The sequence below is a fragment of the Burkholderia sp. HI2500 genome, assembly GCF_002223055.1.
In the GTDB taxonomy this organism is placed as follows: Bacteria; Pseudomonadota; Gammaproteobacteria; order Burkholderiales; family Burkholderiaceae; genus Burkholderia.
Genome location: NZ_NKFL01000006.1, coordinates 1,085,905 through 1,143,575 on the forward strand (window position 1 = coordinate 1,085,905; position 57,671 = coordinate 1,143,575).

Consider the following 57,671-nt stretch of genomic DNA (forward strand, 5'->3'; position numbering starts at 1 on the left):
CGCGTCGACCATCCGGCCGCCGGATTCGATCGTCCGGCAACGCTCGACGACCAGCGCGGTCGCCGCTTCGGTGCAGCGCAGCCGGATGCCGTGGTGCGCGTCGATCCGCTGCTCGATCCGCCGCAACTGCAATGCGACGATCCGCGCGAGCGTCGCGTCGGTGAGCGGGTAGTACGGCACGACGGTCAACCGCCCGAGCAGCGCGGCAGGAAACACGTCGAGCAGCGGCGCGCGCAGCGCATCGGCGAGCGTCTGCACGTCGGGCAGGCGCTCGGGGTCGCGACACAGCTGCATCACACGATCGGCACCGACGTTCGACGTCAGCAGGATCACCGTGTGGCGGAAATCGATGTCGCGCCCCTCGCCATCCTCCATCCAGCCCTTGTCGAATACCTGGAAGAAAATCTCGTGCACGTCGCGGTGCGCCTTCTCGATCTCGTCGAGCAGCACGACGCTGTACGGGCGGCGGCGCACGGCTTCGGTGAGCACGCCGCCCTGCCCGTAGCCCACGTAGCCGGGCGGCGCGCCCTTCAGTGTCGACACCGTATGCGCCTCCTGGAATTCGCTCATGTTGATCGTGATCGCGTTGTGTTCGCCGCCGTACAGCGTGTCGGCCAGCGCGAGCGCGGTCTCGGTCTTGCCGACGCCGGACGGCCCGCACAGCAGGAACACGCCATGCGGTTTCTTCGGATCGTCCAGCTTGGCGCGCGCGGTCTGGATGCGCTCGGCAATCAGCTCGACCGCGTGCTGCTGGCCGACGACGCGCTCGCCGAGCGTATCGGCGAGCTTCAGCACGGCCTGCGTTTCGTCGCGGACCATGCGGCCGAGCGGAATGCCGGTCCAGTCGGCCACGACGGCGGCCACCGCGTGTGGGTCGACGGCGGGCAGCACGAGCGGCGCATCGCCCTGCAGGTCGGCCAGCGCCTGCTGGGCAGCCGAGAGACGGTTTTGCGCCGCGGCTCGTGCATCCGCATCGAGTGCGTGGGACGGATCGTCGTCGAGCAGCAGCGCACGGGCATCGACGATCGCGGTCAATGCGTCGCGTTCGGTTTGCCAGCGTGTGTCGAGCCGGTCGAGTTCGGTTCGGGCGGTAGCAATGTCGTGCTCGATCGCGTCGCGCCGCGCCGTATCACCGGTGCCGAGCGCGCATTCGCGCCCGATCCGCTCCTGTTCGACGCGCAGGCTGTCGATGCGGCGGCGTGCATCTTCGATCGGCGCGGGTACCGCGTGCTGGCTGACGGCGATGCGCGCGCAGGCCGTATCGAGCAGGCTGATCGCCTTGTCCGGCAACTGGCGGGCGGGAATGTAACGGTGCGACAGCGTGACGGCGGCCTCCAGCGCATCGTCGAGCACGAGCACGCGGTGGTGGGCCTCGAGCTTCCCGGCCAACCCGCGCAGCATCGTCAGCGCGGCCGCTTCCTCCGGTTCATGGACGTGCACGAGCTGGAAGCGTCGCGTCAGCGCCGGGTCCTTCTCGATGTACTGCTTGTACTCGGACCACGTGGTCGCGCCGATCGTGCGCAGCAGGCCGCGGGCGAGCGCGGGCTTCAGCAGGTTCGCGGCGTCGCCGGTGCCGGCGGCCCCGCCCGCGCCGACGAGCGTGTGGACTTCGTCGATGAACAGGATCGCCGGCCGCTCGGACGACATCGCTTCGTCGATCACGCCGCGCAGCCGGCTCTCGAATTCACCCTTCACGCTCGCGCCGGCCTGCAGCAGCCCGATGTCGAGCAGGTACAGCGCGACGTCCCGCAGCGACGGCGGCACGTCGCCGGCGGCAATCCGCAGCGCGAAGCCTTCCGCGACCGCCGTCTTGCCGACGCCGGCCTCGCCGACCAGCAGCGGGTTGTTCTGCCGGCGTCGCAGCAGGATGTCGACGATCTGGCGAATTTCCGGATCGCGTCCGATCACCGGATCGATCTCGCCGGCCCGCGCGCGGGCGGTCAGGTCGACGGCGAAGCGCGTGAGCGCCGAGCCGGCGGCGGCGGCGGTCGCGCCGCGCATCGTCATGTCGCCGCCCTGCGCCGCCTGCCCGGCCGCTGGCGCTTCGGGCGAGCCTTCGACGATCGACGCGAGTTCGTCGGCGAGCACGTCCGGCACGATGCGCTCGAATTCGCGCGTGATCGCCAGCAGCACGTTGCGCAACTGCGGTGTCTTCAGGATCGCGAGCAGCAGCACCGCGCCGCGAATGCGCGTCGCGTCGTACTTCAACGTCGCGTAGACCCACGCGCGCTCGACCGCATCGTCGATGTGCACGGACAGATCCGACACCGAGCCCGCGCCGCGCGGCAGCTTGTCGAGCGCGGTAACGAGCCCGCGGTCGATCGCGGCGCCGTCCACGCCGAAGTGGCGCAGCACGCGCTGCAGGTCGCCGTCGGGCCGCTGCAGCATCTGCTTGAACCAGTGCGCAAGCTCGACGTACGGATTGCCGCGCAGCCGGCAGAAGCCGGTCGCCTGCTCGAGCGTCTCGTAGAGGAACGGATTCAGCTTTCCGAACAGGTTGGCGCGGCCGATATCGGACATGACGGTTCCCGTTTAAGCGGTTTCGCGATGAAGGGGGGCGCCGCCGCGCCGCACGTCGTAGCGGACGACGAGGTCGCGCGCGGGGCCCGGATCGAGCCGTTGCCCGAGCCACGCGGTGCGGCCGATGCCCTGCGGCGCGCCGAGCGCGATCGCCGGCACCGCGTCGGCCGCCAGTTCGAGCTGCACGTCCCAGTCGAACTCGATGCCGACGTATTCGCGCACCCATTGCGCGAGCTGCCGCGCATGCGGGCCGCCCGGCAGGAAACGGCGGTACGCGTCGAGCGACAGCGGGCCGAGCACGATCCGGAAGCGCGACTGCGCATCGCGCACGGCCACACCGAGCGCGACGGCGCCGACCCGCAACGTCGGCCGCGTCGCGCGGATCGTGCAGCGCTGCGAACGTTCGATCGCGACCCACTGCGGCACGTGCTCGACGATGCGCGCCTCGACACCGAAATGCCGGCGCAGGATCTGCACGAGCCCTTCCGGGTTGCGCGTGTGCCGCACGAGATGGCCCGCGTGGAAATAGCGCGCATGCGGCGCGAGCGTGTCGGCGTCAGCGTGGATGTCGGCTTTCGCGGCCGGCTTGTCGCCATGCGCCGCCCGGCCGATCAGGCTCGCGATATAACCGTCGAACCGTGCGCGCTCCGGGCGATCGAGGCTCACCGTCGGCTGCGCGTCGGCCCAGGCGCGGTAGAACAGCAGGATCAGCCGGTGATGGAACAGGTCGGCGAACGCGGCGAACGTCGGATCGTCGTGCTGCGCGGCGCGTTCGTGCGCGTATTCGGTCAGGTGCGTCGGCAGCGGCCCGTTCGGGCCGAACAGCCCGAACCCGTGGATCGCGATGCGCGGCGGCATGCCGCTGCCGTCGTCGCTCACGCCGGCCAGCATCGACGCCGCGAACGCGAGCGACGGTTGCTGCCCGAGCCGCACCGGCTCGTCGCGCGGCCGCGTCGCATGGCCGAGCGGCGCGCGGCCGGGCGACAGCGCATCGAGCCAGCGCAGCGCCTGGAACAGGTCGTAGCCGTGCGGCGCGGCGCGCAGGCGTGCCCACCACGCGTCGCGGCGTGCGGCTTCGGCAGCCGGCCCGGTAGCCGGAGACATGTCGCGCTTCATATCGCGGGCCGCCTGCCGATGCGCGCCGGCCAGTGCGCGAGCGTGCCGCGCTGCGCACTGGTCAGCACGCATTCGGCGAACGCGTTGATCGACACGTGCCGCGCGAAGAACTGTTCGAGCACCGCGCCGAGCAGGAACGGGCTGTCGCCGGAGAACGCATGATCGTCGACGGTCACGTCGACCTGCACGCCGCGCCCGAACATCAGCGGGCCGGACGCCGGCAGCCGGCGGAACACCGGCGAGAACGCCACGCGCAGCACGCCGTCGATCTGCCGGCGCATCGCGGCATCGGCCGGGTCGGCATGCAGGCCGAGCAGTTCGCGCAGCGCGTGCGCGCCCTCTTCGTCGTCGAGATCGGTCAGCGTGTGGCGTGCGAGCCCGAGATGACGGATCAGCCGCCACGCGGTTTGCGCATCGGCGATCGGCGGGCGCGGCCGCGACGGGCCGCGGATCGCGACGATGTTCTCGACCGGGGCCGACACGCGCAGCGTGAACGTGTTCGCGTCGCCCGGTGGCTGCAGCAGCACGAGATCGCGGTTCGTGCACAGCGTGTCGGCCGCCAGGTAGCGCATCGTCTCGTCGTACGGCGCGCACTGGCTGTCGACGAGCGACACGTAGGTCTCGCTGCCGACGTAGCCGGTGCGCGTGCCGTTCGCACGTGCCTGAGAAGAGACCAGCCTCGGTTCGCGCCGCACCGTGTAGTAAGCGCCGTGATTGCCGTCGTCGCTCGCGAACGACGCGTGAAACGGCCGGAATTCGCGCGACTGGCCATCGTCGCGCTGCTCGCTCGCGAGCCGCTGCACCGCATAGACCTCGTAGTCGAGCGGCCGGCTGCGATCGACGACGACATGGTGCTCGCGCGCGCCCGGCTGCAGCGGAATGCGGTCGGCGCGGCGCGCGAACAGGTTCACGGCCGGCGTGCAGTTCAGCGCGAGGTGTTTCGCGCTGACGGCCGCCTCGAGCGCCGCATCGTGGCGATCGAACAGCACGGTCAGTTCGAACGCGTCGCCGGTCGCACGCGCAAGCGCGGCGCGCAGCCCGCCGATGCTGAAGAACAGGAAACGCGCCGGAAACGCGAAATACTCGCGCAGCAGCCGGTAGCCGTGGAAGCTGCGGCCGTCGTCGGGCAGGATCGCCTGCGCGGGATCGAAGCCCTCGTGGACGATCGCGTCGGCATCGAGCGTATGCAGCCAGCGCGGCGGCTGCGCCGGATCGTGGCACACGACACCGAGCGCATGCGCGGCGATCAGTTCGAGCAAGTGAAGCGCGTCGCGCTCGGGGCCGGCCAGATGAAACGTCAGCCGGTCGAGCGGCAACTGGGACAGTTTGGCACCGCCGCGCGCCTCCAACCGGATGCGCAGCGCGCCGCGCACGTCCTGCCGCGCGGCGAACGCGCCGCGCGGCAGCCACGACGGCGCGCCGGTGACGGTCGCATCGGTCAGTTCGAGCGGCCACAGCGTCAGGTCATGCGCGGTGCGGAATTCGCAGGCGGTCTGCTCGGACGCGGCCGGACGCGCGCGCAGCGCGGTGCCGGCCGGCAGCCGCCAGCCTTGCGCCAGGCTGCCTTCGTTCAGCAGCGGCGCGAACCGCACGATCGCCATCGACGGCAGCGGCGCGATATAGCCGGGATAAACGGCATCGAGCAGCGCCTGCGTGAAGCGCGGAAACTCGGCGTCCATCTTGAGCTGCACGCGCGCGGTGAGGAAGCTGAAGCCTTCGAGCAGCCGCTCGACGTACGGATCGGGCGGCCCCGATTCGTTGAGCCGCAGCCGCGCGGCCACTTTCGGGAACTGCTGCGCGAATTCGCCGCCGAGCTCGCGCAGGTACGCGAGTTCGCGGTTGTAGTAGTCGAGCAGGCGCGTATCCATCGCGTCAGGCCCCCGCCACCGATTGCAGCGACATCGCGCCCGTCTCGAGATCGAGGTCGGAGCGCAGCACGAATTCGAGCGGATGCGGGATCGACCACAGCGTGCCGCGAATCTCGAACAGCAACACGTTGTGGCGCCGTTCGCCGGCGCGGCCGCCGGCCGCGTCGATCACGCTGCGGACTTCGACGCTGTCGGGCGCGATGCGCGGCTCGAAGCGGAGGATCGCGTCGCGGATCGACGCCTCGACCGACATCCGCTCGACGCCCGACATCGGCTTGCCCACGAGCGGCCGCATCCCGTAGTTGAGCACCGACGCCTGCGCGTGCGTGAACGCCGACCAGTCGACGAAGCCGTCCTCGGCGTTGCGCGTGTTGAGCAGCCACGCGAGATCGCGCAGCACGGCCGCACGCAGGCGTTCCGTGCCGATCCACTGCGCGCCGGGCGCTTCGGCGGCGCGCTGCGGCGTGTCGTCGGTGAGCCGGTCGAGCAGCGCGGGCTGGAGCCGGTCGCGCAGGCTGCCTTCCCGGCTGTCGCGGCCGTCGCGGGTTCGCGGGTCGTCCATCGTCATCTCCGCGCCGTCACATCTCGGTGTTTTCCTTGATGTTCCAGCCGACGGTCACCTCCGCGCCCTTGCCGCCGTTGTCGTTCTGCTGCCAGTACTGCTTCTTCACCTTCGCGGCCTGGAAGCCGTAATGCATCATCAGCCGGTCGGCGACGTCGCCCGGATCGATGCCCGCGACCTGCGCGGACGTGACGAGCACCTCCTGCAGCGTCACGCGCATGAACTCGACCTGCGTGCCGCCCGTCTTGCATGCGGAGATCTCGACCGACGACAGATGCTTGCCGTTCGCGCAGTTCTTGATGATCGCGGGCGCGCCCTTGTCCATGTACGCGGCGACGACGAGATCGTTGAAGCTCGCCTTGCCCGCGTTGCCGCCGCTGCCGCTCGCCATCGCGCCCGGCTGGCTCGCGCCCCACGTGAACGACTGGATGTCGGTCCAGCCCTTGTGCTGCGCGTCCGCCGATTCGCCGGTCACGCCGTCCACCTTCATAAACATTGCCACGCCCATTGCCGTCTCCGTTTCAGTGCGATGTCAGGATGAATGCCGCGTTGAATGCCGATCGTTGCTTGCTGCGCTGCTCACTCGTTGGCCGCCTTCGCGGTCGGCAGCCGCGAGATGAGCCGCAGCGACACCGTGAGCCCTTCGAGCTGGTAGTGCGGCCGCAGGAAGAATTTCGACGTGTAGTAGCCGGGGTTGTCCTCGACCTCGTCGACCACCACCTGCGCGGCCGCGAGCGGCTTGCGCGCCTTGGTTTCCTGCGACGAGTTGATGGGGTCGCCGTCGACGTAGTTCATGATCCAGTCGTTCAGCCAGCGCTCCATGTCGTCGCGTTCGCGGAACGAGCCGATCTTGTCGCGCACGATGCACTTCAGGTAATGCGCGAAGCGGCAGCACGCGAACAGGTACGGCAGGCGGCCGGACAGCCGCGCGTTCGCGGTCGCGTCGGGATCGTGGTACTCGGCCGGCTGGTACAGCGACTGCGCGCCGATGAACGCCGCGAAATCCGAGTTCTTCCGGTGTACGAACGGCATGAAGCCGTTCTTCGCGAGCTCGGCCTCGCGGCGGTCGCTGATCGCGATCTCGGTCGGGCATTTCTGGTCGACGCCGCCGTCGTCGGTCGGGAACGTGTGGCTCGGCAGCCCTTCGACCGCCCCGCCCGATTCGACGCCGCGGATCGACGAACACCAGCCGAACTGCTTGAACGAGCGGTTGATGTTCGCGGCCATCGCATACGCCGAGTTCGCCCACGTGTAGCGGTCGTGGTTCGCGGCGTCGGTGTCTTCCTCGAAGTCGAATTCGTCGACCGGGTTGGTGCGCGCGCCGTACGGCAGCCGCGCGAGAAAGCGCGGCATCGCGAGGCCGATGTAGCGCGAATCCTCCGACTGCCGCAGGCTGCGCCACGCCGCGTATTCGGTGTTCTGGAAGATCTTCGTCAGGTCGCGCGGGTTCGACAGCTCCTGCCACGAATCCATCTGCATCAGCTCCGGCGATGCACCGGCGATGAACGGCGCGTGCGCGGCCGCCGCGATCTTCGACAGCTCGCCGAGCATCTCGACGTCCGGCGGGCTGTGGTTGAAATGGAAATCGCCGACCAGGCAGCCGAACGGCTCGCCGCCGAATTGCCCGTATTCCTCTTCGTAGATCTTGCGGAACAGCGGGCTCTGATCCCACGCGACGCCCTTGTAGCGCTTCAGCATCCGCGCGACCTCGTTGCGCGACGCCGGCAGCGCCTTGATCTTCAGCAGCTCGTCGGTCTCGGTGTGCGTGACGAGGTAATGCAGCCCGCGCCACGCGCCTTCGAGCGTCTGGAACTCGTTGTGATGCAGGATCTGGTTGATCTGCTCGGACAGCTTGCGGTCGATCTCCGCGATGATCTGCTTCACGCTGCCGTACGCATCGGTCGTCATGCCGACCGTGTGTTCGAGCGCCTGCTGCGCGAGCGTGCGCACCGCGCGCTCGACCGACTCGCGCGCCTCGGCCGTCTTCGGCTTGAACTCCTTCTGCAGCAGCGCGGCGAATTCGTCGTGCGCGACGGCCGGTTGCGCGGCGTCGCGCGTGTCCGCACGGGATTGGACGGGATCATTCATCGCGGGCCTCCGGTTGGGTCGCGTCGCCGCCCTGCGCGGGCTCGTGCGGGTTGCGCACGAGCGTCTTCAGCAGGTCGGGATCGTTGATCGCGCGCTCGATCAGCTGCTCGGCGCCATGCTTGCCGTCCATGTACGACAGCAGGTTCGACAGCTCGGTGCGCGCCTCCAGCAGCCGGCGCAGCGCGTCGACGTTGCGCGCGATCGCGGCCGGCGAGAAATCGTCGATCTGCTCGAACGTCATGTCGACGTTGAGCATCCCTTCGCCCGTCAGCGTGTTCGGCACCTGGAACGCGACACGCGGCGCGATCGATTTCATCCGCTCGTCGAAGTTGTCGACGTCGATCTCGAGGAACTTGCGCTCCGGCAAGTCCGGCAACGGCTCGGCACGCTTGCCCGCCAGGTCGGAAATCACGCCCATCACGAACGGCAACTGCACCTTGCGTTCGGCGCCGTAGGTCTCGACGTCGTACTCGATCTGCACGCGCGGCGCCCGATTGCGCGCGATGAACTTCTGTCCGCTGCCTGCCGCCTTGGTTCTGTCCGTCATCGTCCACTCCTTCACATCGATCAGGTTGCGCAGTTGGTCGTCAGCGCCCACATCGCGGCGGCGCTCGCTCGTTTCATTCGCTCCGCTCGCCGCTCAGCAGATCCAGCTTCGGCAGGCTCTCCGGCGCGAGATCGCGGATGATTTCGTAGAAGTCGAGCGCGAGCAGCCGTTGCGCGCGCCGCAGCAGCAGCGGCGCCGGATGGCTCGGCTCGTGTTGCTCGAAATAGCGGCACATCTTGTCGAGACCGATGCGCACGTCGTCGCGGCTCGTGACCTCGGCATCGCGCCAGGCGTGCGCGTTCGGTCGTGCCGCCGGCGCGGTTGCGGCAACGCCTGGCGGCGCCGTGTCGCCGGGCGCGGCCTGCTGCATGTCGGGCGACACCGGTTGCGGCTCGGGCAGCGGCACGTCGCGCACGATCCGTTGCAGCGCCTTCTCGGCGTCGCCTTCGTCGGGCGCCCATTCGCGGCCCAGCCTGTCCGTCACGCCCACGCGGATCGCCTCCAGTGCGTGCAGTGCCGCGCGCGCCGCGTCGAGCGGCGTCGTGCCGTCGCTGCGCGCGGCCGACAGCGCAGCCAGCAGGCTTTCGCGGCTGCCCGCCACGGGGCTGCCGGTGTCGTCGCGGCCGTCGAGCAGCCGTTCCGCGTCGCGCACGCTCGGGCCGCCGTCGAACAGCGGCTGGCGCCGCGCCGCGCGCGCGCAGCCGTGCGCGCCGGCTATCTCGGCGAGCGCGTTCATCCGCAATGTCGGGTCCGGTTCGCCGTCAGCGTCGAGCCGCGGATGCAGGTCGTCCCAGCGGCGTTCGAGCAGGTTCGCGACGAGCGCAAGCGCGTCCGCGTAGCCCGGAATACCGTGTTGCTCGGTCCAGCTTCGCGCGAGACAGGCGATGACGCGCAGATCCTTCGTGCGCGCCGACAGCGCCAGCGCGAGCCGCTCGACCGCCCGCCAGTCGGGCGCCTCGGCCGGGATCACGGAGTCGCCGTATTGCTGCTCGGCACGCGGCGTCGCGCGCTCCTGCAGTTGCAGGAACTCGGCGTCGTATTCGAGGTTCGCGCCGCACGGCGCATCGGGCGCGACGTCCGCGAGCAGTTGGCCGATCAGGTCGGCGCGCGGGGTCGCCGGCAGGCCGGGCGGCACCGTGGCATGTGCGGCGGCGGCCAGCGCCGCCTGGCTGACGTCATTCGAATGCATAGTCGATGTTGACCGGTTTGCTGCCGAAGTCGATCGCCACGGTGCGGTGCAACGGCGGCAGCGAGCCGTTGCGGATCTCGATCACGTAGACGCCCGGCGTCAGCGATACGGAGCGCAGCGGCGGGCTCGCACCGCGCCGCGCGCCGTTCACGTAGATGTCGCCCCAGGGCCGCACGTTGAAACGCACCTGCACGGTTTCCTGCGCCTTCGGCGGACGCGGCTGCGACTCGGCCGTTGGCGCGGTGACGGCGGCGACAGCAGTCTCGGCCTCCGACGGCGCCTTCGGTGCGGGTGTCGGCGCGGTCGCCGGTGTGGCGGCCGCTTCCGACGGCGGCACGTTGACGACGCGTTCCGACGAATCGAGGCTGCCGGCGGGCGCGATGCCCGAGCTGGAGCCCGACGGCGACGGGGCCGGGTTCGTGACGGTGGTCGCAACCTGCGGCGCGGGCGTGGCGGCTTCGACGGCAGGCGCGCTGGCCGGTGCGGCGACGACGGGGGGCGGTGGAACCTGCGCGGACGATCCGGCCGGGAGGCTCGACGGCGGCACGACGGTCGGTGTCGGCCCTTGCTGGGCCAGCGTGGCGCCCGGCGTGCTCGCGGGCGGTGACGTGCCGGCCTGCGGCTGGCTGGCGGCCGGCGCGGCCTCGTCGGCGACGCGGGCGGGACGCGACAGATAAGTCGCCGCGAGGCCGACGGCGATCAACGCAACGAGTGCGCTGCCGACGTAGACCGGCACCCGGCGGTTGCGCGATCCCGGCGGAGCGTGGCCGCGTTGGGCGCCGGTCGGCCCGGATGCGCCATTCGATGACGAGGCCGACGCCGATGCGGCGGGATGCGGTGCGCTCGAACCAGCGGTGCCGGCAGTCGCGGATGCGTTCGCATTCCCGGAACCCGCCGCACCACGTGGACCGACGCCGGTGTCGGTCGTTGGGGATCGCGTACCGGCTGCGTCGTGTGTGTCAGTTCGCGCAGCAGACGCTTCTTGCGCGCGTTCGACGTTTCCGTTCGCCGTTTCGGATTCGACCGGCTTTTCAACCGGTTTCGCAGGCGATTGAGACGCATGCGATGCAGCAGACGCTGCCAGCGAGCCCGCAGCCGCAACGGCGGCGCCTTGCGCGACGGTTTGGGACGTCGAACGCATATCGGCCGCCGGCTTGGCGCCGGACACGCCAGGCGCTGCGGATGCCGTGTGCGTGGGTGTAGACACATGATCTGCACCGCCGGCTGTCGACGCCCGCCCATCCGCCGCAGCGTTGCCCGAAGCGGTCCCGCCCGCGCCGATCGAAGCCGCGCCAACAGCCGACGCCGTACCGGACGCAGCCGAAGCCTCCCCCTTCCCTTCCCCGCTCCTGCCTGCATCACCCACCGGCGGCACGACCGCCGCGCCATATCCGCCACCCGTCCCGACGTCCCGCAACCCGAGCTCCGCCGCGAACGCCGCGACCGATTCCGGCCGATCCGGAATCCGCAACTGCAGCGCATGATCGACCGCCGCGAGAAAGGCCGGGCTGTACACCTCGCCGGCGGGCAGTTCGCGCGACGCGAGCGGCCGGTACGTGTCCTTGATGCTGCGCACGACGGCCGCGGGCGGCAGCTCGCCGGTGATCATCGCGTGCATCACCGCGCCGAGCGCATAGAGGTCGGTCCACGGCCCCTGGCTGAACGCGGGATCGTCGGTGTACTGCTCGATCGGCGCGTAGCCGGGCTTGATCATCATCGCGCCGTCGTCGACCAGGTCGCCGATCCGTTTGCGCGCCGCGCCGAAGTCGAGCAGGATCGCGCTGCCGTTCGGGCGGATCAGCACGTTGTCGAGCGCGACGTCGCGATGGAAGCACTGCGCGCGATGCAGCGTGTCGAGCGCGCCGAGCAGCGCGCCGACGATATTGCGCAACTGCGTCTCGCTGATCCGCATCCCGCCGTCGAGCAGCTGCTTGAGCGTGCGCCCTTCGTAGAACGGCATCACCATGTACGCGGTGCCGTGGCTTTCCCAGAAATGCAGGACCTTGACGAGCCCCGGATGGTCGAATTGCGCGAGCAGGCGCGCTTCGTTGAGGAACGCGCCGCGGCCGGCGTCGAAGGCCTGCGCGAACCGCTCGGAGCGTAGCGACACCGTGTAGTCGCCGCCGCGCGTGGCCAGCATCGACGGCATGTATTCCTTGATCGCGACCGCGCGCCGCAACGTGCGGTCGAATGCGCGATAGACGATCCCGAAGCCGCCGATGCCCAGCACCTCGTCGAGCTGCAGTTCGCCCAGACGATGGCCGAGCGGCAGCGGCCGCACCGTGAATTCGGATGCGTCGCCGCGTGTCGCCGTGTCGTGCTCGTTGTCTCTCGATCCAGCGTCCTTCATCTCCACCACCTCTCGAAACCGCGTCCTTTCCACTCGCCGCACCCGCCGCGCCCGGCGGCCCGCCGTCGGTCAGCCGGGGGCCGCTAGCTGCCGCCGAACAGCGTCAGGAACAGCGCGTTGTCGGGCGTGCCCGTATGCGCATGCGTGCGCAGCGGCGATCCGTCCGCGCGGTTGGTCCACCAGAAACTCGTGCCGCCGTGCGGATCGAAGTAACCGGACAGCCCGGGCCACGCGGCCGGGGCCGGCCGTTCCGGCGGCGGCGCCGGCATGCCGTCGACGATGTCGGCGTACGTGTCGTCGCGCTGCGTGAGCCGCACACGCGCCAGCATCAGCTCGAGATCGCCGGGCGCGCGGGCATGGCGGATCGTGTCGAGCAGCGCCTGGCCGACCTGCCAGTAGAACGTGTCGGCGGCATCCGGCAGCCCGTTCCAGTAATCGGCGGCGAGCATCGGCAGCGTGACGATCACCGGGTAGTAGCGCCCCACCCGGTCGCAGCTCGGCGCGAGGCAGCCCGGCTGCACGCACGACGCGCCCGCGCCCGCCGGAATCAGGAAATTCCAGACCGGCGCGACCGTGTAGTGGCGCTCGATCTCGTCCGCGCCGCGCTGGCGCATCGCGGCCATGCCCTGCTGGAGCCAGCGCTCCCACCACAGCGCGAGCGCATGCGGCAGCCGGCTGTTCACGAAGTCGCCGGCGCCGGGGATCTTCCCGTACCAGGCCGGCGCATCGCCGTCGGTACGCGTGAACGGCGGTGTCGGGCTCATGGCTTCGGCGGGCATGTAAAGGACTCCATCTGGGGCAGCCTGAACGGGTTGCGGACACTGCCCGCATTCACTTGCAGCACGATCGGTTTGCCGTCGACCGTGAACCGCGCAATCATCTGGTCCGAGCCACGCCCGGCGGACACTCCCGCGCGGTCGAACAGCCGGTGCAGCGCCCACGGCCCGTCGGTCGAGAAGCCGTCGGTCGCGCCGGCCTGCCCGGACACCTGCAGCCGCACCTGGTTGCTGCCGCGCGGGCCCGGCCAGTTCACCGCGCTCTGCACGAGCGGGCCGTGCGCGTAGCGGACGATCTGCCCGTCGACGTCGAGCACCATCTCCGTGATCGACGGGTCCATTTCGAGCGGCTGGATCTGCACCTTCAGCTGTGCGGTGCGCGCGCCGCCGCCGAAGTAGACGTCGCGGATCACCGCCGCCTTCTCGAACGACGCCAGCATCGCGGCGGCCGGCGGATCGGCGTCCGCATTGCGGTTCGCGAAGCGCCACGGGTGCGACGTCGTATCGACGATCGACTGCAGGTTCTTCTGGAAGAAGTCGTCCATCAGGCCGCCGGGCGCGAACATCTGCGCGAAATCCGCCGGCGCGACGTCGCGCGCCGCGCCGCGCGCGAACGGATAGCGGCCCGCGATCGCCTGCCGGCAGAAGTCGCCGACGTTCGCGCCGGCCCGCGTCGCGACGCTGCGCTGCTCGACGGTCGCCACGCTGCCGTTCGCGACGTTCGACAGGTCGTCGAGCACTTCGCGGAACGGTGTCGGCAGGCGGCCGGCTTGCGCGCGCAGCTTCGCGGGCGCATCGGACGGCGGCGGCTGCGCGCCGCTCCTCAGCGCGTCGTCGGTGGCCGTCAGGTACGTGTACAGCGCGTCGATCGACTTCAGCACGTCGTTGAATGCCGACGCCTGGTCGCCGCTGCCCGGCGCGAACGCACGCAGCCCGGCGAAGTGGCTGTCGACGATCTGCTCGGCGCTCGCGGGCGCCGCCGCGGACGCACTCGAATTGCCGCCCTGGCCCGCGAAGATCTGCGACAGCGAGCTGCGCGCCTCGTCGACCTTGTCCTGCGCGCGCGCCGCGAGATTGCGCGCCCCGCCCGGTGCGTCGCCGAGCGCGGTGTCCCGTGCGAGCGCCACCATCAGTCGCGTGAGCGGCGAATCGGCGGACGACAGCGCGCGCGCCACCTGGATGCTCTGTGCGAGCGTCGCGGTGCGCTGCAGCTTGATGTCGGCGAGATAGTCGTCCCAGATCTTCAGGTAGTCGTTCAGGTAGAGCTGGCGGATATCGCGCGCCCACGCCGCCGCGTCGTTCGGGCCGGGAATCTCGGACAGCCCGAGGTTCAGCACCCACACCTCCTCGCGCCCGTACGCTTCGACCTCGCCGGCCAGGCGAGGCGCGAACACGTTGCGATAGCCGTTGCGCGTGTAGAGCCCCGGCACGCCTTCCGACAGCGGCTTGCCGCTCTGCCGGCGGAACACCAGCGATGCGTCGGGGCCGACCGCCCGCGCGACGCTGAAGTCGAACGCGGCCGTGGCCGGCCGCAGCGTCATCGTCATCTGCCGGTACAGCCGCTGCGAGAACGGCACCTGGCGCAGCCGGTCGCGCACGTCGGCCACGAGCCGCTCGTTCATCGGATACGGCGACACCGCGACCCGGTTGCCGAACAGCGCGGCAAGATGCGCACGCAGCGCGGAGCGTTCGGCCGGCGAGAAATCGGGCGGCAGCGCGCGTTCCATCTCGAGGTCGACGACGGCCTGCACGAACGCGGGATCGTAGTGCGCGCTGTCGTACAGCATCAGGTACGCCTTCAGCGCCGCATACGCGTATTCGGTCTCGTCGGGCCGTGCATCCCGCAGCGCGGCCTCCATCCGGCTCGCGGCGATCGGCAGCAGCACGTCTTCGAGCGCGCGCCGGTACACGGCGTCGACGGCTTCGTCGATCTTCTCGCCCTGGAACAGCCCCCACCGATACGCGAGCGGCGGATGCTGCAGGTCGACGCCGCCCGCATTCGCGAGGTTGCCGAGCGCGTCGAGCACGGGCAGCAGGCGCGCGACGTCGGCCGCATCGGAGAATTTCGCGCCGGCGATCTGCGCATCGACGGCCGGCACACGCGCGCCGATCTGGTCGAGATACGCGCGGTTGTTCGAATAGCTGCGCAGCCACGCAAACAGCACGGCCACGCACGCCAGCGCGAGCAGTACGTAGCCGGCGATCTGCAGCACGCGCCGCTTCTGGTGCCAGCGCAGGTCGCTGCCGGCGAGCGCGGCTTCGCGGAAGATGTGCTCCTGCAGCAGCGACTTCAGGAAGAAGCTGCGCCCGGTCGAACCGACCTGCGCGACCGGCGGCACGCCCTCGATCTTCAGGAAGCGCTTGATGCCGCTCATCACGCGATCGAACGCGGTGCCCTCCTGCGTGCCGCTCGTCAGGTAGACGCCGCGCAGCATCGGCATCGGCTCGTAGCTCGACACGGAAAACACCTCGGCGACGAACTGGCCGAGCATGTCCTGCAGGTCGGCGATCTGCTGCGGGAGCAGGTACGTCATCTCGCGCTGGCGCGCGTCGGTCTGCGCGGCGAGCAGCTCGGGCAGCCCGTCGTTCAGCCGCTGGTGCAGCAGCCGGTATTCGCGGTCGAATGCCGCGCGCAGGTCGAAGCCCGGCGCCTCGCTCTGCGCGAGCGGGAACGTGAAGCCCCACACCTGCGCGCATTCCGCGCGGCCATAGCTGCTGAAATACTCGGCGAAGCCCGCGAGCAGGTCGGCCTTCGTCACGAGCAGGTACACGGGAAAGCGGATGCCGAGCTGCGCGCGCAGTTCGAGCAGCCGCTTGCGCAGCACCATCGCGTGCTGCGTGCGTTCGGCCTCCGACGCGCCGAGCAGGTCGGCCACGCTGATCGTCAGCATCGCGCCGTTCAGCGGCTGGCGTGTGCGGTATTTCTTCAGCAGGTCGACGAAGCCTTTCCATTCGGCCTCGTCGAGCGCGCGGTTGCCCTCGTGCGTCGTATAGCGGCCGGCCGTGTCGATCAGCACCGCGTCGTTCGTGAACCACCAGTCGCAATGCCGCGTGCCGCCCACGCCGCGGATCGCCGCGCGGCCGAACTGCTCGGCAAGCGGAAAGCTGAGCCCGGAATTCACGAGCGCGGTGGTCTTGCCCGAGCCCGGCGCGCCGATGAACACGTACCACGGCAGCTGATACAGATACTGGCGCGACATCCGGTCGAACCAGCGCGGCAAGCCCTTGCGCACGGTGTCGGCCTGCCCGAAGCGCACCTTCTTCAGCAGCGTCGCGGCTTCGTCGAAGCGGCTGCGCAACTCGTCGAGCTGCGCTTTCGCCGGATCGTCGGCGACAGCCGGCCCGGGCGCGGCCTCGCGCAGCTGGTTCAGCAACTGCGCGTTGAGGCGGCCGGCGCGCCAGCTGCGCCACGCGACGCGTGCGCCCCACGCGATGAACAGCACCGCGATCGTGAGCCCGCGCGCCCAGCCGCTTTCGAGCGGCCGGACCTCGGCGAACGCGAACAGCGGCCCCGCGAGCCATACGAAGCACGCGAGCACGACGAGACCGGCGAAGGTCCAGATCTCCCGCGACGGCAACGGCCGGACGAAACGCGCGACAGCCTGGTTCATGGTCAGTTGGCTCCCTGCGTGGCGCTCGCGCCGACGGCGGCACTGCCGGGCGCCGGCAGCAGCGTGATCTCGACGCGCCGGTTCAGTGCGCGGTTCGCAGGCGAATCGTTCGGCGCGACCGGATCGAGCGTGCCGCGCCCTTCCGCGGCGAGCCGTTCCGGATGGTCGAGCCGCGCGGCGATCATCCCGCGCACGGCTTCCGCGCGTTCGCGCGACAGGTCCCAGTTCGATGCGAAGCGCGCCGTATGCACGGGCGTGTCGTCGGTATAGCCGGTCACGCGCACGTTGCCGGGCACCTTGTTCAGCGCATCGGCCACGCGCGCGAGCACCGGCACGTAACGGTCGATTACCGACGTCGAGCCGGACTTGAACACCCCGTCGCCGCGCAGCACGATCACGCTGCGGTCGGCCTGGTCGCGCACCGCCACGAGGCCGGCCGCGATCTCCGGTTCCAGGAACTTCGCGATGCGCGGTGCCTGCGCCGGGCGCGGCGGCGCCTGCGCGGGTTGCAGCTTCGGCACGTGCAGCGCGTCGATCGACGCGAACAGCCGATCCGAATGCCCGGCGAGCGCGATCCGCAGCCCGACGAACACGCCGAAGCCGATCAGCAGCGCGAGCGCCACGCACACCCACAGCGGCACGCCGAAGCGGCGCGCGACGTCGCGCGTGACGACGTCGCGCCAGTGCGGCGACAACGCCGGTTCGAATTCGCCGCGCACCGAGCGGATCGTCAGCGCGAGCTGGTGGCGCAGCGCGTCGAGCTGCGCATGGCCGTTGTCGAGCACGCGATAGCGGCCCTCGAAACCGAGCGCGAGACAGAAATACAGCAGCTCGAGCAGGTCGAGATGCTGGCGCGGCTGCTGCGACAGGCGTTCGAGCAGGTGGAAGAATTTCTCGCCGCCCCACGTCTCGTTGTGGAACGACACGAGCAGGCTGTGCGACGACCACACGCTGCCGCCCCACGGCGTCAGCGCGGCGGCCTCGTCGAGCGCCGTGCACAGGCAGTAGCGCGCGCCGATGATCGCTTCCGACGGCACGCCGGCCTCCTGCGCCCGCGCCTCGAACTGCCGGATCTCGACGACCAGGTGCTCGCGCAGCCACGCGGGATTCGGGTGATGGACGGTCGAGCGGATCTGCGGCACCAGGTTGAGCAACGGATTCGCCGCGGCGACGAGCGGGTTCGTGCCGCTCGCGGCCCAGCGCCCCGGGCGCGGCTGCGTCGCGGTCGGGCCGGCCGTGCCCGCCGCGGCCGGATGCATGCCGCCCGGATTCGGCGGCACGAATCCGCCGGCGCCGGGGGAGATCGATTCGGAGGAGGAATTCATCGCGTCGCCCCGCCCTTACCCGCGTATCGCCCAGAACTCCATCGAGAGCCCAGGGAATTCGCCGGCGAAATGGAAAGCGAGACCGCCGGAGCGCGCCAGCTGCTTCCACAGGTCGCTGCCCTTGTCGATCTCGAAGTACGTATGGCCCGCGTGATACGGGATCTGCCGCGGCGCGACCGGCAACTGGCGCATCGTGATGCCCGGCAGCTGCAGCTGCACGAGATCGCGGATCCGCTCGACCGGCCCGAGCTTCGCCTGCGCGGGAAACCGTGCACGCAGGCTGTCGGCCGGCACGTCCGCGCGCACCGCGAGCACGAAGCCGGCCGTGTCGCGCAGCGCCGGGTCGGCCAGCGTCGCGACGCGGATGCCGTTGCCCGCATCGCGCAGCTCGATCTGGATCGCGTTCTGCTCGAGTACCGTCGACAGCGACCGGCGCAGCTCGGTCATCAGCTCCGCGAAGCTCGTGCGCAGGTCGTCGTGGACGTAGACCGCAAGCGACTGCGGGCGCCGGCCGGCCGCCGTGAACGTGCTCAGGTCGCAGGCGAGCTTCAGCCAGTCGCAGAACAGCGCCTCCGGGTGCGTCGACACGTGCTGCTGCGCGTGCCAGGTCAGCGCGAGATAGCGGTTCACGAGCTGCAGCAGCAGGAAATCCGCGACTTCCGACACGCCGCCGCGCCCGGGCTCCGACAGCCGTGCCGCGAGCGCTTCGCTGCGTTGCGTGAGCAGCCCGTGCAGCTCGCGCGCATACGCCAGCAGCACGGTGTCGTGCTGCGCGACGAGGCGCGGCGGAATGTAGCCGTCGTCGACGAGCAGCCGCGCGTCGGTGCGCCGCTCGACGATCCGTGCGACGCCGAGCGCGTGCCAGTCGCCGGTCAGCTCGGCTTCGAGCATCAGCCGCACGTTCAGGCGGCCCGTCTGCAGCAGCGCGGGGCCGAGTGCGACCGCGTTCGCGTCGGCCACTTCGTATTCGCGGACGACGTAGCGCGCGACGTCGGCGCTGCCGTTCGCGCTATTCATGCCGTTCGCGGCATGGCTGCCGCCCGCACCCGCACCGAACGACACCTCCTCGCCGCCGCCGCGCCACAGCGGCAGCGCGAGCACGACGAGCTGATCCTTCGCATTGGCCGGCACGTCGAGCGGCTCGGGGAGATCGTCCGGATGGGACAGGTCGAACGGCGTGCCGTCGCGCATCACGCCCGACGCGGTGCGCAGCGCGACCTTGCCGAGCGCCAGTTGCTCGCGATCGAGTTCCAGCGTGTCGAAGCCCCAGTAGAAGCCTTGCAGCGGCAGGCAGCGCAGCGCGACGTAGCGCTCCCAGTGCCGTTCGAGCTGCTGGAAATGCTGCGGCCGCAGGAACATCCCCTCGGTCCACACCACCCGCTGGCGGAGCGCCGCGACCGGCGTCGCGGACATCGTCGGTTCGGTCATGGGCGCCCCTTCGCATCGTTCAGCGCGACGCCGCCATTGCGGACGGCGATCGACAGCTTCAGCTCGCCCGGCGACGTCTGCCAGAACTTGTAGAGATTGAGCTGCTTCGCGCGCGGCAGCGGCACCGTCAGCCGCCAGCGGTTCTTGTCGAGCATCCGGTATTCGGCGACCACGCCGATCGCGCCGGCCTCGACGTTGCCGCGATAGCGCAGCGTGCGCGACTCGCCCGGCCGCAGGATCACGCGGTCGGTGCCGAGCAGGTCCGCGCCGAGCACGTTTTCCGGCTTGTCCTGCAGCGAGAAGAAATCCGCGCTGTCGAACGACGATGCCGCGCGGAGCTGGAACACCTTCAGCACGATCGGCGAAGGCTTGCGGTTCATGTCAGGGTTGACGTCCGGCGCAACGTCAACCGTGATCGCATACGGCACCGCCGCGGCGTGCTCCGTCGCACCGCACCCCGGCAACAGCATCACGCATCCCCATACGATGAAACTGCTCGACCGCCATTGCATATGCCACCCTCGCCACCCAATAGCCGCGCGCCGGTTTTCGACTTCGAAACCGGATGATCTGATTGAAAAAGGGACAATTAATTGATCGGTAATTGTGTAACCTGCATATCCATCCATTGCAATCCGTGTCGGCAAATTGTTCTTGTAAAAAGCCGGGTCATATCAATCGGGGTTTTTGAAAGTCGCTTTGGCGAGATGATGGGCAATTGAAATTGAGATTGGTAAATTAATGGCAAAAGTTAATCCGACCGGTGCGCCCTGGGCGGCCCGGTTCTATGGCGTGGACACCTGTCGGATGGGCGCAGGACGTACGCCGGCCGGCCGCCGGGCAAGGGACGCTCGCGACGCTGGTGGTGTGCCAGGCTATTCGTTTCGCACGAACGGATGCCCTGTTTTTAGTGCATTGACGTGCGCTGACCAAACAACTGATGAATCCGAAAAACACAGCGAACTATAGGCCGTTTTTCCGGTTTCACAAGCACTGAAATTCGTAGTCGATTCTGCATTCAGGGGGGAACGGATTGGCGAAATGAAACAAAACGTAACAGCTGGTTGGGTGCCGATGATTGGCACTAGAATCCAACAGCGCTTGTGTGCCACCTTCCAATTACGCCAATCTTTAATTTCAATAATGAAAGGTCGTTCATCGCTCGTTCTTTTCCTCGGCGCATGGTTGCTGGGGGCCGGCGGGTGCAGTACGTCCCCGACACAGTCGGCTGCACGCGCGACGGTCGACAGCGCGCGCGCCGCATACGACAGCGGCGACTACGGGCGCACGATCGCATTGCTGAGCCATGCGAAGGAGATCGACGGCGCCGACACCGACACGCAGGTGGCCGCGCACAAGCTCCTTGCGTTCAGCTATTGCGTGACGAACCGCATCACGCCGTGCCGCGCCGAGTTCTCGAAACTTCTCGACCTCAACCCGCGCTTCGACTTGTCCCCTGCCGAGAAGGGGCATCCGATCTGGGGGCCCGCGTTCGAATTCGCGCGCCGCAGGCATGCGTCGTCATCCTGAACGAACCGGTTTCCACGCGAGCGCTTCACCGAGCGACGTATGACATGCAACTGATCGTGATCGAACATGCCGGCGAGCCGGTCGAAAACGACTCCTACGACGCCGTCGTGTTTCATCCGCCCGGCGGCACCATCGGCCGGGCCAGCGACAACCATCTCGTGTTGCGCGACGACACGCGGCAGATATCTCGCCTGCAGGCGCTGCTGCAGGTCGGCGACGACGCGTGCCTGCTGAAGAACCTGAGCAGCGTCTCGACGATCGAGGTGAATCGCGAGCCGGTCGGCTATGCGCAGGAGCGCCCGCTCAATACCGGCGACATCATTCGCATCGGGCCGTACGTGCTGCGCGCCGAACGTGACGACGGCGGCCACGGCGACGACGCCCCGGTCATCGACATGGCGACCGATACCGGCGTGCACGTCGATCCGCCGTCGCAGGCGCGAACGTCGGCGGCGCCCTCGCCTGCATCGTCTTCGCGGATCGATACGAAAGGCGCCGGCAACCGGCTGTGGGGGCTTCTGCAGGATCGTCTCGCGCCACGCGGCAAGGCGGCGGACACCGGTACACGACCAGGTGGCCCTGCACGGCCGGATGCCGCGCAGCCCGCGAACCGCGCGGCGCAAACCGTACCGCCCGCCCCTTCACAGCGCGACCTGCACCAGCTGTCGATCGATCCGCTCGACCTGTTCGCGCAGCCGTCGGGCGATATCGGCACGTCAGGCACATCAGGCACATCAGGCACGACGGGCACGGCATCGCATGCCGATCGCGGCCACACGGAACGCGAAGCGTCGTCCGCGACCCAGGCCGACCATGCGCCCGAGTGGACGCAACACGTGCGGGTGCAGCCCGCTGCCGCGCGCGCGGCCGATACGCATGCGCAGCCGGCCGACGAACCGGCGCCACATGCCACGCGCCCGCCGACGCCCGATGAACTGCTGAGCGCGTTCTTCGAAGGCGCGGGGCTCGATACGGCCGCCGAGTCGCATCAGTGGTCGGCCGAGCAGCTGTACATCGCGGGGCAGTTGCTGGCGCTGTTCGCGAACGGCACGGTCGAGCTGCTGTCGTCGCGCAGCATCCTGAAGCGCGAGGTGAAGGCGCACATGACGATGCTGCTCGATCGCGAGAACAACCCGCTGAAGCTGCTGCCGGACGGCGGCGCCGTGCTGCGGCAGATGTTCGGGCTGCCGCTGCCGGGTTTCATGTCGCCGCAGAGCGCGGTCAGCGACGCATTCCAGGATCTGCATGCGCACCAGATCGGCATGGTGGCTGGCATGCGCGCCGCGTTGATGGATCTGCTGACGCGCTTTTCGCCGCAACGGCTGCGCGAGCGCGACGACGCGATGCGCTGGTACGAGAAGCGCGTGCCGGTGCTGTACAAGGCGAGGATGTGGGATCGCTACGCGGCGACCCATCGCGACACGGTGTTCGCGATCGAGGACGATTTCGCGTCGGTGTTCGGCAAGGCGTTTCTGGCGGCGTACGACGCGGAAGTGGAAAGCTATCGCGGCAGCGGCCGGCATTGAACGTCGAACGGCACGCCCGCCGTCGGTGGCGGGCGGTGCGTGTCGGCGGCGGTGTCAGGTGCCCGTTTCACGCGAGGCCACCTTGTTTCGCCCCGTTTCCTTCGCGTGGTACAGCGCCTCGTCGGCCGCCTTGATCACCGACTCGACTTCCCCTTCCTGCCCGGGGGCCCAGCTTGCCACGCCGATGCTCGCGGTGACGCGCCCGAATTCGCTTTCCGCATGTTCGATCGCGAGCCCGTCGATGGCCGCGCGAATCCGTTCGGCGATCTCGGTCGCGCCCGTGGCCGGCGTATCGGGCAGGATCACGACGAATTCCTCGCCGCCATAGCGGGCGGCGGTGTCCGCGGGACGCCGGATGTTCTCGCCGATGCATCGCGCAACCGCCGCCAGCGCGTCGTCGCCGGCCTGGTGACCATACTTGTCGTTGAAGGCCTTGAAGCGGTCGACGTCGACGAACAGCAGCGAAAACACCGAACGGGCACGGCGTGCGCGGCGCCATTCGAGATCCAGCACTTCCCCGAACGAGCGGCGATTGTTGAGCCCGGTGAGGCCGTCGGTGCGCGCGAGCATCACCAGCTCGGATTCGGCCCGCATCCTGCGCCGCAGCTGGGTGCCCAGCAAAAAGGACAGCACGATGAACGCCGCGCCGAAGGTCGCCACCAGCGCGCCGATCGTGATCGCGCGCCGTCGCCACGCCGCGTAGATGTCCTGCTCCGCCTCGGCGACCATGATGATCAGCGGCAGGTGCGGCAGCGTCTTGAAGTAGTACAGGCGGCGCACGTGGTCGATCGTCGAGGTCTCGATGAACGAGCCTTCCGGCGCCGTCATGAAGTGGCGAAACGTCGCCGCCTTGCTGATGTCGCGGCCGATGGTGCGCACGTCGTACGGCTGGCGCATGAACATGATGCCGTCCCGGCCGACCAGCGAGATCGCGCCGTGCGAGCCGAGCGCGAGGCCGGCGAACAGCGTATGGAAATACTCGAGATTGACCGCGATCAGCGCAATGCCGCCGAACGAGCCGTCCGGATTCGACACGCGGCGCGTCAGTGCCACGCTGAGCGAGCCGCCGCGCAGGCGGGACGCAAACGGATCGCTGATGTAAAGCCCGGCGTTCGGATTGTCCCGGTGAACCGTAAAGTATTTGCGGTCGCCGAAATTGCCTTGTCGCGGCACGTCGTTCGCCGAATCGAGGATGATGTTGCCGGCCGAATCCAGCACGAGCATCGAACCGAGAAATTGCGCGGTCATTGCATGATCGAACAGGACGGCGCGCCGCAGGGCCGGCGTGGCCGCCATGACGTCCTGCCGCTGAAGGCCCTGAATCACCGCCTCCAGTGACAGGCCGTACAGCTCGATATTGCGCTCGATGTCGCGCTCGGCGACGAGCGCCAGATTTCGCGACGTCTCGCGTGCGCGGTCGAGCGCGTCGTGACGGCTCTGAAACAACTGCAACACGCAGAGGCCCATCAGCGCGCACGCTATCAAGGTCCCCGCCAGCACAACGTAGTACGGCGCTGCCGACCGCGGATGCATCCGTGTCCTCTCAGGTTGGGCCGACGCTGACGCACCGGTTGTTATGGTTTCTTCTGAATAAGCTATACCAAAAAGTGTGACATCCGGGTACGAGGGGCAGTCCGTACTTGCCAGTTGGCTGACGGCGTGAGCTTAGGGGCGCGGCGTATGTCGTTGCCGATGACGGAATTGAAACAATGGGATGGGAATGGTGCGGATATTGAAATTGTCGTCCGGTTGACGTTCGAATGTACGGTCGGCGGGAAAGCTAGATGAACATCGCCGCCAGACAGCACGTGGGCGTTGACAACGGCCCTTGATCGATTTATCTCAATGACGTTGTCTTGCAAAAATCAAGACAAGGCCTGACTGTTTTGCGTGCAAACCAGTCGTTCCATTTCATGCAATAGAAAAATAACGTCATGTCGACAAACAATCACGCGGACGCGGCCAGCGAAGCCGAGCGCGCCGACCTTCTTGCAAAACGCGTCGAATCAATCAGCAATTTAGCATCGTTTTCCTACAAGATTGCAGCGGCCGCGGGGGCGCTAATTACTCTCGGATACTTGTTCAACATCAAATTCTTCCCTTCTGGATTGACGCCTGGGGAAGTCGTTTTCTTTGTTTTCGTGGCAATTGCTTTTGGTTTCGTCTATGTCGTGCTGTTGATGTACGGTGCCATTTCTTCGATATGGTTTGTTCATTTGATAAGTTTTTTGGAACGCGTATATAACCGTCCGCCTAGAACTATTTCTGCAGCCAACTGGCCGTCACTCAGAAAGCTAGTATCCCAAAGAAAAATCAAGAAATTTGCGAGATTCCGATGGGCAGTATTGACGAAATTCCGGAAGAGTCGAAAGCAGGTGCAGGAGAGGCGTAAGGCATCCGGTGCTGCGGAATATTCGATGCCGCGTGAAGTCCAAGGCGGCGCGTACCTGTTCATGTCGGTGATGATGTTTGCGGTGATGGTCCTGCTTGCGTGGGTCTATCACGATGTGTCGTTGGCGAGGCTGTTGATTGCATTCTTCCTTGCTGGTTTTATCGCGTTGGTCATCACAGGCCTTCCAGCCGAGCGACTGGGCTTCTCAACACTCAACGATAAACATTCGCGGCCGCCAGCGTGGGTCCGCTGGCTATTTGTCGCGATAATTCCACTCGGTATCGTGCTCCTCTTCGGCGGCCCACAGCCTCTGATGAATCTAGTTTTCGAAAGGCTGGGAATTCGTATTCCCGACGTCAGCATTGAAGTAAACGAATCCGAACGGGGCACGATCGAACGTATTTCGGACGTCGTTGGCCATCCAATACTGGATTGCCGCCGCATCGAGGGGGGGCGGCTGCTCATTCACGGCGCGGATGTTTTGTGGACAGGCGTTGGAAATACTTCCTTCGTGTCGTTCAGTGTGCTTGAGCCGAAGGAAAATGTATCGTTCGGTAACGACCGTCGCGCTATCCGCTACGCGACATTGCGCCTCGATACGGGAGCAATGCGAGTGGTTAGCGCGAAGCCACCGATTAATCCGTGCTTCGATCTAGCAAACGACATGCTATTCAAGACTGGGAGCTTCGAGTTGACCTCGCTTGCCCAGACACAATTGAAAAGCGTGATGTCCGCGATCGAGGCATCGGGCACACCAAGGCGCATCGTCGTACGCGGGCATAGCGATGCCCGACACATCACTGGACCACTCGCAGAAACGCTTGGAGACAACCAGCGATTGTCGGAATTGCGTGCCAGTGCAGTTGCGACGGTGTTGCGTCGGTTAATTGCCAATCAAGATGTCGAGATCGTCTCGACTGGTGCAGGTAGCCGCGAGCCGAAGGTCAAATGCCCGTCAGAGACGACCGGAACGCGTTACGAGGTCGAACAATGTAACGCGCCGAATCGTCGTGTGGAAATTCGCGTGACCTACGCTCGCGGAGGGGGCAAGAGCGGCACGGACTAGCCGAGCCGCCCTTCTTTACACGGCCATCACGGTCACCGACTTCGTGACGAGGTACGGCTCGAGCGCTTCCGGCCCGCCTTCCGACCCGTAGCCCGAGTCCTTCACGCCGCCGAACGGCATTTCCGGCCACGGCGTCGCCGGCTGGTTGATCCACAGCATCCCGACTTCGAGGCGCTGCGTGAGCAGGTGCACGTTCGCGAACGAACGCGTGAACGCGTAGCCGGCGAGACCGAACGGCAGACGGTTCGCTTCCGCGATCGCGTCCTCGAGCTTGTCGAAACCGCGAATCGCCGCGACCGGGCCGAACGGCTCGTTGTTGAACACGTCCGCTTCGAGCGGCACGTTCGCGATCACGGTCGGCGCGAAGAAGTTGCCTTCCGAGCCGATCCGCTCGCCGCCGGTTTCGATGCTCGCGCCGACCTTGCGCGCGTTGTCGATGACCGACGCCATCGCGGTCAGCCGGCGCGGGTTCGCGAGCGCGCCGAGCGTCGTGCCTTCCTCGAGGCCGTTGCCGACCTTCAACCCTTCCGCATGCTTGACCAGCGCGCGCGTGAATTCGTCGCGGATGCTGTTGTGCACGAGGAAGCGCGTCGGCGAGATGCAGACCTGCCCCGCGTTGCGGAACTTCGCGCCGCCGGCCGCCTTCACCGCGAGCGCGACGTCGGCGTCCTCGGCGACGATCACCGGCGCGTGCCCGCCCAGCTCCATCGTCGCGCGCTTCATGTGCAGGCCCGCCATCGCGGCGAGCTGCTTGCCGACCGGCGTCGAACCCGTGAACGTGACCTTGCGGATCACCGGGTGCGGAATCAGGTACGACGAGATCTCAGCCGGATCGCCGTACACGAGGCCGATCACGCCGGCCGGCACGCCCGCGTCGACGAAGGCGCGCAGCAGCGCGGCCGGCGAGGCGGGGGTTTCTTCCGGCGCTTTCACGAGGAACGAGCAGCCGGTGGCCAGTGCGGCGCTCAGCTTGCGCACGACCTGGTTGACCGGGAAATTCCACGGCGTGAAGGCGGCGACCGGGCCGACCGGCTCCTTCACGACCGTCTGCTGTGCGCCGAGGTTGCGCGGCGGCACGATCCGGCCGTACACGCGGCGGCCTTCGTCCGCGAACCATTCGATGATGTCCGCCGCCGACAGCACTTCGACGCGCGCTTCGGTGAGCGGCTTGCCCTGCTCCTGCGTCATCAGCTGCGCGATCGCGTCGGCGCGCTCACGCACCAGCGCGGCCGCCTTGCGCATCGTCGCCGCGCGCTCGTGCGCGGGCACCTTGCGCCAGGCTTCGAAGCCGCGTTGCGCGGCGGCGAGCGCACGGTCGAGATCGGCGATGCCCGCGTGGGCCACCTTGCCGATCGGCTTGCCGGTCGCCGGGTTCACGACGTCGATCGTCTTGCCGCTCGCGGCGTCGACCCACTCGCCGTCGATCAGCAGTTGCGTATCCGTATAAGTCACGTTAGCCATCCAGACACCCCTACATTGCGTCGATAAACGCGCGCTGCCGCGAACGGCCGCGCGCCGGTTGACAGAAAAAGCCACGCCGCCGGGGCAGGCACGCACCCGGCGGCAGTGACGGCGGGCACGCCGGCCCGCCCTCGTTCCGCATGGGGCCGCGCTCAGCGCGCGGCCGCCGTCGCCTTGCGGAGTTTCGCGACGTCCGCCGCCTGCACGGCCGGCGCGCCGTTGTTCCAGCCGGCGCGCATGAACGTCAGCACGTCGGCGATCTGCCGGTCGTTCAACTGGTTCGAGAACGCCGGCATCGGATACGCGGACGGCACGCCACCGATCACGAGCGTGTCGCTGCCGTTCAGCGTCACGTTGATCAGCGACGATGCATCGGTTTCGAGCACGTTCGGATTGCCGGCGAGCGGCGCGAGCAGCGGCGCGTAGCCGCGCCCGTCCGCGCCGTGGCAATGCAGGCAGTAAGCGTTATACACCTTCGCGCCCGGATCGGTCGCCGGCCGGCCCAGCGCGACCTGCGTCGCCTTCGGATCGTAGCTGTACGGCGGCGCGCCCGTGCCGCCTGCGGCCGGCAGCGATTTCAGGTAACGCGAAATCGCCGCCAGATCGTCGTCGGAGAGCGCCTGCGTGCTGTGGTTGATCACGCTCACCATCGAGCCGAACGCGGTCGCGTGCCGATTCGCGCCGGTCTTCAGGAACTGCGCGACCTCGGCCTCGTTCCAGCGGCCGAGCCCCGTGTTGGGCTCGCCGGTCAGGTTCGACGCGAACCAGTTGTCGATCGGCGCGCCCGACAGGAACGCCGTGCCGCCTTCGTCGAGCGCCTTCTCCTGGAAGCCGACGCCGCGCGGCGTGTGGCACGACCCGCAGTGCCCGAGCCCCTGCACGAGATACGCGCCGCGGTTCCACATCGCGTCTTTCGCCGGTTTGTCCGCGTAAGGCGTCGTGTCGAGGAACACCTTGTTCCACAACGCGAGCGGCCAGCGCATGTTGAGCGGCCACGGGATGTCGGACGGCCGGTTCGCCTGCTTCACCGGTTCGACGCCGTGCATGAAGTACGCATACAGCGCCTTTACGTCGTCGTCCTTCAGCTTCGCGTACGACGGGTACGGCATCGCCGGGTACAGGTTGTGACCGTCCTTCGCGACGCCCTTGCGCAACGCGCTGGCGAAGTCGGCTTCGGTATAGCCGCCGATGCCCGTGTCCGGGTCGGGCGTGATGTTGGTCGTGTAGATCGCGCCCATCGGCGTGACCATCTTCAGGCCGCCGGCGAACGGCGTGCCGCGCGGCGCGGTGTGGCACGCGACGCAGTCGCCCGCTTTCGCGAGATACGCGCCGCGCGCGACGAGCGCGCTGTCGGCCGGCGCCGCCTGCGCGGCGTGCGCGGCCGTGCCGGCCAGCAGTGCAGACACGGTGAGCAACGACGTGCCGAGCATCTTCAGGGTGAGGTTTTGCATGGTCGTCTCCTCCCCTCAAGCCGTCTTCAGCTGGTCGCCGACCGGCAGCTTGCGCAGCCGCTTGCCGGTTGCCGCGAAGATCGCGTTCGCCACCGCAGCGGCGGTCGCGGCCGTACCCGGCTCGCCGATCCCGCCCGGCGCCTCGCCGCTTTTCACGAGATGCACCTCGATCGGCGGCGTCTCGTTGATCCGCAGCATCCGATAGTCGGTGAAGTTGCTCTGCACGACGCGGCCCTCCTCGATCGTGATTTCGCCATACAGCGCGCCGGTAATCCCGAAGATGATGCCGCCCTGCACCTGCGCCTCGATCGTGTTCGGGTTGACGACCATGCCGCAGTCGACCGCGCACACGACACGCTTCACGAGCACTTCGCCGTTATCCACCGCGACGTCGACGACGATCGAGAAGAAGCTGCCGAACGCGTGCATCACCGAGACGCCGCGCCCCTGCCCCGTCGGCAGCGCCGGGCCGCCCCAGCCGGCCGCCTTCGTCGCGACGTCGAGCACGTTGAGCGCGCGCGGCGTCTTGCCGAGCAGCGCGCGGCGGTATTGCACCGGGTCGGTCTTGGTCTGCGCGGCCAGTTCGTCGATGAAGCTCTCGACCACGAACGTGCCACGCGTCGGGCCGACGCCGCGCCAGAACGCGGTCGGCACGTGGCGCGGCTCCTGGCGCACGTAGTCGACCAGCTGGTTCGGCAGGTCGTACGGCAGTTCGGCCGCGACCTCGACCGCATCGGGATCGACGCCGTGCTGGAACGCCGGCGGCGCGAAGCGCGCCATGATCGACGAGCCGACGATCCGGTGCTGCCACGCGATCGGCTTGCCGTTCGCATCGAGGCCGGCCGAGATCCTGTCGTAGTAACACGGCCGGTACATGTCGTGCTGCACGTCTTCCTCGCGCGTCCAGACTACCTTCACCGGCGCGTTGACCTGTTTGCCGACCTTCACGGCCTGGCCGATCATGTCCGTCTCGAGCCGCCGGCCGAAGCCGCCGCCGAGCAGGTGGTTGTGCACGACGATCCGGTCGGGCGCGAGGCCCGTGAGCTGCTGCACGGTATCGCGCGCCCGCGTCGGCACCTGCGTGCCGACCCAGATCTCGCAGCCGTCGCCACGCACGTGCACCGTGCAGTTCACCGGTTCCATCGTCGCGTGGGCGAGCAACGGCTGCTCGTAGACGGCGTCGACGCGCGTCTTCGCATTCGCGAAGGCCTTGTCGACGTCGCCGTCCTTGCGTGCGACCGCGCCCTTGCCGTTCGCCGCCGCCTGCGCGAGATCCGCGAACAGATCCTTCGTCGAGACTTTCGCGCCCGCGCCCTCGTTCCACTTCACGACCAGCGCGGACGCGCCGCGCTTCGCGGCCCACGTGTGATCGCCGACCACCGCCACCGCGTTGTCGACGCGCACGACCTGGCGTACGCCGGGGATCTTCTTCGCGGCCGTGTCGTCGACGCTCGCGACCGTGCCGCCAAACACCGGGCTGTTCACGATCACCGCGACCAGCATGCCGGGCAGGCGCACGTCGAGCCCGAACTGCGCGGTGCCGTCGACCTTCTCCGGCGAATCGAGCCGCTTCGCGGGCGTGCCGATCAGCTTGAAATCCGCCGGCTGCTTCAGCGCGACGTCCTTCGGCACCGGCAGCTTCGCCGCCGCATCGGCGAGCTGGCCGTACGACGCGCGCCGGCCGCTCGGCGGATGCTGCACTTCGCCGTTCGCGGCGCGGCAGGCTGCCGGATCGACGTTCCATTGCTTCGCGGCGGCCGCGACCAGCAGCGTGCGCGCGGTGGCGCCGGCACGCCGCAGCGGCTCCCACGCATAGCGTATCGACGTCGAGCCGCCGGTGAGCTGGCCGCCGAGCAGCGGATCGAGGAACAGCTTCTCGTTCGGCGGCGCATGATCGAGCGTCACGCTCGACAGCGGCACTTCGAGTTCCTCCGCGATCAGCATCGGCAGCGCCGTATAGACGCCTTGCCCCATCTCGACCTTCGGCATCACCAGCGTGACCTTGCCGGCGCGGTCGATCTGCACGAACGCGTTCGGTGCGAACACGCCCGGTTGAGCCGGCTCGGCGGCGTCGCCGCCGATCACCGAACGACGCGCATCGTCACCCGCGGCCGGCATGCTGAAGCCGAGCAGCAATCCGCCGCCGGCCGCCGCGCCCAGCGACATGCCGAGCTTGAGGAACGAACGGCGCGACACGCCCGCGCCGGCCCGACCGGCTTCGATCAGTCCTCGTGACATGTCAGGCCTCCTTGGCGGCTTGCTTCACGGCCGCGCGAATCCGGTTGTACGTGCCGCAGCGGCAGATGTTGCCGGCCATCGCCGCATCGATGTCGGCGTCGCTCGGGTTCGGGTTCGACGCGATCAGCGCGGTGGCGGCCATCACCTGCCCCGACTGGCAGTAACCGCACTGGACGACGTCGAGCGCGCGCCATGCCTGCTGGACCTTGTGGCCGGCCGGCGTCGCGCCGACGGCTTCGATCGTCGTGATCTTGCGGCCGGCGACCGCCGCGACCGGCAGCACGCACGAGCGCGCGGCGACGCCGTCGAGATGCACCGTGCACGCGCCGCACTGCGCGATTCCGCAGCCGAACTTCGTGCCGGTGAGACCGATGACGTCGCGCAGCACCCAGAGCAAGGGCATGTCGTCGGGGGCGTCGACCGAGCGGGTTTCGCCGTTGATGTTGAGGGTGATCATTCAGCCTCCGGGGCCGGTGTATTGGGGAAGCGGCGCGAACGATGCGCCGCGTGGTGGTGTCATCGCCGCCGCGTGCAGTGCGGCGGGTGCCGTGCGGCCCGGGTGGGCGCGAGCCGCGACGGGCGTACGGCGGCGTTACTCGGCGACGTCGATGCCCGACAGCACCTTGATGACCGGCGGCGCGGTGAACCAGTCGGCCGACTTCGCGCGGAATTCGCCGAAATGCGGGCTCGCGAGGTGCGCGTCGAAGGCGGCCTGGTCGTCGTAGATCTCGTACAGGTGCAGGTTCGGCGAGCCGTCCTGTTCGCGGAACAGGTCGTAGCGCCGGTTGCCCGGCTCGGTGCGTGTCTTCGCGACCATGCTGCGCAGCTCGGCCTCGGCGGCCGCCGCGTGTTCGGGTTTCAGGAACAGGGAAGCCATCACGTGAAGCGCCATCTTGTCACTCTCCTTGTCGTCGATAGCGGAATCGAGCATGCCACAAGCCGGCGTCGCGTGACGCCGGCGTGCAGCCGTTGTGTGTCGCCGTGCCGAGGCGTCAGGCCAGTTCGTCCGGGCCCACGCGCACGACGACCTTGCCGAAGTTCTTGCCGGCCAGCAGGCCGATCAGCGCTTCCGGCGCATCGGCGAGATCGGGGACGACGTCCTCGCGCGTCTTCACCTTGCCCTGCGCGACCCATTCGCTCATGTCCTTCATGAACGTCGCATAGCCGGTGGCATAGTGATCCATGATGATGAAACCCTGCATCCGGATGCGCTTGCGCAGGATCGTGCCCATCAGTGCCGGCACGCGGTCGCGGCCGGTCGACACGGCCTTGTCGTCGTAAGCCGCGTCGTTGTAGTGCGCGATGATCCCGCACACCGGCACGCGCGCATGGTCGTTGAGCAGCGGCCACACCGCGTCGAACACGGCCCCGCCGACGTTCTCGAAATAGATGTCGATGCCGTTCGGGCACGCTTCCTTCAGCTTCGCGGCGAACGCCGGATCGCGGTGGTCGACGCACACGTCGAAACCGAGCGTATCGGTCACGTACGCGCACTTGTCGGCGCCGCCCGCGACGCCGACCACGCGGCAGCCCTTCAGCTTGGCGATCTGGCCGACCACCGCGCCGACCGCACCGCTCGCCGCCGCGACAACCACGGTTTCACCGGCCTTCGGCTCGCCGATCGTCAGCAGTCCGGTATAGGCGGTGAAGCCCGGCATGCCGAGCACGCCGAGCGCGTACGACGGATGGGCGAAGTCGCGGCCGAGCGGAATCAGGCCGCTGCCGTCGGACAACGCATAGTCCTGCCAGCCGGCGCCTGCGACCACCAGGTCGCCTTCGCGGAACGCCGGCAGGTTCGACGAGACGACCTGGCTGACGGTGCCGCCGACCATCGGCTGGCCGAGTTCGGCCGGGGGCGCATAGGACGGTGCGTCGCTCATCCGGCCGCGCATGTACGGGTCGAGCGACAACCAGACCGTGCGCAGCAGCACCTGGCCGGCGCCGGGCGTCGGCACGTCACCGGATTCGGTGCGGAAGTTGCCCGGCGTCGGCGCGCCGACCGGGCGCGAATTCAGGATGATCTGGCGATTAGCGGTTTTGCTTTGCGGCATGTGAGCCTCCGTCAACAGGAATGGACGTGCTTCGTGGGCACGATCGGATCAGGGATGGACCAGCGGGAGACGCACGCGGGCGGCTGCATCGGTGCTCAGGCCGGCGCGGCTGCGTGCATGCGGTTGAATCAATCGGAACAGCGTAACGCGGCGTGGCACGTTCGTCATGCGGTGTTGAGTAGACCAGTCGTCTAGTATCAGGGTAAAAACAAGGCGCGCCGATGCGCGCCCGGGTTATGACTGCACGTCGCCCGGCTCGAGCGGCGGCAGGTTCAGCATGCGCCGCGTTTCGACCATCGCCCTTTCGAGCGGCTTGCGATTGCGGTGAATCTTTTCCAGCAGCGTCGCGCCCAGCCACAGCTCGTACAGGATCGCGGCCGTATGCGATGGATCGGCGACCCCGCTCAGCGAACCGTCGGCCAGCCCGGCCTCGATGCCGCCCGCGAGCCGCTCGATGATCTGGCTCGTGCCGTTCCGCAGCACCGCGCGCATCGCTTCCGACAGGTCCGACACCTCCGCGCCGAGCTTCACCGCGAGGCACTTGCCTTCCGGATCGTCCGCGCATTGCGTGTGCAGCCAGTTGCGCCAGTACGTCATCAGGCGCTCGGCGCCCGTGCCGGCCTGATGCTTGAACAGGTTGTCGAGATGCGCGAGATAGCCGTCGAAATACGATTCGAGCAGCGCTTCGCCGAATGCCTCTTTCGAGCCGAAGTAATGGTAGAACGAGCCCTTCGGGATGCCCGCCGCAGCGAGAATCTCGTTCAGGCCGACCGCCGAAAACCCCTTGTGGAGCATGATCGGCTTGGCGATATTCAGGATGTGCTGGCGGACTTCCGCGCCCGAAGATGCATTCATGATGGCGTATGTTAGCAACGATTAGACCGGTCGTCTAGTAACGTCGAGCCGGCATGTTGAGCGGCACTTTACCCGATCCCCGCCCGGCGCCCAAACGTCGCGCCGGCATGCCTCCCTCCTTCCCGCTCCGCCGAGCGCGCGGCGTCACACGCCCGACTCGGTTTCGTCGCAGGCGTTTCATCGATCTCCCGCATAAATACGCGCGGCGCATGTGCCGGCGATCGAGCCTGTTCGACCGGCATTGCACACGTGTGCAATGCGCCGGATCGTCGTTGTCGCCTCCCGAACCCGTGACCAGGAACGCCCATGACCGCTTCGAAACCCGAACGCCCGTCCGCGCCGAACCGCCGGCGCTTCATCCAGCGCGGCGCCGCGCTGACCCTGTCGCCGCTCGTCGGCTCGCTGGCTGCCTGCGGCGGCGACGGCAACCCGACGTCCGCGTCGTCGTTCGCCGCCGCCGGCGCCGCGGATGCATCCGCGCGCAGCTACGGCATCGCCGACCGCTCGATCACGATCAACGTCGTCAATGCGATCCCGTCGACGACGCTCGCGTACGGCAACGCGGCGAGCCAGAGCGGCTCGCTGCCGCAGGCGTCGCAAGCGCAGGTCGCCACCGGGCAATCGACCGCCGTCAGTGCGTCGAACAGCTGGGGCGACTGCACGGGATCGTTCAGCCTCGCCGGCGGCGACGCATCGTTTGCCATTTCGTACACGCATCCGTTCGGGTCGCAGCCGACCACCGTCAGCGTCACGCCGTCCGCCGGCTACGTGTCGGGCGCCGACGCCGCCACGTTTCCCGGTCACGACTCGGTCGCGAATCTCACGCTGTATCGCGGCGTCCCGACCGCGAACGGCGCGTGGGTCGTCCCGCTCGCGCAGCTCGCGACGCCGCCGGCCAACAACTGCCAGGATTTCGCGAACAGCATGTTCGGCAGCAACGTGCGCACGGCCGCGGCCATCCAGTCCGCGTACCAAGGCACCGGCCCGCTCGGCTACGTGCCGCCCGCCGACTTCACCGGCGGCCAACTGGCGGCCTTCGTCGCGCAATGGGTGCGGCGCTGGCAGAGCGGCGCGGCCTATGGCGTGCTGCCCGCTGCCGATGCGCAACTCGTCGACGCGCTGAAACAGTACGTATCCGGCGCGTCGAACGCCGGCCCGCTGACGATGTGGGTGCCGCAGATCACGTGGCAGGCCGGCTCCGATCCGGCGGTGTTCGCGCTGACGGGCTATCGCGCGTTTCCGTTCGTCGATGCGCAGGGCAACTGGAATACGAGCACGCTGTCCGCGTTCCTGACGCTGCTGGCGGCCGGCTCGCATATCGTCGCGATCAGCGCGACGAGCGACCTGCCGGCGGGCGTCACGATGCAGGCGTTCGACAGCTTCATGGGCGCGAGCGGCCTGACGACGTCGACGGATATCGGCAATTCGCACTACGCGTCGGTGTTGAACACGACGGGCCGCTATTACCTGAGCGTCGGCAGTGATTTCGCGCCGGCGAACTGCGGGCTGATCCTGTCGTTCCTGTACGGGCGCACGGTGAACAACCTGCTCGCGGGCGCCGGCACGTACAACACGTTCGTCCAGCTCGAAGGCTGGCAGGCCGGCGGTTCGCGGCACAACGCCGACTATGCGACGTATCAGCAGACACTGTGGAACATCTCGACGTATGGGGCGTCCGCGTATAGCGAGAAGCGTGCGACGTCGATCTTCCTCGCGCCCGCCGGGTGGACGCCGCAGGTCTATCAGACGACGCGGATGATGCCGTACGTCGGCGCCTATGCGCAGTCGAACGGGTCGCCGCAGGGCTGGCTCAATACGTCGCTCGTCACGATTCCGGCGGATGCGCCGGCGTTGCCGTCGCGGTATGTGTCGAGTTGATCGGTATCGGGGGATGGGCGGGCGATCGGGGGTGTAAGGGGCTCGGTCGCTTGCCTTGCCGCTTCAGGCTTCAGGCTTCAGGCTTCAGGCTTCAGGCTTCAGGCTTCAGGCTTCAGGCTTCAGGCTTCGGCTCCGGGCTTCCGGCGTGCGTCGCCTTCGGCTGACGCACGCTTGCGGTTTCTACTTCAACGAGACGGCGCTTCGTCCGCGCGCTTTCGCGTGCGCGCCCTCCGCTCGTCCCGTTGTGCGGCTGGCGCAGCCTTGGCGCCACGCAGCGCCGACCGGCGCGAGAGCGCTGTCATTTCGCGCCGCAGCGCATCGAGCTCCTTGCTCCGTGCCGCATCGGTCGCCAGCGCGCCGTCGAGCTGCCCTTGAAGCACGCCGCATCGATGCAGCGCGTCGCCGAGCTGCGCCTGCAGTGCGGCCATTTCCTTGCGCTGCTGCGCATCGCGCTGCTCCATGCGCAATGCCGCTGCCTCGAGTTCCTTCTGCAGCCGCGCTGCCGCGAGCCGCTCGCGATCGATCTCCTGAAGCGCCCGCTTCTCCGACGCGCGCAAGCGCTCCTCGGCCCGGCCGGCGTCGTCGCGCAGCCGGTCGAGCTGGGTGGTGAAATCCGCCCGCGCCTGCGCAAGTGCGCGGTCGCCTTCCGCGTTGTCGGCCGTGAGGCGTTCGATGTCCGCTTGCAGCGCTTGCCGCGATGCGTCGTCCGCCGCCCTCGCCTGCTCCAGTTCCTGAATGCGCACCTGCGCGGCCAGCAGCGCGGCCGTGCGTTGCTCCAGCGCGGTTTCGGTGCGGGCCAGTTCGGCCTGCAATGCCGCGACTTCCGCCTTCGCTGCTACCCGCTCGGCCTCGACCTCCGCGCGCAATGCGTCGAGCGCGCCGGCCGCGTCGGCGCTCGATCGATTCCACAGCGCCGCCACCAGTTCGCCGGCGGCCGCCTGCAGATCGGCCGGCAGATCGGGATGCTCGATGCGCACGCGACTCTTTTCCCGCAGCTCGGCCCAGAACTCGCCGAGGACGGCCGTCGGCGTGCTCATGCTGCCCTTGCGGACGAGCTGGTACAGGCGGTTCGCGGTGGGCGTGATGCCGAAGCGGAAGAACAGCAGCGCGCAGGCTTCGCGATACAGCTCGCGGGTTTTCGGGAAGTCGGCCTTGAGACGCTCGATTTCGGCGGTCAGGCGGGATTCGTCGGCAGCGAGATCGGACATGGCGGATTGGGCTGGTGATTTCGTAAATAATATAACGTAAACCGTTAAATATCCAATTCATCGCGCCTTTTAATTTGACATTATTTTTATAATGTCGAGATGGTCGAACCCGGCATCAAGCACAAAGTCGCCGAGTACAACACGTTGCCCCGATTCCCTCCCAGCCCGCCCGGACACCCAAACGCCGCTGCAATCAGCGCGAAAAACCATCAACATGCGCGATCGAAAGCCGACCGCCGGCCGCGACGTGCGCATCGTAATGCGCCCTTCTCCCCGATGACGTACCCCGCTCATCAATCTCCTACGCAAAGCCCCCGTTGACAGTATGCATATGCATAGATACCGTTCCCTCAAGAGCGGCGCGTGATCCGGTCATCGGAGGCGGCCGCATTGCACCGCGCCGGCGTTCCTGCCGGCGTCACGGCGCAATCGAACCGGCGACGCGAATGGCGCGGCGCGCCCTCGTTCGCCACCGACTCGTCCGCGCAACTTGCAACGCGATCCAGGAATGCATCATGAGCACACGCGAAGTCGTCATCTGCCACCCCGTCCGGACACCGATCGGTACGTTCAACGGATCCCTGAAGGACACGCCGGCCACCGAGCTCGGCGCGATCGCCATCCGCGAAACCTTGCGGCGCAGCGGCCTCGACGGCGCGGCGATCGACGCGGTCGTGCTGGGCAACGTGATCCAGGCCGGCAACAAGATGAATCCGGCCCGGCAGGCCGCCATCGGCGCGGGCCTGCCGGTCAAGGTGCCGGCGCTCACGGTCAACCGCGTCTGCGGCTCCGGCGCGCAGGCGGTCGTCAACGCCGCGCAGGAAATCCTGCTGGGCTACGCGAATGCGGCGATTGCCGGCGGCATGGAAAGCATGGAGCGCGCCCCGTACCTGCTCGACGGCGCACGCTCGGGTTACCGGATGGGCGACGCGCCGATCCGCGACAGCATGCTGCGCGACGGCCTCGTCGATGCGTTTTCCGACCAGCATTCGGGTTGGCATACCGAGGATCTCGCGAGCCAGCTCGACATCTCGCGCGATCGCCAGGATCGCTGGGCGCTCCGCTCGCAGCAGCGCTTTTCCACCGCGCTGGCGGACGGCAAGTTCGACGCCGAGCTCGTGCCGGTCGATGTCCTGCAGCGCAAGACGCGCGTCGCGTTTGCGCGCGACGAGACGCCGCGCCCCGACACGACGCTCGAAGCGCTCGCGAAGCTGAAGCCCGCGTTCCGCCCGGACGGCACGATTACCGCGGGCAATGCACCGGGCCTGAACAGCGGCGCGGCGGCGATGCTGGTGGCGGATCGCGCATTCGCCGACGCGCACGGGATTGCGCCGAGTGCGCGGCTGGTTGCATTCGGCGTTGCTGCCGTCGAACCCGGCATGTTCGGGCTCGGCCCCGTGCCGGCCGTCAGGATCGCGCTGGAGCGGGCGGGCTGGACGCTGGCCGACGTCGAGCGTTTCGAGATCAACGAAGCGTTTGCGGTCGTGCCGATCGCGGTGGCGGGCCAGCTCGGCATCGCCGAGGAGATCGTCAACGTCGAAGGCGGCGCGATTGCGCACGGCCATGCGATTGGCGCAACGGGGGCGGTGCTGACGACCCGCCTGATCCATTCGATGCGGCGCGACGGCATCAAGCGCGGCGTCGTCACGCTGTGCATAGGCGGCGGCCAGGGCATCGCGCTGGCGATCGAGGCGCTTTGAGTCGAAGCGGACGCGGACGCATCTGCGATTCGGACGAAAGGGAAACGCCGCGGGCGATGCGGCTCGCGGCGCGGGCTTCCCGAGTCACGGTGCAGCCAGTCACCTTCTCGGCGGCACCGCGCCAAGTCGGCGGGCGGCCCGGAGGCTTCCGTACACATCGCGCACGGATTCGGCGATTGCCCCCGTGTCACCGATCTGCCACCGTCGACCGGTAGCGTTCGGGGCTGACCCACGCTTTCGACAGACGAATCCGCCATGCAGCGCACGTCGCGCGCCACGCCCCATGTTTATGCGGCCACGTCCCGCGCCCTCGCCGTCAGCCTCGCGATCAACCTGCTGCTGCTCGCCGTCGAGACGGCCGCGGCGTGGTCCGCGCATTCGTCGGGGCTGCTCGCCGACGTCGTCCACGCGGCGATCGATCTCGCCGCCGATGCGCTGATTCTCGTCGCGTGCCGGCTCGACGCACGCCTGCCGCCGGAGCGGCGCCCGACCTACGAACCGCTCGCGCTCGCGGGCCTCGGCGCGTTGCTCGTCATAACCGGCGCGCAGATGATCTGGCATGCAACGAACCGGTTCGCGACGCCGCCCGTCGTGCAGCCGGGCGCGGCAACGCTCGCACTCGTCGCCGTCACGCTCGCCGGCAAGGCCGCGCTGTCGCACTGGATGCTGCGCAAGGCGCGCGAAACCGGCTCCGCGCTGCTCGAGGCGAGCGGCTGGCATGTGCGGACCGATGCGCTGTCGTCGCTGCTGGCGGCGCTCGCGATGAGCGCGGCACTGGTTGGCTTCGGTCGTCTCGACGATCTGGCCGCGCTGGCGATCGGCGCACTCGTGATCCGCACGGGTGTCGGTTTCATCCGACGTGGTTGCGCGCAGTGGCCGGCGCTCACGGCATGGGCGGATCGGTCGACGCGCGGCTCGTGAACGCAGCGGGCATCGCCCCGCATCGCGAGCGGCACAGTAGCCGCTATCTGCGGCGATGAATGAAGAAGAGGCTCGCGCGGTGCGAGCCTCTTTTGCATGAGGTCGCCGCCATCATCGTGCTATACGCGACGCGTTGACCGAAGTCGATGTATCGCCCGACGAATGCGGCCGGTTCCGATGGATCGACCTTGATGGTCGCTTACCCGAGCGGCACGACGCTCCCGAGCAGAATCCGCACGAGCGTCGCCTGGCGCGTGACACCCGTTTTCGAGAAGATCGCGCGCAGGTGCGTACGCGCCGTGTTCTTGCTGATCCCCGATTCCTCCGCGGCTTCCTCGAGCGTCAGCCCGTTCGTCAGCAGCAGCGCGAGCGACGTCTCGGCGGGCGTCAGGTCGAACAGCTTGCGGATGATCTCCTGCGCGCCCTGCGGCTTGCGGTCGGGATCACGCAGGAACAGCGTGACGGCCGGCCGCCGCTTGTTGTCCTCCGACCAGTCGGACAGCAGCACCGTGCGCACCAGCAGCCCGAGGCGCGGCTTGTCGAAGCTGCGCGTGATCGGCATCGCCTCGACGGTCGCCGCGGCCGTGCCGTGGTGCCCCATCACCGCATGGCGGATCAGCCGTTTCAGCGTGCGGTTCTCCTGCGCATCGGTCGCCTCGATCGTGCCGCGCGCAATCGTCAGACCGTTGTTCTGCTTGAGGATCTCGTCGGCCACGCTGTTCAGGTCGATGATCGTGCCGTTCTCGTCGAGCGTGATCGTGCCGATCTGCATCCGGTTGATCGCATTCGCATAAATCGAACGTTCGACCTCGGCCGTGTCGAGCCGCGAATGCAATTCCACCGCGCGTTTCAGGTGCGGCAGCAGCAGCGCGCAGATCGCCTTGTCGCGCGCGGAAAACTGCGTCGACGCATGGTTGCGGCACACGCGGAAGCGGCACTCGACGCCCGATGCCGTGCGCAGGTCGGCGCCGAGGATATAACGCACGTCCTGCGGCTTCAGGAACTGCTTGTACAGCTCGCTCGACAGCCAGCCCGTGTCGCCGAACACGTCGTCGACCGTAACCACCCGATCGGCCGGCAGGCCGACGAACGGGTCGAGCGAATAGTAGTAGTTGTTGTACGACGCCTCGCCGTCGCCCGGCACCACCGGGCCGAATTCCGACGCGTGCACGGACAGCGGCGCGCGGCGGTCGCTGGCGGCCGCGCGCAGGATCAGCGTCACGTAGTTCGCCTGCAGCCAGCGGCGGACCAGTTCGAGCGCGCCGGCCCACGGCGGCGTCTCCAGCGGCCCCTGGTAGATGCGCGCCATCAGTTCGCTGAAATCCGCGACGCCGATGTCGGCCTCGTCACTGGTTGCCTGGCTCTCTTGCGGAGCCCATCTCGTCTCCATCAGCACGCTCCATCCTCCATACGACATGTTTCCGGCGCGACCCAACCGCGCCGCCATGATTAAGACGCGTCTAAATTCCGGCGTCATCGGGAGATTCACTGAATGGTGAGAATTGGCCATCCGTGCGAACGAACCATCGTCCGATCGGATGATGTGGCGCCCTGCCCGCTGCGCTGGAATGCCCGTCAGGCCGTGCCGGCAAGCGTCCGGCGCGGACTCAGGGAAAACCGCGACACGGGTTTACCTGATTCAAAACGCACTCGATTCAGACAGGAGTCCCCATGCCGCTCGACCCACAGGCGCAGGCGCTGCTCGCCGCGTTCGCCCAGGCACCCGCGATCGATTTCGCGCAGCTGACCGTTCCCGCATATCGCGCGAGCCTTGCCGCCGGCGGCGCGTTCGCCCCGGGCGATGCCGTCGCCGCCGAAGAGGACTGGCGGATTCCGCTGTCGGGCCGTCAGTTGTCCGCACGGCTGTATCGGCCCGCCGCTGATGGGCCGTTGCCGCTGACCGTGTTCTTCCACGGCGGCGGCTTCGTGTCGTGCGGGATCGATACGCATGCGAACCTGTGCCGCAGCCTCGCCACCCGGGCGCGCACGCTCGTGCTGTCGGTCGACTACCGGCTTGCGCCCGAGGCATGCTTCCCGGCGGCCGCGCACGACGCATGCGACGCGGTGCGCTGGGCCGCCGCCAGTGCGCGCGATCTCGGCGCGCGCGCCGGGGCGATCGCCGTGGTCGGCGACAGCGCCGGCGGCAATCTCGCGGCGGTCGCCGCGCTGCAGTTGCGCGGCTCGGGCATCGCGATCGCGCACCAGTTGCTGCTGTATCCGGTCGTCGATTGCGCGACCGAGCATCCGTCGTACGAAACACTCGGCAACGGCTATTTCCTGACGGCGGACGCGATGCGCTGGTTCAAGCGCCACTATTTCGACGACGGCGCCGATCGCGCGTCGCCGCTCGCGAGCCCGCTCGCCGCGCCGGACGTCGCAGGCGTGGCGCCGGCGACGATCATCAGCGCCGAATTCGATCCGCTGCGCGACGAGGCCGAAGCCTATGCGCTGCGTCTCGCGCAGGCCGGCACCCCGGTGACGCTCGTGCGCTGGCCGGGCCAGCTTCATGGTTTCGCGAGCATGCTCGGCGCGATCGATGCAGCCGACCGCGTGCTGACCTTCGGCGCCGATGCGCTGCGCCGCGCGTTCGATTTGATGGAGGCACGATGACGCTCGCCGGCACGCTGGAGATCGTCGACGAACTGCGGGCGGGCCGCATGGTCCTGCTCGTCGACGAAGAGGATCGCGAGAACGAAGGCGATCTCGTGATCGCGGCCGATCACGTGACGCCGGACGCGATCAATTTCATGGCGCGCTTCGGGCGCGGGCTGATCTGCCTCACGCTGACCGCCGAGCGCTGCGAGCAGCTGAAGCTGCCGCCGATGGCCGATCACAACGGCACGCCGTTCGGCACCGCGTTTACCGTCAGCATCGAGGCGGCCGAAGGCGTGACGACCGGCATTTCGGCGGCCGATCGCGCACACACGATCCGGGCGGCGGTGCGGGCCGGCGCCCGCCCGGACGATCTCGTGCAGCCCGGCCACGTGTTCCCGATCGCCGCGCGCCCCGGCGGCGTGCTCGTGCGTGCGGGGCACACCGAGGCCGGCTGCGATCTCGCCGCGCTCGCGGGGCTCACGCCCGCGTCGGTGATCTGCGAGGTGATGAACGACGACGGCACGATGGCGCGGCTGCCCGAGCTGAAGGCGTTTGCCGCGCAGCATGGGCTGAAGATCGGCACGATCGCCGACCTGATCCATTACCGGCGCGAACACGAGTCGCTCGTCGAACGCGTCGGCGAGCGGCCGCTGCATACGCCGTGGGGACGATTCCGCGCGATCGAGTATCGCGACACCGTGCACGGCGCGCCGCATCTCGCGCTCGTGCGCGGCGAGCCCGATCCGTCGACGCCGGTGCTGACGCGCGTGCACGAATGCCATTCGCTGCTCGACCTGCTCGATGCGGAGCCGTCCGCGCATTCGTGGCCGCTGCACGCCGCGCTGCAACGAATCGACGCGGCCGGCTGCGGGGTCGCGGTGCTGCTCGACTGCGACATGCGTGGCGACGCGATGCGAATGCCGACCAGCCATGCGCGCCGCGACGGACGCGTGACGGGGATCGGCTCGCAGATCCTGCGCGAGCTCGGCGTGCGGCGGCTGAACGTGCTGTCGAGCCCGTTCCGGCTGCCGGCGCTGTCGGGTCACGACCTCGAGATCATGGCGTTCATTCCGCTCGGCGACGACGATCCGGAAAGCGCGCGGAGCGTGCAGGCGAATCCGCTGCGGGCGGCGTGAGGCGTTGACGCGGGATGGCGGGTCGGCTTTACGCCTGACAGGCTATCGCTTGTTTTTGGTGGATACAGTCTTTGGTTTGTATTTTGATAATACATGCTATAGGCTGTATTTTTCGATTACAAACGATCGCTTGTCATCCTGCGGAGCGCCCGATGTCCTTTCCTGTCCAGACCCTGACCCAACTGCGGCCGATACTCGTCGGCTTCCGGAAAGCCGCGGGCCTCACGCAGGCGCAATTGGCCGCCCGTCTGGGCGTCACGCAACAATCCTACGCGCAGCTCGAGGCCAACCCGTCGGCGGTCAGCATCGAGCGGCTCTTCAAAGTGCTGAACGCGCTCGGCGTTCACATGACACTCGCACTGGGCAAGCAGGACGTGTCGGCGGCATCGGCGGATCCCGTGCCTGTGCCCGATGCCACGCCGGCGGTTCGGAAACCGGCTTCGAGCAAACGCAAGCAGGAAACGTCCCGCGGCACCACGCCCGCCAAAAATCCAGCCAAACCCGCAACCGGCGCCAAGCGCAAGCGGCCCACTGACGCAGCACCCGGCAAGCCCAGGGTTGCGAAGCGGGAGGACTGGTGACGATGGCCACGCGTGTCCGCCACGACCGGCTCGACCTGTGGATGAATGGCATTCCGGTCGGCTACTGGGAAGTCCGGCGCGGTGTCGAGCGCCTCGTCTACCTGCCTGAATGGCTCGACGATCCACAGGGGCGGCCGCTGTCGCTGTCGTTGCCCTTCACGCCCGGCAACCAGCCGCACCAGGGCGCGATCGTCGCCGATTACTTCGACAACCTGCTGCCGGACAGCGAGCCGATCCGCCGTCGCATCGCGCAGCGTTACGGGCTCCGCTCGACGGCGCCGTTCGAACTGCTCGCGTCGATCGGCCGCGATTGCGTCGGCGCGATTCAGATGCTGCCGGCCGGTGAGGCGCCTGTCGATCTCGAGGCGATCGACGGCATGACGCTTGACGACGCGGCCGTCGCCGACGTGCTGCGCCGCGCGACCGCCACGCCGCTGCCCGGCCGCGCGGAGCTGGAAGGCGACCTGAGCCTGTCGATTGCCGGCGCGCAGGAAAAGACCGCGTTGCTGCGTCACGGAAACCGCTGGCTGCGGCCATTGGGCAGCACGCCGACGACGCACATCTTCAAGCTGCCGCTCGGACGTGTCGGGAACATGCAGGCCGACATGCGGACGTCCGTCGAAAACGAATGGCTGTGCTCGACGCTCGTCGCCGCGTACGGCCTGCCGGTCGCACCGTGCGAGATCGGCCGGTTCGATGACCAGAAAGCGCTGATCGTCGAGCGCTTCGACCGGCGTCCATCGCGCGACCGCACATGGATCCTGCGATTGCCGCAGGAGGACATGTGCCAGGCGACCGGCACGCCCGCAGGCGCGAAATACGAATCCGACGGCGGCCCCGGCATCGAGACGATCATGGGCATCCTCGCGCATTCGGCCGACGCTGCGCGCGACCGGATGAATTTCTTCGTCACGCAGCTCGTGTTCTGGGTGCTGGCGGCGATCGACGGCCACGCGAAGAACTTCAGCATCGCGCATTTGCCCGGCAACACCTACCGCAGCACGCCGCTGTACGACGTGCTGTCCGCGCATCCGATCATCGGCACGCGCCGCAACCAGCTTCCGCCGCGCCGCGCGCGGCTCGCGATGGCCGTGTGCGGGAATAACCGGCACTACGTGATCGGCGAGATCCAGCCGCGCCACTGGATCGCGCAGGGCCGGCGTGTCGGCCTGACCGAAGATGACGTGCACGCCGCGATGGCAGCCGTCGTCGCGCGCACGGAACCCGCGATCGTCGAGGCTGCAGCGCAGATCCCGGCGGAGTTTCCGGCGGACGTGGCGGATGCAATCTTCGACGGCATGCGTCGGCAGAGCCTCAAGCTGGGCGCGGCCGGGTAGCCTCGGCCGTCGCCCGCGGCGACACGCTACTCGCCGGCGGCGAAGCGCCGGCAATGCTCCAGATACCCCGCTTCATGGCTGCTCACGAGCTGGACGATGCTGTTCCACAGCCACATCGGTGCGTCGATCGTCTTCGCGCGGTTGCGGCCGAGTTCGGTGCGCCATGCCGTGCGTGTCGGCTTGTCCATCTGGCGCGCGTGGGCGGCGCCGACCGCCGCACCGAGATAGCGCGCGACGTCACGCGCATCGTCCTCGGCGAGCAGATCGATGTCGAGCTTCAGGTCCTGTGGCAGCAGTTCGCGGATCACGACCGCGCGATCGAGCAGGCGCGCGGCCCGCATCCGCTCGCCGAGGGCCGGCGACAGATGCCGTGCGCCTTCCACGACGCGCTCGGCGTTGTCGCGCGGCATCGTGGCCGTTTCGTCGCGCGGTGCAGCGGCCGTCACGCCCTCCTTGATGTCCATCAGACACAGGTCGTCGCCGTCGCGCACGTCGCCGTCGATGTCGAGCAGCACCGCGTAGCGCAGTCGTCCAAGCGAACTGCAGCCTTTCACCCAGTACGCCGCGTCGAGCACGTCGACCTTGCCTCCGTCCTTGCGGCCCTTGAGGCTCGTTGCGAGTGTCGCGATCGCATCGTCGCTGAACAGCTTGCCGATCGCGCGGGATTCCTTCGCACTCAGCGGCCAGAAGCGACGGCCAAGCGGAATCGTCGGCGCGAGCCCTTCGATCCGTTCGATCGCGAGTTGCCGCCACGAGCGGCGCATGGCCTGCTTCATCACGAGGTGCACGGGTTCGGGGCGTTGGGGCAGCTTCGCGTGGCGGCTGCCGAATGCCGACGCATAACCCGCCGTCATCGCCTCCATCATGTGCACGATCGTCAGGCCCGCCAGTGCGGACCCGCGCGCGGCCGTCGCCAGCGACAGCCCGAGGCGGATCAGGTCGTGAACGGGATTGCCGACGACCGTCTGGTCGAGATCCCGGATCTGCACCTCGACCTTTCCTTCACTGTTCGCGACCGGGCCGAGATTGCCGGTATGGCAGTCGCCACAGATCCAGATCGACGGCCCGTGCGGCAGTGCGCTGCCGTTGGTTTCGACGAGCCATTCGTAGAAACGCGCCGTATTGCCGCGCACGTACGCGTGAGGTGAGCGCGCCATCTTCCGGCGGCGCTGTTCGGTCAGGATCGCCTGGCGCCCGGCGGGTTTCGGCATGCGCTTCTGCTTGTGTTTCTGCTTCGGCTGTGACTGGTTGCTCATTCGGTTCTCCGGATGTTCCTGTCGTGTGCGGCATGCGGCTTCGTCACGATGCCATTGATCGATGCCTTTCTGCAAACCGGCAGCGTCGCCAATGTCCGTCCCCCCGGCCTGCCGTCTCATGCTTCATTCGGCCGGATCGGGGCCATCCACCTGGACGATGTGCGCCGGCGCGGGTTGCGCACAATGACCGTCGAACCCATTCCCGACGTCTCCCCGACATGGAACCCACCGAATTGTCCCTCGCGTTCAACCCGCTGCAGATCGGCCCGCTGACGCTGCGCAACCGCCTGATCAAGTCCGCGACCAACGAGGGCATGACGCCGAACGGTGTGCCGTCGCGCGCGCTCGTCCGTTTTCACGAACGCATCGCCGAAGGCGGCGCCGCGCTGACGACCGTCGCGTACTGCGCGATCAGCGACGACGGCCGCACATTCGTCGACCAGGCGCGGCTCGACGCGCCGACGGTCCGCCAGTTCCGCGCGTTGACCGACGCCGTCCATCGCCACGGTGCCGCCGCATCCGCGCAGATCACGCATGGCGGCTGCTTCACGTTCCTGCCGTCGCTGTCGACCAAGCGGCCATTGAGCGCGTCGGGCGGCTTCAACAAGGTCGGCGTGATGAGCGGCCGCTTCCTGAAGCAGGCGATGACGCACGACCAGATGTCGACCATCGCCGACGAATTCGCGCAGGCCGCACGCCATGCGCGCGACGCCGGCTTCGATGCAGTCGAGATCCACATGGGGCACGGCTATCTGCTCAGCCAGTTCCTGTCGCCGCTGTACAACCGCCGCCGCGACGCGTATGGCGGCGACGCGGCGCGGCGTGCCGCGTTCCCGGTCGAGGTGCTGCGCCGCGTGCTCGATGCGGTGGGCCGCGACCTCGCCGTCGTCTGCAAGATCGGCGTGACCGAAGGCGTGCGCGGCGGCGGAACCGCCGACGACGCTTGCGAAGTCGCGCGGCGGCTCGAAGCCGAAGGCGCGCACCTGCTCGTGCTCAGCGGCGGGATGAACGTCGAATCGGTGTGGCAGCTGTTCGGCAGCCCGTTGCCCGGCGAGGCGCGCGCGAATGCCGACAACGCGATCGTGCGCGCGGCAATGGCGTTGCAGAAGCTCACCGAGCCGAAGATGGGCGCGTTTCGGGAGATGTATTTCCTCGAACACTCGAGGAAGGTGCGCGCGGCCGTCAGGATGCCGCTCGCTTACCTCGGCGGCGTACGTTCGCGCGAGAACGTCGAGCGGGCGATGCGCGAAGGGTTCGACGCGGTGGCGCTCGCACGCGCGCTCGTGTTCGAGCCGGATTTCGTCAACGGGCTGCGCGACGGCCGGCTCGCGCAGTCGGGCTGCACGTCGTGCAACCGTTGTGTCGTGTCGATGTACACGCCGGGCGGCACCGCGTGCGTGCTGCGCGAGCCGAACGACCCCGCGCCGAACCGCGTGCCGGCCGCCGGCATCTGAGGTTTGACGTGTAACGCGTGATGCCCGACACCCGATGCCTGATGCGGGCGCCGCGGCCGCTCAGCCGGCGTCGCGCGCGCGGGCGAGTGCGGCGAGATTCCCTTCCCCGAACCCGTGGTGCCCCTTGCGCTGCACGATTTCGAAGAAGATCTCGCCGGGCCGGCGCTTGACGAAGGTCTGGAAGAACAGGCGCGGCACGCCGTCGCTGCCGATCTCGCCGTCGACCAGCACCGCGCGGCGGCGCAGCGCGTCGAGGTCGACGCCGTGCCCCGGCAGCCGTGCGTCGACCTCGTCGTAATAGCGGGCCGGCGGCTCGACGAATTCGACGCCGTTCGCCCGCAGCGCATCGACGCAGGACAGGATGTCGTCGGTGGCCAGCGCGACGTGCTGCACGCCTTCACCGGGGTGGTCGGGCAGGTACGCATGCATCAGCTCGGTGCGCCGCGTGCCTTCCTCATAGACCGGAATCCGCACCGCGCCGCACGGCGACACCATCACGCGCGATTCCTCGGACACATGCCAGTGCGCATCGATTTCGTGGATCTCGCGAAAATGCAGCAGGTCGTGGTAGAAATCCAGCCACTCCTGCATGCGCCCCGCGCCGACGGTCTGCGTGAAATGATCGACCTGCTGCAGCCCAACACCCACGCAGTCGAGATCGGTATGTGCGGTTGCGATGTCGATCGGCCGGAAATCGATGTCGAAGATCGAAATATCGCCGACGCCGCCGCGCTGGCCGTCACGCCCGCGCCAGCGGTCGACGAAATAGAGGTGCGAATCGCCGATGCCCTGGATCGCCGGAATCTTCAGCTCGCCGACGCCGACCTTCTCGCCCTCGAACGCCCACGCGCCGAGCTCGATCGCCCGCTCGAACGCGCGCCGGGCGCTGGCCACGCGCAGCCCGATCGCGCAGACGCCCATCCCGTATTCCTCCGCGTAGCGCGCGGCGAACGAATCGGGCTCGGCGTTGATCAGGAAGTGCATCTGCCCTTGCCGGTACAGCGTGACGTTCTTGCTGACGTGCCGCGCGATCGCCTTGAAGCCGAGCTGCTCGAAGCGCTGCGCAAGCGCTTCCGGCACGGGCGCCGCGAATTCGACGAACTCGAGGCCGGCCATCCCGAGCGGATTGGCAACCGGATCGGCAACGGGCGGCGTATCGCTGGACAGGGGGTGGGAAGTGCCGGGCATTCCAGTCTCCGGGGGCATGCGTCGATGGGGATGGCGCTCGTTGCGTGCGGGATGCGCGGCCAGGGTGGCGACCGCGCGTCCGCCCCGAACGGGCGAGTTTTCAATGCTGCCAATTTTAACCAGTTCGTTCACGGCGGCACACCCTGGCCAAACGGGATATCGTCACGCGGCCTAGTGCAAACCCGGAAAGCGTTCGATAATCGCACGGATTTGAACGATAATCGCGCACTCTGTCCGATTGGCCAATTGCCGCCATGCGGCGCGCGCCCTATTCTCCGTTCACTCATCGACTTCAATGCAGCATCGGACGCGGCGCCGCCACGATTCCACGATGCGCCGTGCCAGGAGACATCGCCATGACCCCAACCTTCGACACCCTCGACGCCGCAGCCGGCGCCCGCGCGCGCAGCCAGGCCCGCAAGGCCGCGATCGGCAGCTTCGTCGGCGCCGTCGTCGACTGGTACGACTTCCTGCTGTACGGGATCGTCGCCGCGCTGGTATTCAATTCCGAGTTCTTCCCGAAAGTCAGCCCGACGATGGGCACGCTCGCGGCGTTCGCGACCTTCGGCGTCGGCTTCCTGTTCCGGCCGCTCGGCGGCGTCGTGTTCGGCCACTACGGCGACCGGCTCGGCCGCAAGCGGATGCTGGTGCTGACCGTGATGCTGATGGGGCTGTCGACGGTCGCGATCGGCCTGCTGCCGGCGTTCTCGACGATCGGCTGGTGGGCGCCCGTGCTGCTGGTGCTGATGCGCGCGATCCAGGGTTTCGCGGTCGGCGGCGAATGGGGCGGCGCGGCGCTGATGGCCGTCGAAAGCGCGCCGAAGCAGAAGAAGGCGTTCTACAGCAGCGGCGTGCAGGTCGGCTACGGCGTCGGCCTCGTGCTGGCCACGGGCATCGTGTCGATCCTGAGCCACACGCTCGGCGAGGCCGCATTCAAGTCGTGGGGCTGGCGCCTGCCGTTCGTGTTCAGCATCGTGCTCGTGCTGATCGGGCTGTGGGTGCGCAAGAACATGGACGAATCGCAGGAGTTCGTCGAGAAGGTCGAACACGGCAACCGCAAGCTGCGCCTGCCGGTGCTGGAAGCGCTCACGCGCCATCCGAAGGCATTCCTGCTGATCATCGCGCTGCGCCTCGCTGAACTGTTCACGATGTATATCGTCACCGCGTTCGCGCTCAGCTATTCGACGACGAACCTCGGCATGTCGCGCGACCTGTTCCTGAACATCGGCTTGCTGGTGGGCGCGGTGAGCTGTGTGACGATTCCGTGCTTCGCGTGGCTGGCCGACCGCTACGGCCTGCGCCGCATCTACCTGATCGGCGCGCTGATCGGCCTGGCGTCCGCGGTGCCGTTCTTCGTCGCGCTGGAAGCGCGCTCGATCGCGTGGATCGTGATCTTCTCGATCCTGCTCGCGAATGCCGCGCACGACATGGTCGTGAGCGTCCAGCAGCCGCTGTTCACCGAGCTGTTCGGCGCCGAATACCGCTATAGCGGCGCGGGCGTCGGCTACCAGTTCGCGAGCGTGGTCGGCGGCGGGTTCACGCCGTTCATCGCGGTCGGCCTCGTCAGCATGGCCGGCGGCTCGTGGCACCTCGTCGCTGGTTATCTCGCGGTGGGCTGCCTGATCTCGCTGGTGGTCGCCGCGCGGATGCGGGCGGCGCAGTAACAACCTGACCGGATGGCCGGCCCGATGCGCGGCCGGCCATCCCGCGTGGCTCGACGATGACCTGCAACGGCGCCACGGCCTCGCGTTCGAGCGCACGACGTCAAACACTGTCAGTTACACGCGTCGATTCGCCCTTTTCCCCGCTGAACATGCCACGCCGCCCGCCGACCAATGGCATCATATGGGCCTACGTCAGTCACCGATACGCCCCCATATCATGTCGAATCTCATCGTCCACGGCGGCACTCCGCTGCGCGGGGACATCAAGCCGTCCGCGAACAAGAACGCCGTCCTGCCGATTCTGTGCGCCACCCTGTTGACCGATCAGCCGCTGCGCCTCGTCGGCGTGCCGGACATCACCGACGTGCGCAAGATCCTCGACATCTTCCGCACGCTCGGCAGCGACGTGTCGGTCGACTTCACGACGGGCCTGCTCGAACTCCACCATCGCAACACGAAATTCGATCCGGCCGTCCACCGGCTGCCGGAAGCGATGCGCTCGTCGATCATGCTGATCCCGCCGCTGCTCGCGCGCTTCGGCGTCGCGCGCCTCGAGAACGACGTGAAGGGCTGCACGCTCGGCGTGCGCGAGATCGATCCGCACGTCGAGGTGTTCGAGCGCTTCGGCGCGCACATCGAGCGCACGCCCGATTCGCTGATCGTCCGCACCGACGGCCCGCTGACGGCCAACGACCACTGGCTCGACTACGCGTCGGTCACGACCACCGAGAACTTCGCGCTGTGCGCGACGGCCGCGAACGGCACGTCGACGCTGATGAACGCCGCGTCCGAGCCGCACGTGCAGGAGTTCTGCCAGTTCCTCGCGATGATCGGCGTCGCGATCGAGGGCATCGGCACGTCGCGGCTGTGCGTGACGGGCGGCCGCAAGCTCGGCGGCGGCGAATTCCGCTTCGCCGAGGATTTCCACGAGATCGCGACGTTCCTCGCGCTCGGCGCGATCACCGGCGGCGACATCACGGTGCGCAACTCGTCGCCCGAACATTTCCCGCTGATCGACCGCACGTTCGCGAAGTTCGGCGTCAACGTCACGCACCGCGACGGCTGGTCGCGCGCGGAGCGCGACGGCCCGCTGCGCGTGCGCCGGCCGTTCACGCAGAACATCCTCACCAAGGTCGAAGCCGCGCCGTGGCCGTACCTGCCGGTCGACCTGCTGCCGATCTTCATCGCGCTCGGCGTGCGTGCGGAAGGCAGCGCGATGTTCTGGAACAAGGTGTACGACGGCGCGCTCGGCTGGTCCGGCGAACTGTCGAAGTTCGGCGCGCACGTGCTGCTGTCCGATCCGCACCGGCTGATCACGTTCGGCGGGCTGCAACTGACGCCGGCGCGCGTCGAGAGCCCGTACATCATCCGTGTCGCGATCGCGCTGCTGATGGTGGCCGCGAGCATCGAAGGCCGTTCGGAAATCATGAACGCGCTGCCGATTCGCCGTGCTCACCCGCACTTCGTCGAAAACCTGCGCTCGGTCGGCGCGAACGTCGAGTGGACGAGCAGCGAGTAAAGCCCTGACGGTACGGCGCAAGCGCTGCGAACAGCCGTACCATCCTCCCCACCCGGCCGGCACCCGCGCCGGCCGCGCCTTCCCGCGTTACTCGCCTCCTCCGCAATCGACATCGCCGCCGCCCATGTGGTCGAACCCGTAAAGCATCACGGCCGTCGTGCCGCGCGCGGGGTTGCTCGGGCGTTTCGCCAGGCTTTCATCGAGTGGAGACGACGGGTACTGGACGCTCGTGTCCATCAGGTTGCCCGGCTCCGAGCGCAACTCCGCTTCGGTCAGCTTGCTTCCTTCCGCGCGCGGCAGCCCGAACGCCTTGCGCACGTCCGCTTCGTTCCACGTCCCCTTCAGCGTGACGGTGACCATCTGCAGCCTGCCTTGCTCCCAGTCGAGATCGACCTTCGTCGCGAGCGGATGCACGCTGGCCGCGAGCCGGTCGGGGAACGCCGGGCCCTCGTAGTAGGCCTTCGTGTTCTTGCACGCGTCGCCGGTGTTCCGGTACTGCTTCAGCGCGCAATTGAAGCGCTTGTCACGGTAGCCGAAGGACGTTTCGACTTAGCAGCCGAATTTCGGTGACGTCATGCGCGGCCACGCGCGGATGTCGGCGGTCGGCTTCGGGAGGAGTGTTCCGGACGAAGGATTCGCCGCGGCAAGCAGCGGCACGGCCGCGACGAGCACGGCCAATACGGATTCGCGAATTGTCATTGTTCTGTTCCAGTCGAGGCGCCGATTCTAGCGCGGCTTCGCCAGCGTAATCGTGCCTGCGATGCTGCGGAACAGCGGCAAAGCCTGCGGCATGTCTTCCACACAGGTTGCGCAAGTCAGGCTGGCCCAATAGTTCGGCGTGGTGCCGATTGTCGTCGACGGTCATGTTCCGGGCCTGGAGCACGCATCCACCGTCGAATGAAACGAGCCCTGATCAAGCGTCGTGGAGATCAGAACTGCGCGATAATCGCCCATTCACGCGCGATGACCGCGCATTCCGACGCCTGATCACGACGATGAAAAAGCCCGAACTCGACCGACGCGACTGGATTGCCGGCCTCGAAAAAGGCCTGGCGATCCTCGAGGCATTCGACAGCCAGCATGCGCGCATGACGCCCACCCAGGCCGCCGCGCGCACCGGCCTCACGCGCACGGCCGCGCGGCGCTACCTGCTGACGCTCGAATCACTCGGCTACGTGTACACCGACGGCAAGCTGTACGGTCTCACGCCGCGCGTGCTGCGGGTCGGCTGGTCGTACTTCGATTCGGCCCGCCTGCCGCGCACGGTCCAGCCCTATCTGCAGCAATTGAGCGCGTCGCTGAACGAGTCGGCGTACGTGAGCGTGCTCGACGACTGGGAACTCGTGTTCATCGCGCGCAACGGCGTGTCGCGCGTGATGACGACCGGCTTCGTGCTCGGCGCGCGCGTGCCGGCGCCGCTGACGTCGCCCGGCGTCGTGCTGCTCGCCCATCATCCGGATCGCGAAGCCGTGCGCGCGTGGCTCGACGACACCGAACTGCCGCCGTTCACGCCGCACACGATCACCAACAAGGCGCGCCTGCTCGAACAGGTCGACCAGGCACGCGACGCCGGTTTCGCGGCGATCGAACAGCAATTGCAGGTCGGCGTGCGCGGAATCGCGGTGCCGCTGAAGAACCGTCATGGTGAAGTGGTCGCCGCGCTGAGCACGAACATGCCGATCGGCGCGGAGACGACCGACGCGGCCGTGCGGCGCGTCCTGCCGCATCTGCAGGAAGCCGCGCTCGCGATGCTCAACGTGCTGTAGCGAGGCGCGGAGACGGGGAAGCCGTGCGCCGGAACGGGCCGCGCAGCGTCATCGTCACCGTCACCCGATCCGCCACCACCGCGGCAGCAGATCGCGCACTTCGCGCCGCCGGTAACGGTCGTCGATCAGGTGCACGACGCCTTCGTCGTGCTCGGTGCGGATCACGCGCCCTGCCGCCTGCACGACTTTCTGCAAGCCCGGGTACAGGTACATGTAGTCGTAGCCGTTGCCGAAGCGCGCGTCCATCGCACGCCGCATCTGCTCGTTGACGTCGTTGACCTGCGGCAACCCGAGCGTCGCGATGAACGCGCCGATCAGCCGCTCGCCGACCAGGTCCACGCCTTCCGAGAACGCGCCGCCCAGCACCGCGAAGCCGACGCCGCGCCCGCCTGCGTCGAAGCGGGCGAGAAAGGCGTCGCGCTCGCTTTCCGCCATGCCGGGCGCCTGCGCCCAGACGGGCACGTCCGGATGCCGCGTCTGCATCAGCGCGACCACGCGCCCCAGGTAGTCGAAGCTGCTCAGGAAGCCGAGGTAGTTGCCGGGCCGTGTCGCGTATTGCGCGGCGATCAGGTCGGCGATCGGTTCGAGCGAACGGTCGCGGTCGCGCCAGCGCGTCGACACGTGGCTCGCGACGCGCACCGTCAGTTGCTCGGCGCGGAACGGCCCGTCGACGTCGAGCCAGCCCGTGTCGCCGGGCAACCCGAGCGTGTCGCGATAGAAATGAAACGGGCTCAGCGTGCCCGAGAACAGCACGGTCGCGCACGCGGCTTCGTAGCGCGGCGCGAGAAAGCCGGCCGGAATCACGTTGCGCACGCACAGCGTCGACTGGACGCGGCGCCGGCGGCCGGCCGACGCCACGCCGTCCAGCGCCGGCTGGCGCGGCATCGGTTCGCCGTGCAGCGTCGCGTCGAAGATCGACGCGCTGTCGAACGCTTCGGCCAGCACGCCGAACTGGATCGCCTCGAAATGAAACCGCAGCAGTGCATCGCCGTTCGCGCGCGGCGCGTCGGCCAGGTGTTCACCGATTGCCGCAATGAGGTTCTGCACGGCCGACACGATCGGGCCCGGAATCTCCGGATACGCGGCATAGCGCTCGGCCTGCGCGCGACTGACCGAGCCCCAGGCGCGGGCGAGCCGGTCGAACGCCTTGCGCAGTGCCGCGGGCGCAACCTCGCGCGCCGCCGCGAACGCGAACGGGTCGAGCGATGCGCTGTACATCTTCCTCGCGCGATCGAGCAGGTTGTGCGCTTCGTCGACGAGCACGCCGACGCGCCACTGGTTCTGCTGCGCGAGCGTGTGCAGCATCGCGCTGCCGTCGTAGTAGTAGTTGTAGTCGCCGATCACCATGTCGGACCAGCGCGCGAGCTCCTGCGACAGGTAGTACGGGCAGACGTCGTGCGCGAGCGCGGCCGCGCGCACCGTGTCGCGGTCGAGCAGCCCGGCCTCGATGGCCGCATCGCGCGCGGCCGGCAGCCGGTCGTAGAAGCCTTTCGCGAGCGGACACGATTCGCCGTGGCATGCGCTGTCCGGATGCTCGCACGCCTTGTCGCGCGCGACGAGTTCCAGCACGCGCAGCGGCAGCACGGGCGTGCCGGCGCCGAGCGTCGTCGCCGCCTCGAGTGCGAGCGCGCGGCCGGGTGTCTTCGCGGTCAGGAAGTACACATGATCGAGCTCGCCCTCGCCGCAGGCCTTCAGCAGCGGAAACACGGTGCCGAGCGTCTTGCCGATGCCGGTCGGCGCCTGCGCCATCAGGCACCGCTCGTCGCGTGCCGCGCGATAGACGGCCACCGCCAGCTCGCGCTGGCCGCTGCGGAACTGGCCGTGCGGAAACGCCAGCGCGCGCAGCGCCGCATCGCGCGCCGCCCGATGGGCCGTCTCGCGCTCGGCCCAGCCGACGAAGCATGCGCACTGCTCGGCAAAGAACGTCGCAAGCTCGGCCGCGCCCAGCGTTTGCGTCAGCACCGTCTCGCGCTCGGACACGATGTCGAAATATACGAGCGCGACGTCGATTTCCGGGAGGCTGCGCGCGTCGCACATCAGGTGCGCGTAGACCTTTGCCTGCGCCCAGTGCAGCGCGCGGTGGTTGTCGGGCATCGCATCGAGGCTGCCGCGATAAGTCTTGATTTCCTCGAGACGGTTCGCCACCGGGTCGTAGCCGTCCGCGCGGCCGCGCACGGTGAGCGTGCCCCAGGTGCCGGTCAGCGCGATCTCGGTTTCGTAGCGGGCGCCGCGATTCGACGTGACCGCGCCGTGGCCGGCGATGCCTTCGAGCGCGGTCGGTGCGGGCGTGAAGCGCAGGTCGAGGTCGCCGCGTCGCGCGGTGAACTCGCACATCGCCCGCACCGCGACGACGTAGCTCATGCGGACAGCCCCGCCGCTTCGGCGTGCGCGACGCCCTCACCGGCCCACTCGACATCGATCACGCGCACCGGCATGCCGTGCGCGACGCAGTACGCGAGCCAGCGCGTCTGGTTGTCCTGCAGGCGGTCGCCGGGGCCTTTCACCTCGATCAGCTCGTAGCGGCGCTCGCCGGGCCAGAAGCGGACGAGATCGGGCAGCCCCGAGCGGTTGCTGCGGATATCCGCGAGCAGGCGCGTGAACCACAGCCTCAGGTGTTCGGGCGGCAGGCATGCGAGCGCCTCGTCGAGCAACGCGTCCGTCAGCACGCCCCAGAACACGAACGGCGATTGCAGCCCGGTCTTCGTCGCGAAATGCCGGCGGATCGTGTCGCGATACGCACCCGAATCGAGCTGCGCAAAGCACGCGGCGAACGCTTCCGCACGACGCGCGAGGAAATCGGGTGCGTGCAGATCGGCCGGGCCGCGCTGGAACGGGTGGAAGAACGCACCGGGCACCGCGGCGAACACGGGCTCCCAGCACAGCAGCCCGAACAGCGAATTGATCAGCGTATTTTCGACGTAATGGACCGGCGAAGCCGGCTGCGCAAGATGGTCGCGCACGGCGAACTCGACACTGACGAACGCATCGGGACGCGCGATCACGAGCGTCGCGCGCGGCACGTCTGCGGCGGCAGCGGCACGTTCGACACGCTGGCCGAGCCGGCGCTGCAGGCGCGGCAGCATGCGCTCGACACGCTGGCGCTCCTCGTCGCTCTCGAAGCTGCAGCGCGCATCGAGCGCCAGCGCGAGCGCCTCGCCGTCACGCCCGCAGCGTTCGAGCACGCGGATGCGCCGATGGCGGCTGCCGGGCCATGCGCTGCGTGCATACGCGTCGAGCGCGCCGTCCCAGTCGGCCCGGCGCTCACACGTCTGCCCGAGCGCGAACATCAGCTTCGCGCGACGCGTCGCGAGCCACGGCTGGGCGCAGCCGACCGCGTCGATGGCGCGCATCAGGTCGTCGAACGGCAGATCGTCGGGCCACGCGTCGAGCGCGTCGCGACACGTCTGCAGCGCGAGATACGCATCGACGTCGCCGCGCTGCTGGAACGCACGCGACGACGGCGCGATCGGCACGCTTTCGTACTGGAACACGCCGAGATCGGCGAGCACGAACTCGCT

Annotated in this window: 44 protein-coding genes (2 of these 44 only partly in view); 14 read left to right on the plus strand and 30 right to left on the minus strand. The window is 68.3% G+C overall.

The features are described 5' to 3' along the window. From tssH to tssJ, 14 genes are all read right to left on the minus strand, one after another. Positions 1–2,520, minus strand: the 5' portion of a protein-coding gene (gene tssH, locus CFB45_RS22650) for a type VI secretion system ATPase TssH (protein ID WP_089427472.1). The gene continues 141 nt to the left of window position 1, outside the view; only the first 2,520 of its 2,661 coding nucleotides appear in the window; it begins with the start codon at positions 2,518–2,520; its stop codon lies off the left edge, out of view. Between the two features lie 12 nt (positions 2,521–2,532). Continuing rightward, entirely contained in the window at positions 2,533–3,636 is a 1,104-nt protein-coding gene (gene tssG / locus CFB45_RS22655) for a type VI secretion system baseplate subunit TssG (RefSeq protein ID WP_089429094.1), read from the minus strand. Beyond that, complete coding sequence (gene tssF, locus CFB45_RS22660; protein ID WP_089427473.1) at positions 3,633–5,504, minus strand: type VI secretion system baseplate subunit TssF; 1,872 nt, start codon at positions 5,502–5,504, stop codon at positions 3,633–3,635. Before tssF ends, tssG begins: the two co-directional genes overlap by 4 nt. 4 nt (positions 5,505–5,508) lie before the next feature. Further along, positions 5,509–6,066 (minus strand): type VI secretion system baseplate subunit TssE, encoded by a 558-nt coding sequence (gene tssE, locus CFB45_RS22665; RefSeq protein ID WP_089429095.1) that lies wholly within the window; start codon positions 6,064–6,066, stop codon positions 5,509–5,511. A 16-nt stretch (positions 6,067–6,082) separates the two neighbouring features. Continuing rightward, entirely contained in the window at positions 6,083–6,574 is a 492-nt protein-coding gene (locus tag CFB45_RS22670; RefSeq protein ID WP_027791618.1) for an Hcp family type VI secretion system effector, read from the minus strand. Between the two features lie 71 nt (positions 6,575–6,645). Then, positions 6,646–8,154: a type VI secretion system contractile sheath large subunit gene (gene tssC / locus CFB45_RS22675; RefSeq protein WP_046547841.1), complete on the minus strand. Its 1,509-nt coding sequence runs from the start codon at positions 8,152–8,154 to the stop codon at positions 6,646–6,648. Further along, a complete protein-coding gene (tssB, locus tag CFB45_RS22680; protein ID WP_089429096.1) occupies positions 8,147–8,701 on the minus strand; it encodes a type VI secretion system contractile sheath small subunit in 555 nt (184 codons plus the stop codon). The genes tssC and tssB overlap by 8 nt, the downstream gene beginning before the upstream one ends. Before the next feature lie 73 nt (positions 8,702–8,774). Then, positions 8,775–9,890 (minus strand): type VI secretion system protein TssA, encoded by a 1,116-nt coding sequence (tssA, locus tag CFB45_RS22685; protein ID WP_089427474.1) that lies wholly within the window; start codon positions 9,888–9,890, stop codon positions 8,775–8,777. Continuing rightward, positions 9,877–12,240: a serine/threonine protein kinase gene (locus CFB45_RS22690; RefSeq protein ID WP_089427475.1), complete on the minus strand. Its 2,364-nt coding sequence runs from the start codon at positions 12,238–12,240 to the stop codon at positions 9,877–9,879. Before CFB45_RS22690 ends, tssA begins: the two co-directional genes overlap by 14 nt. Before the next feature lie 83 nt (positions 12,241–12,323). Then, positions 12,324–13,019, minus strand: coding sequence for a type VI secretion system-associated protein TagF (gene tagF, locus CFB45_RS22695; protein WP_089427476.1), 696 nt, complete (start codon positions 13,017–13,019; stop codon positions 12,324–12,326). Next, positions 13,001–16,627 carry a type VI secretion system membrane subunit TssM gene (gene tssM / locus CFB45_RS22700; protein WP_089427477.1) on the minus strand — a complete coding sequence of 1,209 codons (3,627 nt, stop codon included), beginning with the start codon at positions 16,625–16,627 and terminating at the stop codon, positions 13,001–13,003. Before tssM ends, tagF begins: the two co-directional genes overlap by 19 nt. Positions 16,628–16,629: 2 nt before the next feature. Further along, positions 16,630–17,952 carry a DotU family type VI secretion system protein gene (locus tag CFB45_RS22705; RefSeq protein ID WP_089427478.1) on the minus strand — a complete coding sequence of 441 codons (1,323 nt, stop codon included), beginning with the start codon at positions 17,950–17,952 and terminating at the stop codon, positions 16,630–16,632. A 15-nt stretch (positions 17,953–17,967) separates the two neighbouring features. Then, positions 17,968–19,380 carry a type VI secretion system baseplate subunit TssK gene (gene tssK / locus CFB45_RS22710; protein ID WP_089427479.1) on the minus strand — a complete coding sequence of 471 codons (1,413 nt, stop codon included), beginning with the start codon at positions 19,378–19,380 and terminating at the stop codon, positions 17,968–17,970. Further along, on the minus strand, positions 19,377–19,892 hold the full coding sequence (gene tssJ / locus CFB45_RS22715) for a type VI secretion system lipoprotein TssJ (RefSeq protein ID WP_089427480.1): 516 nt from the start codon (positions 19,890–19,892) through the stop codon (positions 19,377–19,379). The genes tssK and tssJ overlap by 4 nt, the downstream gene beginning before the upstream one ends. Positions 19,893–20,523: 631 nt before the next feature. Between tssJ and CFB45_RS22720 the strand changes: the two genes are divergently transcribed. Continuing rightward, positions 20,524–20,910, plus strand: a complete 387-nt coding sequence (locus tag CFB45_RS22720; RefSeq protein WP_089427481.1) for a TssQ family T6SS-associated lipoprotein — start codon at positions 20,524–20,526, stop codon at positions 20,908–20,910. 44 nt (positions 20,911–20,954) lie between these two features. Then, on the plus strand, positions 20,955–22,436 hold the full coding sequence (tagH, locus tag CFB45_RS22725) for a type VI secretion system-associated FHA domain protein TagH (RefSeq protein ID WP_089427482.1): 1,482 nt from the start codon (positions 20,955–20,957) through the stop codon (positions 22,434–22,436). 54 nt (positions 22,437–22,490) lie between these two features. On the opposite strand, the gene CFB45_RS22730 is transcribed toward tagH, so the two are convergent. Beyond that, on the minus strand, positions 22,491–23,969 hold the full coding sequence (locus CFB45_RS22730; RefSeq protein WP_089427483.1) for a sensor domain-containing diguanylate cyclase: 1,479 nt from the start codon (positions 23,967–23,969) through the stop codon (positions 22,491–22,493). 401 nt (positions 23,970–24,370) lie between these two features. Between CFB45_RS22730 and CFB45_RS22735 the strand changes: the two genes are divergently transcribed. Next, complete coding sequence (locus CFB45_RS22735; RefSeq protein ID WP_089427484.1) at positions 24,371–25,894, plus strand: OmpA family protein; 1,524 nt, start codon at positions 24,371–24,373, stop codon at positions 25,892–25,894. A gap of 15 nt (positions 25,895–25,909) precedes the next feature. Here the strand turns inward: CFB45_RS22735 and CFB45_RS22740 are convergent, their stop codons facing one another. The 7 genes from CFB45_RS22740 to CFB45_RS22770 all read right to left on the minus strand — a co-directional run bounded on the left by CFB45_RS22740 (position 25,910) and on the right by CFB45_RS22770 (position 33,950). Further along, entirely contained in the window at positions 25,910–27,355 is a 1,446-nt protein-coding gene (locus tag CFB45_RS22740) for an NAD-dependent succinate-semialdehyde dehydrogenase (RefSeq protein WP_089427485.1), read from the minus strand. 152 nt (positions 27,356–27,507) lie between these two features. Continuing rightward, a complete protein-coding gene (locus CFB45_RS22745; protein ID WP_089427486.1) occupies positions 27,508–28,806 on the minus strand; it encodes a c-type cytochrome in 1,299 nt (432 codons plus the stop codon). A gap of 15 nt (positions 28,807–28,821) precedes the next feature. Next, positions 28,822–31,044 carry a xanthine dehydrogenase family protein molybdopterin-binding subunit gene (locus tag CFB45_RS22750; protein ID WP_089427487.1) on the minus strand — a complete coding sequence of 741 codons (2,223 nt, stop codon included), beginning with the start codon at positions 31,042–31,044 and terminating at the stop codon, positions 28,822–28,824. A 1-nt stretch (position 31,045) separates the two neighbouring features. Further along, entirely contained in the window at positions 31,046–31,501 is a 456-nt protein-coding gene (locus CFB45_RS22755; protein WP_089427488.1) for a (2Fe-2S)-binding protein, read from the minus strand. 135 nt (positions 31,502–31,636) lie between these two features. Further along, positions 31,637–31,936, minus strand: coding sequence for a putative quinol monooxygenase (locus tag CFB45_RS22760; protein ID WP_089427489.1), 300 nt, complete (start codon positions 31,934–31,936; stop codon positions 31,637–31,639). Positions 31,937–32,036: 100 nt separating this feature from the next. Continuing rightward, complete coding sequence (locus CFB45_RS22765) at positions 32,037–33,095, minus strand: NADP-dependent oxidoreductase (RefSeq protein WP_089427490.1); 1,059 nt, start codon at positions 33,093–33,095, stop codon at positions 32,037–32,039. Between the two features lie 234 nt (positions 33,096–33,329). Beyond that, the gene (locus tag CFB45_RS22770; RefSeq protein WP_089427491.1) at positions 33,330–33,950 is read right to left on the minus strand and encodes a TetR/AcrR family transcriptional regulator; all 621 of its coding nucleotides are present in this window, start codon (positions 33,948–33,950) and stop codon (positions 33,330–33,332) included. 306 nt (positions 33,951–34,256) lie between these two features. Here CFB45_RS22770 and CFB45_RS22775 point away from each other — a divergent pair, with 306 nt between their 5' ends. Further along, the gene (locus CFB45_RS22775) at positions 34,257–35,828 is read left to right on the plus strand and encodes a hypothetical protein (RefSeq protein WP_089427492.1); all 1,572 of its coding nucleotides are present in this window, start codon (positions 34,257–34,259) and stop codon (positions 35,826–35,828) included. Positions 35,829–36,013: 185 nt separating this feature from the next. Here CFB45_RS22775 and CFB45_RS22780 read toward each other — a convergent pair whose 3' ends face one another. Beyond that, the gene (locus CFB45_RS22780; protein WP_089427493.1) at positions 36,014–37,036 is read right to left on the minus strand and encodes a DNA-binding protein; all 1,023 of its coding nucleotides are present in this window, start codon (positions 37,034–37,036) and stop codon (positions 36,014–36,016) included. A gap of 515 nt (positions 37,037–37,551) precedes the next feature. Here CFB45_RS22780 and CFB45_RS22785 point away from each other — a divergent pair. Together CFB45_RS22785 and CFB45_RS22790 are read left to right on the plus strand one after the other, a co-directional pair. Then, on the plus strand, positions 37,552–38,736 hold the full coding sequence (locus tag CFB45_RS22785) for a thiolase family protein (protein ID WP_089429097.1): 1,185 nt from the start codon (positions 37,552–37,554) through the stop codon (positions 38,734–38,736). A gap of 255 nt (positions 38,737–38,991) precedes the next feature. Beyond that, on the plus strand, positions 38,992–39,657 hold the full coding sequence (locus tag CFB45_RS22790; RefSeq protein ID WP_089427494.1) for a cation diffusion facilitator family transporter: 666 nt from the start codon (positions 38,992–38,994) through the stop codon (positions 39,655–39,657). Positions 39,658–39,856: 199 nt separating this feature from the next. Here CFB45_RS22790 and CFB45_RS22795 read toward each other — a convergent pair whose 3' ends face one another. Continuing rightward, a complete protein-coding gene (locus tag CFB45_RS22795; RefSeq protein ID WP_089427495.1) occupies positions 39,857–41,047 on the minus strand; it encodes a helix-turn-helix transcriptional regulator in 1,191 nt (396 codons plus the stop codon). Positions 41,048–41,328: 281 nt separating this feature from the next. Here CFB45_RS22795 and CFB45_RS22800 point away from each other — a divergent pair, with 281 nt between their 5' ends. The 4 genes from CFB45_RS22800 to CFB45_RS22815 all read left to right on the plus strand — a co-directional run bounded on the left by CFB45_RS22800 (position 41,329) and on the right by CFB45_RS22815 (position 45,306). Next, entirely contained in the window at positions 41,329–42,267 is a 939-nt protein-coding gene (locus tag CFB45_RS22800) for an alpha/beta hydrolase (protein WP_089427496.1), read from the plus strand. Further along, positions 42,264–43,388: a bifunctional 3,4-dihydroxy-2-butanone-4-phosphate synthase/GTP cyclohydrolase II gene (ribBA, locus tag CFB45_RS22805; protein WP_089427497.1), complete on the plus strand. Its 1,125-nt coding sequence runs from the start codon at positions 42,264–42,266 to the stop codon at positions 43,386–43,388. The genes CFB45_RS22800 and ribBA overlap by 4 nt, the downstream gene beginning before the upstream one ends. A 152-nt stretch (positions 43,389–43,540) precedes the next feature. Next, a complete protein-coding gene (locus CFB45_RS22810) occupies positions 43,541–43,969 on the plus strand; it encodes a helix-turn-helix domain-containing protein (protein WP_089427498.1) in 429 nt (142 codons plus the stop codon). Between the two features lie 2 nt (positions 43,970–43,971). After that, on the plus strand, positions 43,972–45,306 hold the full coding sequence (locus CFB45_RS22815) for a type II toxin-antitoxin system HipA family toxin (RefSeq protein ID WP_089427499.1): 1,335 nt from the start codon (positions 43,972–43,974) through the stop codon (positions 45,304–45,306). A 26-nt stretch (positions 45,307–45,332) separates the two neighbouring features. Here the strand turns inward: CFB45_RS22815 and CFB45_RS22820 are convergent, their stop codons facing one another. Further along, positions 45,333–46,562: a DUF2252 family protein gene (locus CFB45_RS22820; RefSeq protein ID WP_089429098.1), complete on the minus strand. Its 1,230-nt coding sequence runs from the start codon at positions 46,560–46,562 to the stop codon at positions 45,333–45,335. Positions 46,563–46,780: 218 nt separating this feature from the next. Between CFB45_RS22820 and CFB45_RS22825 the strand changes: the two genes are divergently transcribed. Continuing rightward, on the plus strand, positions 46,781–48,016 hold the full coding sequence (locus CFB45_RS22825; protein WP_089427500.1) for an NADH:flavin oxidoreductase: 1,236 nt from the start codon (positions 46,781–46,783) through the stop codon (positions 48,014–48,016). 60 nt (positions 48,017–48,076) lie between these two features. On the opposite strand, the gene CFB45_RS22830 is transcribed toward CFB45_RS22825, so the two are convergent. Then, positions 48,077–49,204, minus strand: coding sequence for a 4-hydroxyphenylpyruvate dioxygenase family protein (locus CFB45_RS22830; RefSeq protein WP_089427501.1), 1,128 nt, complete (start codon positions 49,202–49,204; stop codon positions 48,077–48,079). A gap of 356 nt (positions 49,205–49,560) precedes the next feature. Between CFB45_RS22830 and shiA the strand changes: the two genes are divergently transcribed. Both shiA and CFB45_RS22845 read left to right on the plus strand, forming a co-directional pair. Further along, positions 49,561–50,868: a shikimate transporter gene (gene shiA / locus CFB45_RS22840; protein ID WP_089427502.1), complete on the plus strand. Its 1,308-nt coding sequence runs from the start codon at positions 49,561–49,563 to the stop codon at positions 50,866–50,868. A 217-nt stretch (positions 50,869–51,085) separates the two neighbouring features. Further along, complete coding sequence (locus CFB45_RS22845; protein ID WP_089427503.1) at positions 51,086–52,387, plus strand: UDP-N-acetylglucosamine 1-carboxyvinyltransferase; 1,302 nt, start codon at positions 51,086–51,088, stop codon at positions 52,385–52,387. An 87-nt stretch (positions 52,388–52,474) separates the two neighbouring features. Here the strand turns inward: CFB45_RS22845 and CFB45_RS39540 are convergent, their stop codons facing one another. Then, positions 52,475–52,801 carry a hypothetical protein gene (locus CFB45_RS39540; protein WP_256978310.1) on the minus strand — a complete coding sequence of 109 codons (327 nt, stop codon included), beginning with the start codon at positions 52,799–52,801 and terminating at the stop codon, positions 52,475–52,477. Between the two features lie 135 nt (positions 52,802–52,936). After that, complete coding sequence (locus tag CFB45_RS39545) at positions 52,937–53,086, minus strand: hypothetical protein (protein WP_256978313.1); 150 nt, start codon at positions 53,084–53,086, stop codon at positions 52,937–52,939. Between the two features lie 296 nt (positions 53,087–53,382). Between CFB45_RS39545 and CFB45_RS22855 the strand changes: the two genes are divergently transcribed. Further along, positions 53,383–54,153, plus strand: coding sequence for an IclR family transcriptional regulator domain-containing protein (locus CFB45_RS22855; RefSeq protein WP_089427504.1), 771 nt, complete (start codon positions 53,383–53,385; stop codon positions 54,151–54,153). 60 nt (positions 54,154–54,213) lie between these two features. On the opposite strand, the gene CFB45_RS22860 is transcribed toward CFB45_RS22855, so the two are convergent. Both CFB45_RS22860 and CFB45_RS22865 read right to left on the minus strand, forming a co-directional pair. After that, on the minus strand, positions 54,214–56,514 hold the full coding sequence (locus CFB45_RS22860; protein WP_089427505.1) for an ATP-dependent DNA helicase: 2,301 nt from the start codon (positions 56,512–56,514) through the stop codon (positions 54,214–54,216). Beyond that, a protein-coding gene (locus CFB45_RS22865; RefSeq protein ID WP_089427506.1) for a VRR-NUC domain-containing protein crosses the window boundary here: on the minus strand, positions 56,511–57,671 show its 3' portion. It continues 534 nt past the right edge of the window; only the last 1,161 of its 1,695 coding nucleotides appear in the window; its start codon lies off the right edge, out of view — the gene reads right to left on this strand; its stop codon occupies positions 56,511–56,513. The genes CFB45_RS22860 and CFB45_RS22865 overlap by 4 nt, the downstream gene beginning before the upstream one ends.

What these genes read in the sequence shown, in the direction of transcription:
- tssG (WP_089429094.1), bottom strand. Translation starts at nt 3,636, where the DNA reads ATGAAGCGCGACATGTCTCCGGCTACCGGGCCGGCTGCCGAAGCCGCA.
- tssF (WP_089427473.1), bottom strand. Translation starts at nt 5,504, where the DNA reads ATGGATACGCGCCTGCTCGACTACTACAACCGCGAACTCGCGTACCTG.
- tssE (WP_089429095.1), bottom strand. Translation starts at nt 6,066, where the DNA reads ATGGACGACCCGCGAACCCGCGACGGCCGCGACAGCCGGGAAGGCAGC.
- CFB45_RS22670 (WP_027791618.1), bottom strand. Translation starts at nt 6,574, where the DNA reads ATGGGCGTGGCAATGTTTATGAAGGTGGACGGCGTGACCGGCGAATCG.
- tssC (WP_046547841.1), bottom strand. Translation starts at nt 8,154, where the DNA reads ATGAATGATCCCGTCCAATCCCGTGCGGACACGCGCGACGCCGCGCAA.
- tssB (WP_089429096.1), bottom strand. Translation starts at nt 8,701, where the DNA reads ATGACGGACAGAACCAAGGCGGCAGGCAGCGGACAGAAGTTCATCGCG.
- tssA (WP_089427474.1), bottom strand. Translation starts at nt 9,890, where the DNA reads ATGCATTCGAATGACGTCAGCCAGGCGGCGCTGGCCGCCGCCGCACAT.
- CFB45_RS22690 (WP_089427475.1), bottom strand. Translation starts at nt 12,240, where the DNA reads ATGAAGGACGCTGGATCGAGAGACAACGAGCACGACACGGCGACACGC.
- tagF (WP_089427476.1), bottom strand. Translation starts at nt 13,019, where the DNA reads ATGCCCGCCGAAGCCATGAGCCCGACACCGCCGTTCACGCGTACCGAC.
- tssM (WP_089427477.1), bottom strand. Translation starts at nt 16,627, where the DNA reads ATGAACCAGGCTGTCGCGCGTTTCGTCCGGCCGTTGCCGTCGCGGGAG.
- CFB45_RS22705 (WP_089427478.1), bottom strand. Translation starts at nt 17,952, where the DNA reads ATGAATTCCTCCTCCGAATCGATCTCCCCCGGCGCCGGCGGATTCGTG.
- tssK (WP_089427479.1), bottom strand. Translation starts at nt 19,380, where the DNA reads ATGACCGAACCGACGATGTCCGCGACGCCGGTCGCGGCGCTCCGCCAG.
- tssJ (WP_089427480.1), bottom strand. Translation starts at nt 19,892, where the DNA reads ATGCAATGGCGGTCGAGCAGTTTCATCGTATGGGGATGCGTGATGCTG.
- CFB45_RS22720 (WP_089427481.1), top strand. Translation starts at nt 20,524, where the DNA reads ATGAAAGGTCGTTCATCGCTCGTTCTTTTCCTCGGCGCATGGTTGCTG.
- tagH (WP_089427482.1), top strand. Translation starts at nt 20,955, where the DNA reads ATGCAACTGATCGTGATCGAACATGCCGGCGAGCCGGTCGAAAACGAC.
- CFB45_RS22730 (WP_089427483.1), bottom strand. Translation starts at nt 23,969, where the DNA reads ATGCATCCGCGGTCGGCAGCGCCGTACTACGTTGTGCTGGCGGGGACC.
- CFB45_RS22735 (WP_089427484.1), top strand. Translation starts at nt 24,371, where the DNA reads ATGTCGACAAACAATCACGCGGACGCGGCCAGCGAAGCCGAGCGCGCC.
- CFB45_RS22740 (WP_089427485.1), bottom strand. Translation starts at nt 27,355, where the DNA reads ATGGCTAACGTGACTTATACGGATACGCAACTGCTGATCGACGGCGAG.
- CFB45_RS22745 (WP_089427486.1), bottom strand. Translation starts at nt 28,806, where the DNA reads ATGCAAAACCTCACCCTGAAGATGCTCGGCACGTCGTTGCTCACCGTG.
- CFB45_RS22750 (WP_089427487.1), bottom strand. Translation starts at nt 31,044, where the DNA reads ATGTCACGAGGACTGATCGAAGCCGGTCGGGCCGGCGCGGGCGTGTCG.
- CFB45_RS22755 (WP_089427488.1), bottom strand. Translation starts at nt 31,501, where the DNA reads ATGATCACCCTCAACATCAACGGCGAAACCCGCTCGGTCGACGCCCCC.
- CFB45_RS22760 (WP_089427489.1), bottom strand. Translation starts at nt 31,936, where the DNA reads ATGGCGCTTCACGTGATGGCTTCCCTGTTCCTGAAACCCGAACACGCG.
- CFB45_RS22765 (WP_089427490.1), bottom strand. Translation starts at nt 33,095, where the DNA reads ATGCCGCAAAGCAAAACCGCTAATCGCCAGATCATCCTGAATTCGCGC.
- CFB45_RS22770 (WP_089427491.1), bottom strand. Translation starts at nt 33,950, where the DNA reads ATGAATGCATCTTCGGGCGCGGAAGTCCGCCAGCACATCCTGAATATC.
- CFB45_RS22775 (WP_089427492.1), top strand. Translation starts at nt 34,257, where the DNA reads ATGACCGCTTCGAAACCCGAACGCCCGTCCGCGCCGAACCGCCGGCGC.
- CFB45_RS22780 (WP_089427493.1), bottom strand. Translation starts at nt 37,036, where the DNA reads ATGTCCGATCTCGCTGCCGACGAATCCCGCCTGACCGCCGAAATCGAG.
- CFB45_RS22785 (WP_089429097.1), top strand. Translation starts at nt 37,552, where the DNA reads ATGAGCACACGCGAAGTCGTCATCTGCCACCCCGTCCGGACACCGATC.
- CFB45_RS22790 (WP_089427494.1), top strand. Translation starts at nt 38,992, where the DNA reads ATGCAGCGCACGTCGCGCGCCACGCCCCATGTTTATGCGGCCACGTCC.
- CFB45_RS22795 (WP_089427495.1), bottom strand. Translation starts at nt 41,047, where the DNA reads ATGGAGACGAGATGGGCTCCGCAAGAGAGCCAGGCAACCAGTGACGAG.
- CFB45_RS22800 (WP_089427496.1), top strand. Translation starts at nt 41,329, where the DNA reads ATGCCGCTCGACCCACAGGCGCAGGCGCTGCTCGCCGCGTTCGCCCAG.
- ribBA (WP_089427497.1), top strand. Translation starts at nt 42,264, where the DNA reads ATGACGCTCGCCGGCACGCTGGAGATCGTCGACGAACTGCGGGCGGGC.
- CFB45_RS22810 (WP_089427498.1), top strand. Translation starts at nt 43,541, where the DNA reads ATGTCCTTTCCTGTCCAGACCCTGACCCAACTGCGGCCGATACTCGTC.
- CFB45_RS22815 (WP_089427499.1), top strand. Translation starts at nt 43,972, where the DNA reads ATGGCCACGCGTGTCCGCCACGACCGGCTCGACCTGTGGATGAATGGC.
- CFB45_RS22820 (WP_089429098.1), bottom strand. Translation starts at nt 46,562, where the DNA reads ATGAGCAACCAGTCACAGCCGAAGCAGAAACACAAGCAGAAGCGCATG.
- CFB45_RS22825 (WP_089427500.1), top strand. Translation starts at nt 46,781, where the DNA reads ATGGAACCCACCGAATTGTCCCTCGCGTTCAACCCGCTGCAGATCGGC.
- CFB45_RS22830 (WP_089427501.1), bottom strand. Translation starts at nt 49,204, where the DNA reads ATGCCCGGCACTTCCCACCCCCTGTCCAGCGATACGCCGCCCGTTGCC.
- shiA (WP_089427502.1), top strand. Translation starts at nt 49,561, where the DNA reads ATGACCCCAACCTTCGACACCCTCGACGCCGCAGCCGGCGCCCGCGCG.
- CFB45_RS22845 (WP_089427503.1), top strand. Translation starts at nt 51,086, where the DNA reads ATGTCGAATCTCATCGTCCACGGCGGCACTCCGCTGCGCGGGGACATC.
- CFB45_RS39545 (WP_256978313.1), bottom strand. Translation starts at nt 53,086, where the DNA reads ATGACAATTCGCGAATCCGTATTGGCCGTGCTCGTCGCGGCCGTGCCG.
- CFB45_RS22855 (WP_089427504.1), top strand. Translation starts at nt 53,383, where the DNA reads ATGAAAAAGCCCGAACTCGACCGACGCGACTGGATTGCCGGCCTCGAA.
- CFB45_RS22860 (WP_089427505.1), bottom strand. Translation starts at nt 56,514, where the DNA reads ATGAGCTACGTCGTCGCGGTGCGGGCGATGTGCGAGTTCACCGCGCGA.